Here is a 51055-nt window from a genome sequence, read left to right as displayed (position 1 = left end):
TGTTTTTTATTGTGGGCAATGGGGGTCAAGCGAGAGTATATTTTGCGGAAGTATTGAAATCCTGTATGGCAGATTCGTTTCAAGCATGGTCTCCGAAATTTTATTGGAGGTCGTGATTTCAAATTATAATTCTGAAGAAAGCGAAACTTCGGAAGAATATAAAGAGCAATGGTATAAAGAGCATCCGGAATGGCAACCAGGTGCAAAAGAGCCATCGCCGGTTCAAGGGAAAACAAACGATAACGGGCAGTGATGTTCCGTTATTTCAGAAAGTTTGACGTTTGTATATCAATTGCGGATTTTATTGATATCAAGCGTTTTTCCAGCAACTCTTCCGAATAGGGAAGGGGAGGGTATACCCCCCATACCGGATGAGGCCATGCGGCATCGGTCTGAAAACGGGCAATGACATGAATGTGAAGTTGGGGAACCATGTTGCCCAATGAGGCAACGTTCAGTTTGTCGGGATGAAACAAATGTCGCAAGGTGGAACAAACCAGGGAAATATCGGCGTGGAGGAGGGGAACGTCATCGCCGGCAACTTCATCAAAATCCCGCAAACCTGGACGTTCCGGAACCAGAACAAGCCAGGGATAGCGGGCATCGTTCATCAGCAAAAGTTGCGAAAGAGAGAGCTTTCCAAGAAATATGCCAGCGCGGGCCAGGTCGGGGTGCAGGGTAAAAGAAGTCATATCATGAGTAATTCCGGCAAGTGTGACTGGGGTCAAGTGGGATTGGCAACCGGATAATTCACAAGGTGTTTCCGGCAAATTTCCTGAACGCGCATGAAATAATCCTGGAGGAGGGGGATTATTTCAGTCGTGGCAGGCAGGCGACAAAGACGCACCAGGCGTTTGTGCAGGAGAGGGTCCGGGCCGATCCGATTTTCCGGGCGATCATGCAACAGACGCAGCCGGTTTTCCACCAGGCGCAGAAAATTATATGTATTTGTCAGGCGGTCGAGATCCTCCGGGGATAAAAGTTTGGCCGCACCGGCGGCCAGCAAGGTACTCAGAGTGCTGCGTTGTTGCAGGCGGGGGTGGGTGTGGGCCTGACTCAGGATGAAATATTGCGTCAAAAACTCAATGTCCACAATGCCCCCCAGACTCAGCTTGATATCCAGGCTTCCGGGGGGAGGACCCTTTTCCCGGGCAATTCTGGCTCGCATCTCGCTGATTTCCTGACCAATACGGGTCGGATCCCGGGGAAGGCGCAAAATATTTCGTACTGCTTCGTTCAACTGGTTGGCCAGTTCGAGATCACCAGCCACCACCCGGACCCTTGTCAAGGCCTGATGTTCCCAGGTCCAGGCATCCTTGCTCTGGTAATGGAGAAAAGAGTCAAGCGCCGTGACCAGAGGTCCGGAGTTGCCGGAGGGCCGCAAACGCATGTCCAGTTCATAGAGACGCCCCGACCGGGTCATGGTTGTAATGACCGAAATGATTTTTTGTCCCAGTCTGGTAAAAAAGACGCCATTGGCAAGCGATTTTTCGCCATCGGTATATTGTGCCGCACCGCTGCCATCGTGGACAAAAATCAGATCAAGATCCGAGGCATAGTTCAATTCCCGGCCACCGAGCTTGCCCAGGGCCAGAATGACAAACTGGGCCGGGCGCTTTTCGCCTTCCGGCGTCAGCCAGCAAGGCACGCCATGGCGCTTTTCCAACTCCCGCCGCGCATCTGTCAATACCTGGGTCAACACCACATCCGCCAGCGTGGAGAGTGCCGTCATGGTCTCCGACAATTCGGAAATTTCCGACAAATCGCGAATTCCGATGCGCAGGACTTCGGTATTTTTAAACTCATGCAACACCCGGATCCGCTCTTCGTCATCCTCAGCCCGGCTTATTTGTTCCAGAAGTGCATTGCCCATACGGCTGCGATCCGGTGGCTGTTCCAGAAAATCCCGGGTGATCAGACTGTCCATCAGCTCTGGATGATGATTCAAAAATCGGGAGAGAAACGGCGAGGCACCAAACAGGGGAATCAGCAAATGCAGGACCAGGGGATGTTCGACCATAAGGGCCAGATAGTTGGCACGTGCCCCGATGCGCAGCAGGAAGGCCTCGGTGTTTTCCAGGGCCATATCCTGATCCGAAGCCTGCAAAATTTCTCCCAAAAGCAGCGGGGCCAGAAGCCCGTACCATTTCAAGGTGGTCTCCGGCAATGTCATTCCCGGCGGTCCTTCCTGAAGAATTTTCAGGAGTTGTCTGGCGCGTTCAGGATTGACAAATCCTGCCTGGCGCAGGGCCGTCAAACCGGTTTCGGCATGAGGGTCACAAGCCAACAAGGCGGCCACTACGGGATCGCTTTTTTCCTGACGAACCCGTTCACCTTCCAGAAACAGGCCCCGATAGGCATGGTGGACCCCATCCGTGATTTGTTTCACTTTGGCCATCAAGGTGGCCGAATCGGGAAATCCGGCCCGGCGGGCCACTTTGTGCAATGCCTCGGCCTCTTCCGGCAGGGAGTGTATCTGCTGTTCCCGTTCAATTTGCAGACGGTGTTCCAGGGTGCGCAGAAAGGTGTAGGCTTCGGAGAGCGTCTCCACAGTTTGCGGATCGACATGGCCCAGGCCGCCCAACATCAATAAGGTCGGGATGGTTTCCCGTGAGCGCAAACGAGCATCGCTGCCACCCCGGATCAATTGCTGCGATTGGACAAAAAATTCAATCTCCCGGATGCCTCCGTAACCGAGCTTCAGATTGCGATGGTAATCCTCGATTTGATGAATTTTGCGGTCGATTCGGTGTTTCATGTCCCGGATGGCGTCCAGGGCGGCATAATCGAGATAGCGGCGGTAAATGAATGGCTGCAATCGTTTCAGAAAAGCGGCTCCCAGCTCCAGGTCGCCGGCCACCGGTCTGGCCTTGATCATGGCAGCCCGCTCCCAGGTCTGGCCCCAGGATTCATAATAGATTTCCGCCGACCGGCAGGAGAGGCACAGGTCGCCGCTTTCCCCCTCGGGCCGCAGACGCAAATCGAGCCGGAATACCATGCCGTCGGCAGTCTGGCGCGACAGAAGCTTGATCAAATCCCGTCCCAGCCGGATGTAGTAGCTTTTGATGGAGGTGGAACGGGGACCCGTGGTCTTGCCTTCGTCATGGTCGTAGAGATAAATCAAATCGATGTCTGACGAAAAATTGAGTTCGCCCGCCCCCAGCTTGCCCATGCCCAGGATGGTGAAGCGGCTGGGGACCGGGGTTTCTCCGGCTTTTTCGATCATGGGTTGGCCCAGTTGTTGGGTCAGGGTGCGATCCAGCCAGCGCCAGCCCCCCTCCAGGCAGGCTTCGGCCAAGGCGGTCAAGGCGTTGGTTGTGGTCAGCAAAGTGATTTCCGTGGCCAGATCCAACAGGCCGATCCGCAAAAATTCCCGATGTTTCCATTCGCGGAGAACCCGTTCGGCACTTTCCAGGTCTGAAGTGGCCAACACTGCCGTACAAATCTGGTGTAGCAAAAGTCCCGGCTCCGGAATGATCGCTTCCTCCGCCATGAGTTCCTGCAAAAATTGGGGCCAGCGTTGGACAATATTGGCCAAAAACGGCGAGTTGCCAAAGGCCAGCACCAGACGCCGCCGCCAAACGGTATCATTCAGAGCGGCCACCAGGGGTGCCATGCGCGTGGCATCTTCACCATGGGTGGCCAAATAACGGTCAAAACGGGTCATGACCCCTTCGGGTTCGGCAGTCTGCGCGGCCAACACGGCCACAGCCTCCATGGCCTCATCAGCCAGACCCACACCATTCCAACGCTGCCTGTCCATAAGCAATTCCAACGTCTCCCCAGGATTTTGACGAATGACCGGTACGACAAACCCATGATTTTATCAGGCCGTGTGACATACAATAGATAACACACTGACAGGGGTTTCCCAAAAGAGATGATGGCATCCGAACCCGAAATATCTTCACCACCACCACCGACTCCAAGCCAGACAAGGGGAGAAGAGCATTTATTTTGGCGATTTCTGATTTGGGTCAGACGCTTGTATTGGCTGTTGACCTGGGGCGTTCTGTTGTCGTTGCTCACTGCCGGAATTTATATTTCATCCCATGGTATTGAGATATCGAATCAATCTCCCTACGTCACACCTGCATTGACCCGCATGACCGGTTGGCACTGGCTTTCGGGATCCCTGGGAGTCTCCACCCAGGGAGCGATTCTTCGCATCTGGGCCAAAAACATTTCCCTGGCCAGGTCCGCTACGGATCCCTCTTCCTTTCACAGTGGCTTTGCCACCTGTACCGTGGCACCTCTGGCCTGGTTGCGACGCGAACCGCTGATCTCTGAACTTCGCCTGCAAGACCTGACCTTGAACATTCCCAAAGCCGCTGAGTCCGATCAGGTCCGGAAAGGGCGTGGACAGGATGCGGATGACAAGCCTGGGTTGCATGGGATTCTGGAAAGATTTTCATGGGTCGTGAGCCTGTTCCATGCGCCGTTTCCCATCGAACAGATGATTCTCAACGATGTGTCGATTCGCGTCGAGGATCAGCGGGAAATACTCCGGATCCAGGATTGGGTCTTGAATCTGGAACAGGACAAGGATCACGCTCTTCTTGCCTTGAAGGCCGATGGACGCATTGCCTGGAACAATCGGTTGGCCGTCATCGACATCCAAGGCATACCCGACCTCCAGGGTGCCTGGCAATTGCGGGCCAGGATATTCGGTGCAGGCCTCCCCTTGTTGACGCCTTTGTTTCCGGAGCTGATTGCCTGGGAACCCTACAAAATCTGGGGAAATCTGCACATCAATGCGCATATTGATCCCAGGCAGGGCATGGACCTGAAAGCGCATACCATCCTCCAGCATGCCCGTGGCAAAATTCCCGTCAATGTGTCCGGAAAATTTCAGGACAATGGCCGCTGGCATCTGAATGCCGGTTTGACCGATCTGCGTCCGGTCGATTTCCGGAATTCTCTTGCCCCTTATTTTCCCCTGGGTGAGTTGACGACGCCTTTGCATATCAAGGCCGACATTCAGGGGGGAACGGACCTGCCGACCACGGCCAAATGGCGCTTGCAGGCTGGTTCCGGGACATTGACCTGGAAACCCCTGTTTCGCTGGCCCTTCTCCGTGACCCGTTTGAATGCGCACGGTACCATCCAAAAAACCAAACCATCCGGTTTTTGGAATCTTGTGGTCACGCGCTTTGATTTGCTGAATACCCAGGGTCGGGCCACGGGAGGATTGACCCTGCATGACCTCGATGGGCCGGATCCCATCCTGGATCTGCATGCGGAAGCGAGCGGCGTTCCTGTGGAACAGGCCAACCATTTTTATCCCGTGGCCATCATGTCCAGGGAGCTTGTCGATTGGCTGGACCGTTCCCTGAAAAACGGTCGCGTCAATCGTGCCACCGCCCGAATTCTGGGTCCTGTTGCCCAGATTCCTTTTCCTGACGACAAGTTGACCCGAAAAAATGGCTGGATTTTCCGGATCGAAGGGGATGTGTCCGGGACAGATTTATTGTTCCATAAAGGGTTGCCGCCGGTGACCAGGCTGACGACGCATCTGATTTTTGATCGTCTTTCCATGTTGGCCATGGTGACGGATGGTACCATAGGTCAATCCCGGCAGATTCGTGGCCAGGTTGGCATACCCAACATGCTGCTCAATCCAGTCGTCATCATCGATGCCACCACTCAGGCGGACCTGCAATCCATCTGGAAGGAGTTTATCGCTCATCCGAGTCTGCGCTGGGATCAAGCGTTAGGGCTGACGGAGTTGCGGGTCGTTGGCCATGGCCCTGCCCACCTGAAGGTGTCCCTTCCGCTGGAACACCTGGAGCGTTCCACCTTTCAGGGCAATGTGGAACTGACCGATGCCTTTCTTAAATTGCCCTTCCTGGATACCCCCATCGAGCAACTCTCTGGAAAACTCACGCTCAACACCAGCGAATTGAAATTGAGCGCGGATTCCGGAGTGTTCAACAAAATGCCGTTCCAGGGTACCCTGAATGTCAAGGACTACCACGATCCGGTCAAAACCCATCTTCTCCTCGACGTCGATGCCCTTGCCCTGAGTGGGCAGGTGCAGGAGGCCCTGCAACCCCTGTTGGATCCGGCCAAAAGCAATTCATTGCCGGAAACGCCCTTTCACCTGGAACTCTCGAAACTTCCGCAGGATGCGCGATTTCATTTTGATCTGCGGGTGGATGCCGATACCTGGCCGGTGGCCGGCAAACTGGGCTGGGTCAAGAGCGACAAGGATCCGGGCAATCTCATCGGAACCGGTTTCCTTGATCCTGATCAAAAAAATATTGTTTTTCAACGTCTTTCAAGTCGATTGGGCAATCTGAATTTCGAGGGGGCCGGCACGCTGGGTCTGGATACCTACTCCGGGCAACTGGTCCTGGATCGCCTGCAACTGGGAGAGACACTTGGTTTTTTCAAACTGGTCAGGAAGGCCAGGGCCACGGGAGAGGATCCGGAATGGAAAACCGAGATGGTTTGGGATGTCCTGGATGTGCGACCGCTTTTGAAACTGTTCGAACTGCCGGACTCTTCTCCAGATTCGGTGCCCAAAGGCGACAAGGCCACACCTGCCAGAAAAGCCTGGCCGCATTGGCATGTACATGGATTTGCCCGGCGGATCATCCTGGCCCAGGATGAATCGGCGCGGGATATGGAAATCGGTCTGCGCATGCAGCCGGAAGGGTACAAGTTCGACCGCCTGCTTTACAACCAGGATGGCTTTGTGCATCGTCTCGAATCGGGGGAATTTCGCTGGCTGAAAAAACCAGGATTCGGCCCCTATTCCGGTCGCTTTCGGCTCATCAGCGACAATCTGGGCAACCTGCTGAAAGGATTGGATCGTCACCAGGGCATGCAGGGGGGGAAAGCCACCCTCAACCTGGATCTGGCGGGAAACCTGCCTGCAGCCAGTCACTCCCTGTTGCAGCATTTGACCGGCAAGGGGGAGATCGAATCCCACAAAGGAATTGTGCGGCGTTTGCATCTGCTGGCCAGCTTGTTGGGATTGCTTTCCATTCCGGACTTGCCCAACCTGTTGGTGGGCGACCGGCCCGATCTGGCCGGGACCGGTTTCTATTATGAAAAAATGCATGGCAATTTTACCCTTGAAAATGGTCTCTGGCATACCGACCAATGGGCATTGGTGGGACCCTCCATGAAAATCGTGGCTTCGGGCGATGTCAATCTCGTCACCCGGCAATTGGATCTACTGGTGGGGATTCAGCCTCTTCAGACCATCGACCGCATCATCAACCGGGTTCCCATTCTGGGCAAGCTTGTTGCCGGCAGTCGGGAGGCCATTCTGGAAACGCAGTTTCAAGTCAGCGGTCCCTGGTCGGATCCTGTCACCCGCATCAAACCCATGGACAGTCTGGCACCGGGCATTGTGCGCGACATCATCAACCTGCCCGGAAAATTGCTGAAAATGTCCCGACCTTTTGACACACCTTCCCAGGATGCGGAGAAAGGGGCCGAACCAAAGAGCGCCACAGAAAAATCCCCGGAAATCGATCAAAGCCAGATCGCCGGCAGCCCGACAGTGGACCAGACCAGTACCGGCAAGGAGTTGATCATTGATAAAAATCAGTCAGTCATCAACAATCCTGCCGATCTGAACAAGCTGACCGACAGGGAGAGTCCGGTCAGCAATCAATCCGTGAACCGGGATCAACCCGATGGCGAAATATCCGCGACCCGGGACAATCCGGCCAGCAAACAATCCGCGACCCGGGAGCAAGCCATTGGCAAACAATCCGCGACCCGGGACAATCCGGCCAGCAGAAAATCCGCGACCCGGGAGCGGGCCGATGACACACAATCCGCGACTCGGAATGAACCTGATGTTGAAAAACCGGTGGAAATAAAGGATGATAAAAAGAGCGTCAGCCATAAAAAACCGGTGACCAGCAAAAAAAATTCTGGCAAAAAAAACAAATCACCCTCTCAAACAAACAAGAGTGTCAGCCAAAAAAAGCCCGCCGTTGAGAAACCCCTCAACGTCGATTGAGGAGAGAAAGAGATGATCAAGCTGGGGGTCAATGTGGACCATGTGGCCACGCTGCGTCAGGCGCGGGGCACGCGGTATCCGGATCCGGTTTTGCTGGCGGCCCAGGCGGAAGAGGCCGGGGCGGACAGCATCACGGTTCATCTGCGCGAAGATCGGCGTCACATCCAGGAACGGGATGTCAAACTCCTGCTGCAAACCATCCAGACCCGCATCAACCTGGAAATGGCAGCCACCGGGGAGATGGTTTCGCTGGCCTGCCAGTTCAAACCGGCTGATTGTTGTCTCGTTCCGGAAAAGCGCGAAGAGCTGACCACGGAAGGGGGATTGGACATCAAGGGTCACATGGACCATCTGATCCGGGTTGTCGAACGGCTCTCCAGGTCCGGTATTCGTGTTTCCCTCTTCATCGATCCGGAACAGGAGCAGATCGACGCTGCCCGGGCCATCGGTGCCCCTGTCGTGGAACTGCATACCGGTCGCTACGCTGAAGCCACCACACCGGCAATCCGGCAGCAGGAGCTGGAAAAAATCCAGCGCGCCACGGTCCTGGCCCGGGAAAAGGGGTTGGTGGTCCATGCCGGTCATGGCCTCACCTATCACAATGTCCAGGAAATTGCTGCCATTCCCGGGATCGAGGAACTCAACATCGGGCATGCCATCATGGCCCGCGCCCTCTCCGTGGGGATGGATCGGGCCGTGCGCGACATGGTGCAAGAGATGCGTCTGGGCGATCAGGTCAGATCCATGGTCGCCGGGAAATGATCCTCGGCATCGGCTCCGATCTGGTGCGCATTCAACGCATTCGCACGGCCATGGAACGTTTTGGGGAGCGTTTTCTCCAGCGGATTTATTCACCACAAGAGCTGGCTTTCTGCCAGGTACGCCAGGATCCCGCACCCTGTCTGGCCAAGCGGTTTGCAGCCAAGGAAGCCTTTGTCAAGGCCCTGGGTTCCGGTTTTCGGGATGGCATCTGGTTTCGGGACGTGGAAGTTGTGAATGATGCCTTCGGTCGCCCCTGCCTGGCCATCCATGGCCCGGCCGCGACTCGCATGACCCGTATCGGAATCACCCATATCCACCTGAGCATCAGTGACGAAAGCGGCTTTGCCCTGGCTTTCGTGGTGGTTGAAAAGATGGATTGATATAACGGTTGCGACCACTCTTGGGACTTGTTGGCCGTGTCCGGAATTTGTTGGACTGTGTTGGACTCTGTAGGGTACAATTCCTGCATAAAGGGGGAGTGGCGTTTGAGGCGGTTTGTATACCTCTAAATTATATTAATTTTTTTTAATATTACGCCCGAAAAATAAGCCCCTGGAGAGTGGATGGCGCATGATTCCCCGGCCACAAAGATGCTTTCTTTCCATCCTGGTGTGGGTGCTGCTGGCCTGTGTGGCCACCTTGGCCAGGGCCGGTGACAGTGAGGCGGAGTACACCTTGCAGCTCGGAATCAAAATGTTTCCCACGCTGATCGGTGGCAATCTGGACCTCGATTCCCAAAGAAATTCCGCAGGAAAACTGCTGCTTCTTGTTGTTTATCAAGACAATCTCCAGGCCGGCGAGGAGGTTGTCAAAAAAATGAACAACTCCATCAAGGTCATCTACAAATCCCCTGTTCAGATCGAACTGTCCGATGTGGCCGGCTGCAAGGAATTCGATTCCCGGTCTGTGGCGGGAATTTTTCTCGCCGAGCAGCTCGATCCGGCCCATCGTGCCGAGATCATCCGGTTTGGCATCAAAAAAAAATCAGTTGTATTTTCATCTTTCAAGGGAGACGTGCAGCAAGGCATCATGGCCGGGTTGCATGTGGCCACGCAGGTGCAACCTGCCCTGAATCTGGCCGCCCTGCGTGAAACCGGCATGCGTATGAACCAGTTGTTTTTCAAGGTGGCCAAGACCTATGAATGATCCCCGCCGCTTTCTGCCCAGCCGTCTGGCGACGCGCATTTTCCTGATTTTCTGGGGTGTGGCCCTGGGACTGATCGCCAGTGTCTTCTGGTACTGGCAAAACGTGGTGGTGGAACAGATCCGTGCCCAGGAAAAGGCCAAGGTGGAATTGCTGGCTCCGTTGATCGCGGCCCAGGCGGTTGCGGTCCTGGACACCGAGGATCCGGAAAAACGCCAGTTTCAGTTGGATGTCCTGGTGGGGCGCATCATGGTGGCCAAAGACCCGACCACGGACAAAAATCTGTTCGAGGGGATGGTGCTGGAAGATGCCCATGGTCAGAAACTGATCGACCATGCCCCGGGTCCCGGGTTTCATGGATTCAGTGCCCAGGCCATTCTGGTTTCCGAGACCCTGCTGGTCCCGATTGGCTTGTTGCATTTGCATTACAGCGGGGTATTTTTTGAAAAATTACAGGCGGATGGCTGGAAAAAACTGCTGCTGGGGATGGGCAGCATGGGGGTGATTCTGTTGCTGGTCTGGTATCTGTTGTCCCGGTTGCTGCACCCCCTGGGTCGGCTGGCGTCGGCCTTGCGGGATTGGCAGTCCGGCACAACCAGCCAGACCCTGCCGGTCCTGAATAAAATGGCCGGGGATGAAATTCGTTGGGTCTATGAAGCGATCAGCGAATTGCTGGCGGCATTGCAACAGGAACGGGACCTCCTGGAGGAGCGGGTCGTGCAGCGCACCCGCGAGCTGCATCACGCCGTGGTGGAAGCCGAGGCGGCCAACAAGGCCAAAAGCGAATTCCTGGCCAACATGAGCCATGAAATCCGCACCCCCATGAATGCCATCATCGGCCTGATCGATCTGGCCTTCAAGCAGGCTCTCTCCCCCAAACTGGATGACTATCTGACCAAGGCCCGTTTTGGTGCCCGCTCCCTGCTGCGCATCTTGAACGACATTCTGGATTTTTCCAAGATTGAAGCCGGCAAACTGGAACTCAATCCCGAACGGTTCAACCTGCATGATTTATTTGAACACCTGGCCGACCTGTTCCGGGATCAGGCCAGTGAAAAAAATCTCGAATTGAACCTGGCGATTCCGGCCCACTATGAATCAACCCTGATCGGGGATGCGATGCGTCTGGAACAGGTGTTGATCAACCTCATCAGCAATGCCATCAAGTTTACGGACGAAGGGGAGGTTGTGGTGCATGCGGTTCCTGTGGACCTGGATGCGGATCAGGTCCACATCGATTTTTTTGTGCAGGACACCGGAATTGGCATCCATCCGGAGCAGACGGCAGCGCTTTTTGCCTCCTTTGTCCAGGCCGATGGTTCCCATACCCGCAAATACGGAGGCACGGGACTGGGGCTGGCCATCTCGAAACGCATCATCGACATGATGGGGGGAACCATTCGGGTGGAGAGTGTTCCAGGGCGCGGGAGTACTTTTTTCTTTGATATACGGTGCAGACGTGATCCCGTCATCCAGCAACATACCCCGGCCCCGCCGTTGAATTATCGCCACATGAAACTGCTGGTTGTCGATGACAACACCACAGCGCGGGAAATTCTTGCCGATATTCTGGAGGCTTTTGGCTTTGATCCGGTCATGGCCGTCTCCGGAGAGGATGCCCTGGAAAAAGTGGCCGCAGCCATGCGGGCCGGAACCCCCTTTCCGTTGCTGCTCATGGATTGGCGGATGCCCGGTTTGAACGGCATCGAAACAGCCAGACGCATCCTGACAGAGAATAACGCTCACGACAAACCAAAAATCATCATGTTGACCGCCTTTGCCCAGGATGAGATCAAGGGCAATGCCGGGACTGTCGGGATCGACGCCTTCCTGCCCAAACCCATCAATCGTTCCCAACTGTTCGATGCGATCATGACGGTGTTTGGCCAGAATGTTCCCCGGCAGTTTCGTTCCCGACGCAGTGAAACCGATGATGAGAGCATCAGGCAACAGATTGGCGGTGCCCGGGTTCTCCTGGTCGAAGACAACCGGATTAATCAGCAGGTGGCCCGGGAAATTCTGGAACATGTTGGCCTGGTGGTGGACATTGCCAACAATGGTCGGGAAGGGGTGGAGCAGGTGACCCTGTCTTCATACGATCTTGTGCTGATGGATTTGCAAATGCCGGAGATGGATGGTTATCAGGCCACGAGCCGGATTCGTGCCAATCCCCGGTTCCAAAACCTCCCCATCATTGCCATGACTGCCCACGCCATGACCAGTGACCGGGAAAAATGTCTGGCCGTCGGCATGAACGATCATGTCAGCAAGCCAATTGATAAAAAACATCTTTTTAATACTTTGGTGCGTTGGATCGAGGCACGTGTCCATACACAAGACCCGTTCCAGCCCCGGTTAGCAAACAGGGCGGAAGCCGGTGCGGAGGAGGGGGAGGAGGAGGGGAACGCCCACGAGTCAGCCAGTTCCGCGCCGGACAAGAGTGCCGGGAAGAGGGGGACCAACTGGCCCGTTTCCCTGCCTGGAATCGATCTGTCGGCGACCCTGGAACGATTGAATCACAATCATAAACTTCTTCGGTCACTTTTGCTGGAGTTTCGGCGGGAATATACCCTGGTACCGGAAAGAATTCGTACCGCCCTGAAGAGCCAACGTCCCCATGAAGCAACCATGGCAGGTCAATTGGCCCATTCGGTCAAGGGCATGGCCGGCAATTTTTCCGCCACTCGCCTGTTTGATGCTGCGAGTGCCCTGGATAAACAGATCAAGTCGGAACCAAATCCGGATTGTGCCATCCTGCTGGATGAGTTCGAGCGTGCCCTGGGACAGGTCATGGATTCCATCGACTTGTTGCAACTCTCCAGGGAGGAAAACCCTGCCGAACATCAGGCAGCCGGCAAAAAACCATTTGACAGGCACAACTCTACTTTGTTACTGAAAAATCTGGTAAAACTTCTTCAGGGGGGCAACACGTCAGCCCAGGATGTGTTTGATGACGTCAAGCCTTTACTCATGGATGCGGGGGAGGTGATCCGGAATGACCTGGAGTGTGTGGGCATCTGCCTGGACTCATTCGATTATGCAGACGCCAAGGCCATTCTGATCCGCATGGCAGAAAAGTTGGATATCGATTTGACGGGGGGGCATTCATGAACGGTTTGGCAAAAAGAGAGAGCATTTTGATTGTGGATGATGTTCCCGGTAATATCAAAACCTTGATGGCCATTCTGCAAATGGACTATGAACTTCTGGTCGCCAAAAACGGCAGGCAGGCCATTGATCTGGCCAAATCCAGGGACGTGGACCTGATTCTGCTCGATGTGGTAATGCCGGAGATGGATGGATATGCCGTTTGCAAACATCTCAAGGAGTTGCCGGAGACGGCCCACATTCCGATCATTTTCCTGACGGCCAAGTGTGATACGACGGATGAAACCCTGGCCCTGGAGCTGGGTGCCGTCGATTTTCTGACCAAGCCGGCCAATCCGCCGGTGGTGAAGGCGCGGGTCAAAACCCATCTGGGCTTGAAATCGGCACGGCAAACTCTCGAACAGCAAAATCGTGAACTGCGCGATGCCGCCCAACTCCGGGAAGATGTGGACCGGGTCATGCGGCACGACCTGAAATCCCCCCTGAATACGATTATCGGTTTTACCGACATGCTCAGCTCAACCTTTGTCATGGACAAGGATCAGGCCGAGATGTGCGCCATGATTCTGGACGCGGGCTATACGCTCCTGAAAATGATCAACCTGTCGTTGGATTTGTACAAGATGGAGCGCGGGAGTTATGTATTCAAACCGGAAGAGATTGATTTTCTCCCCTTGATTCATAAAATCCATGAGGTCAATCTGGCGTTGTTCAGATCAAACAAAATTGCCTTTGATATTCTGATCGAGGGACGCCAACCGGTCGCTTCCGACAAATTCTTGATCCTGGGTGAAGAGTTGCTCTGTTTTTCCATGCTGAGCAATCTGATCAAGAATGCGCTGGAGGCCTCCCCCAAAGGGGAGACCATCACCGTTGCGTTGACGAGTGGCAAGCCAGATGCCCGGATCGCCATTCACAACAAGGGCAGCGTTCCCGTTGCCATCCGGGAAAAGTTTTTTGAAAAATATGTCACCGCCGGAAAAGTGCAGGGGACGGGGTTGGGGACCTATTCGGCCAAGTTGATGGCCGAGACCCAGAATGGCGGGATCGATCTCGACACCTCCGATGCACAGGCCACAACAATCACTGTCCGGTTGCCGATGGCCGGATAGGCAAGAGAAACGGTTCACAAAGGGAAAGGTTGGTGCGGCATGCCTCTCATGGATCCTCTGCATATTTTGCACCTGAGTGATCTCCATTTTGGTCCCAAGGGGCGTTTTGCCAACAAGGATTCCGGTCGCTTGGCGCGGGGCTTGGGCAAGTCGGTTTTGGAGATGTTGGGGAAAGAAAAGCCGCATTTGGCGATTGTCAGCGGGGATATTGCCGAGGCGGCTTTGCCCGGGGAGTACAAGCAGGCTCTGGAGTTTTTCCAGACCCTGCCGGGTGCCTTGGGTGTGGAAAAAGCTTGCATGCTCTTCATGCCCGGCAACCATGACGTTTCACGTGGATTGTGTGAAGGAGCTGCCAAAAAACTGGAAGCCATGGATAATCTTTCCGAGCCAACCTTTCGCGATGCCATCCGGGAAGAAAAATTTTTGCCGTATAAAAAATTTCTGAGTGATTTGATGGGCGATTCCCAAAAGGTCCTGATTGCCCTGGAAGATGTTCATGGTCCGCTGCTCTGGAATTTTCCCGAATTGGGTCTGTCCGTGGCGACTTTGGATTCTTGTATCAAAGAGTCGCATCGAAAGGAGGATCATCAAGGCGAGTTGAACGGGGAGCAATTGCAGAAAATTTTACGGTGTTGGGAAAAACCCGACCCGGGTCTGCCCCTACGTCTGGTGGCCATGCACCACAATCCTGTGGACAAAATGCACGAGCAGTTGGGGCAACTTGCCAAACAGTGCATGGTTGCCTTGATCCTGCATGGCCACGAACACGCGAACAAACAAGATCCCATCCTCTGGCAACAAAATGGCATGACCTACCTTCTGGCCGTGGGCAGTTTGGGAGTTCGGCCCGAAGATCGCACGCCGGATCATCCCAACACCTGCCGTCTTATTACCTTGAAGCATGGCCAGTTGCAGGCGCGTTCCCTGGTCTACGCCCCGCTTCGTTCCTTGTCGGGAGAGTTGGAACCGGGTGGTTGGGGGAAAGATCCAAATGAAACAGTTTTTCTTCAACAACAAATTTATTTGTCGGTTCAGCAACTCACGAATGGTGAGCCGGTGATCGAACCGGCATCCACGCCAAAAATCGATGCGTTATCGGATAATAAAAGAAAATTTTTGCAGGAGTATCGGCAACGCATGGGCTTTCTCTATGACCGTTGGGATTTGCGCCATACCGGCCCGGCCCAGGCGGGTGGCGTGCATGGCAAACCCATTGATGCGACATTGGACCAGATGTATCTCCCCCTCCGGTTTGGAGAGGGGTACGATCCTGACATGTTGGACGAGGGCCGCATTTATTCTCCGGATGATATTTCTGTTTTGCAGAACCGTCTGGTCATCCGTGGCGTGGCCGGATCCGGCAAAACCACCTGGATGCGTTGGACCTTTCGGCAACTTCTCAAACAGGAGGGAGTATTTCCACTGCTTGTGGAACTGAGAGAATTGGCCGCCCAATGGGGAAAAACCCAAGCCGGGAACAGGGGATTGGAATCTTTTCTGAGGGAATGGGCAGATAACAATGGTCTGGGCGGCTGGCAGGAGGCTTTGTTTGCAACGTTCAAGGATGCCTCGGGTCCAAGGCCGGTTTTGCTGGTGGATGGTTGGGATGAACTGGGGGATTTGGGCCATGAATTTCGTGGCCAATTGCTGGGTTTTCTCAAGGTCAATCCTCATATTCGGGTTGTGGTTTCCAGTCGGCCTTATGGGGAGGGACGGCCCACACACGATGATGGTTTCCAGGTGGTGGATGTCCAGCCCTTGAATGATAAAGAAATTCGCACCCTGGCCGGCAAATTTTTTCAGCATTGCCATGGCCTGGATACCACAGCAGGTGAACATCAAACCGGGGAGTTCATGTCTGCCCTGGAAAATGCCCCGAATGCCCGGGCACTGTCGCGCACAGCCCTGTTGTTGACCATGATGCTGTTGATCAGTCGCACCAGTCCTCTGCCAGACCGACGCCATAAACTCTATCAAATCACCCTGGAAAATCTTTTGACGGCTTTGCCAGACCGGCGGGAAAAAAGTGGTGTCAGGGGCGAGCCGCACCGCTGGCGACCTGATTCAGGCGAGGAACGGTTTCGCGTAACGGCTGCCTTGGCCCATGGGGTTCAGATTGAGGGTTACAAATCTGCGAACCGGGAAGTCGCTATCGTTTGTTCCTGGGATAAGCTGGTCGCCATGCTTCCCGGTGGTTGGAGTGCCAGTGAAAAAGATGGTTTTATCTCCTGGTTGACTGGCCCGGCTGGAATACTTGTTGAGCGGGCAGACAACAAGCTTACATTTGTCCATCTCAGTTTTCAGGAATTTCTCACCGCATGGTATCTCCAGGCTACGGTGGAGGGAGATGAGAAACGTATTGCAATATGCAAGGACAAAGTCAAACAACCGATCTGGTGGGAAACACTACGCTTGTGGGCCGCCGTGGTGGAAGGGGCCAACCCGGAACGATTGCGACCTGTTTTTCGCGCCTTGTTGGAGGACAGTGAAACAGGAATCTGGCTGGCGGGTGCATTCCTGGCGGATGGGTTGTTGGATGTGAATGATTTTAATTTATGGTTTGATAAATCCTCCGCATTATTACAACAAGGATGGGGCGAGAAAACAGGTGATGGTCTGTCTGCATGGCGTGCCAGTCGCCAGAACGGACGGCGCGAGGCGTTGGAAACAGCATGGCAGAAACTAGCCATGGAAAATGCCAACTGGCTCGCATCTGTCCGCTTCCAAATGGCCTTGGAGCAAGGAGGTATGCAGAAGCTACAACATTTCTCCGGAGGAAAGGCTGCCACGCTCCTGAAAATGATCAATCTAAAACCAATAAGTGCCGAGGAATTTGCTGTTGGTCGTCTTTTGACTTCTAGACTACCTGACTGGCCTGGTTGGGTGGAATCCTTGCTCCTCAATACTTGGCCTGGTACCCGTCGCCTAAATGGATTACGAGGACAAAATCTGCTCCTGACTATGGGATATAATAATTTTAATAATATGATTGATACTGGTTCACGTCTTTTCACTTTTTTGGAGGATGAAAAAATATTAAGCTTGGCGAGCGACTTGGCGAGCGATTTGGCGAGCGATTTGGCAAGCGATTTGGCAAGCGACTTGGCGCGCTATTTGGCGCGCTATTGGGCGAGCGACTTGGCGAGCGGCTGGGTGCGCTACTTGGTGCGCGACTTGGCGAGCGACTGGGCGCGCTACTTGATGCGCTACTTGGCGAGTGACTTGGCGAGCGACTTGGCGCGCTACTTGGCACACGACTTGGCGCGCTATTTGGATCACAACTGGATGCAAGCAATGGGTTTGGATTCCAGACAGAATGGGGTCTCGGATTTTTCCAGAAGTGAATTGTTCTCTTTTGGACGCATGGGGACGCGCGCACTATTGGCTCACCATACTGAATTTTTGGACTCATGGAAAAAAGATCCCTCCTGGCCAGAGGTCAATCTTTTCCATCACGCCTGCCGTCTTTCTTTCAATCAGGGTGGTGACCCCTCCGAGTTTATACGTGAATTGAAACAATACGAAGAGATGAACCGGGGCGAACCCCTCTGGCCAGCTCTGGCCAAACACATTGCCCGCCAAAGCAATCAGGCAGACAGGAATCTGTTGGAGGATCTGGCCCGCCATCCCGAAAAACGTTCGGGACGCTTGAACTGGTGTTTGCGATGCAATATCCGGGGAGATTTGCTCACCCAGGAGGGTGAATGGCTGCTGCTGGATGATTTCCTGAAAGGTTTCGGCGTTTCTCCGCCGCCCTACCTGGAGGAAATGCCGGATGAGTTGGTTTTTGAAGAAGATCCACAGGCTGCACCCGAATAAAAAAATTATCGTTTTTCAAGGAAGCAACAGACCGCAGGAAAGGGTCGGCTGTTTCCTGAATTTGTTGGACTATGTTGGGCCATATGGGATAAAGTCCCGACAGGGAGAAAGTGGATTCATCCCTCTTGGGCAGGGCCAAAGCGTCACACTGCATGGAGTACAAGGGCATGAAAAGGCAATTCGGCAATTTTATCAAAGGCATGGGCAGTGTCTTCAATGTCTATCCTGGCATGGCAGACATGCCGAAGGAATTGCAACGCTACATGAATCCACCACGTACCGTGGAAGAGGGTCTTCTGGCCGATACAAATGCCTTGAATCAGGATTGGCAGAAAGTCGGGTCTGCCATGCATCAAGCTGTTTCAGGGATTGAACGTGCCTGAACCTTCAGTTGACACCGCCCCAATCGTTTCTCAGGAAGAAGGAGCGGTCAACACCAATCCGAGCCTCCTTCTTCTCCGTCGTGCCCAGTACATAGGCCCAATTCCACCTCCTCAAATGCTTGCCGAATATGAGAAGATCGTTCCGGATTTTCCCGAACGGATCCTCAAGCGCTTTGAGGAAGAAGGCAATCACCGCGCCGCCATGGAGAGAGAGGCATGGGCTTTCCATCGTCGGGGGCAATGGATGGCTTTGTCGGTTGGCATTTTTGCAATGACAAGTGCCTTGGTCCTGACCCTGGCCGGCCATGATACCGTGGGTGGAATCATGGGAGGTGGAACCGTCATTGGCCTGGTCAGCGTGTTCGTTACTGGTCGAACGTTAAAATCGAAAAACGAAGAAAAACCCTGAAGCCTGACAGCAGCAGATCTGCCGGAAGCGGTATGAAGGTATCTACCAAGGTTCGCCCAAAACCACACCCTCACGAACCACATTCCGATAAAAGGGAATCCTGTTCCTGACAGCGGCATCAAACCATTCAACCTCAAAAATTTTCAGAGAAATCATGGGACGGAAATCAAATTTCCACATGACATCATAGGCCGCGTCATCCATTTTCTGAATGACAGCCGGCGTGGCCCTCTCCACAAGAGCCACCACATCCAGATCCGAATCCTCCGCATGATCGCCACGGACCCGGGAACCGAAGACGACAAGTTTGCGGAGAGTATGGGAAGCCGCCACGGTCAAACGGTCTTTCAGTTCCGAGAGGACACGTCGATCATCCGCTGTCAAGGAGAAAATCCTCCCTATGCAAAATAAAAAAAAGCTGAGAACACCACTCCCTGGTCTTCTCAGCCGAATCCGAATCTCCCCTGGGGGGGTGGGGAGCGGAATTTACCGGCGATCAAGGTTGCCGGAGTCGCGACGGAACCAATCCTTATCCCATCGTTTCAAACCTCGAACAAAAACCCATCATGCATCAGTCAGGGCAATCATGCCAGGAAGTTCTTTGCCTTCGAGAAGTTCGAGGAAGGCACCACCACCGGTGGAGATGTAGGAAATCTTGTCGGCGACACCGGCCTGCTTGACGGCGGCATCGGTATCCCCGCCACCGACGACCGACAAGGCACCACTGCCAGCCACGGCCTTGCCCAGTTCCACGGTTCCCTTGTCGAACGGCGGGGTTTCGAACACGCCCATGGGACCGTTCCAGATGATCGTCTTGCAACGCTTCAGGGCCTCGGAAAACTCCTTGATGCTGGCGGGGCCGATGTCAAGGCCCATCCAGCCGGCGGGAATGGCATCCACCGCCACGACCTTGGTCTCGGTCCCGGAGGCAATCTCTTTGGCAATGACGGCATCGACGGGGAGGAGCAATTTGACGTTTCTCTCTTTGGCCTTGGCCATGGCGGAACGGGCAATGTCGAGCATTTCCGGTTCGACCAGGGAGTTGCCCACTTCATAGCCCATGGCCTTGAAGAAGGTGAACGCCATGCCGCCGCCGATCATGATCAAATCGACCTTGGTCAACAGCGATTCGATGACGCTGATCTTGCTGGAGACCTTGGATCCACCCAGAATGGCCGCCAAAGGCCGGTCGGGGCTGGTCATGGTGCGGTTGAAATAGTCGATCTCGTTCGACATGAGCAGGCCTGCGACCGCCGGCTTGACATGCTGGGTGATGCCGACGTTGGACGAATGGGCACGATGCGCGGTCCCGAAGGCATCGTTGACGACGACATCGGCCAGCTTGGCAAACCCTTCGGCCAGTTTGGCGTCGTTTTTGGTTTCGCCTTCGTAGAAGCGGACGTTCTCCAGCATGAGAACATCACCCGGCTTGAGGGCGGCCACCAGCTTTTCCACTTCGGGTCCGACACAATCCGGAGCCATGGTCACGGGCTTGCCCAACAGTTTGGCGAGACGCTCGGCAGCCGGTTTGAGGGAGAGCTTGGGATCCTTCTTGCCCTTGGGACGGCCCATATGCGAAGCCAGGATCAACTTGGCACCCTTTTCCAGGGCCAACTGGATCGTGGGGAGCGCCGCCCGAATCCGGGTGTCCTTGCGGACCTGCCCCTGCTCATCCAGGGGCACGTTGAAGTCCACGCGCATGAAAACCCGCTTGCCTTTGAGATCGACATCCTTGATGGTGAGCTTTTTCATGATGTTCTGGTATCCTCTGGGAAATTGTCACTGGGAAACATCGCCTGAATCGCTGCGAGCAGGCGCTGGATGCGCGGATCGTTGGTCTGGGCGTCTTGCAGGTTCAGGACGTTGCGACCAATGGCGGCATGCAACGGTTGGGGATCACGAACCGCCAGGGACTCCAGATAGGCATTGCGGCGTCCGGTGGCGTGTCCCAGGAGCTTGCGCATCCGACTGGCCATGCGTATATCGCTGACCCCTTGTTGACGCAAGGTATTGTCAAACCCCTCGAACATGATTTCCCACAAAAGCCTGATTCTGGTCTCATCCTCCGGCTGTGCCCGCCGCCGCCAGACCGAAAGCTGCACGGCCACCAACAGCACCAACACCTCAAACCGCAGATTGAAATCGTCGGGCAAAGCCAGCCAGTCGGTCCCGGTCAACACCCGGGTCTGTTCGACCAGTTGATCATGACGCGCCAGAACCTCGGCGTGCAAGGCCCGTGACCGCTCTCTTTTCTGCTGAAACCGTTGCCAGGAAAACATAAGCGCTTTGCTCCGGATCCTTGGGAGATTATCATACCCGAAAAATGTGTTACCTCAAAGCTGGAGAGGCACCCTTGCCGCCTCACACCCGAACGAGTCAAAAGGCATATGATCGGACCATTGCGTCGCATCTCTTTTTCACTGGCACTCTCCCTGGCCGTGGTTTTGAACCTGGTGCTGGCATCCTGTCAAACGATGGTCCAGGAACAGGGGAACATTCTGGATCCCCAGAAGGTTGCCCAACTCCGTGAAGGACGTTCCACCCGCAAGGAAGTCCTGGATTTACTGGGAAGTCCGACCATTGTCAACTCTTTCAAGCCAAATCGGTGGATCTATCTGCAAGACAGCCGCTTCGACAAGTTCCAGGCCGTCAACCGGCTGGAAGTCGAATTTGACCAGCGGGGGGTGGTTCGCTACATCACCCGCAACTTCAGCGATGAAGTCTGGAACGCCCAACAGCTCTCGGCCCCGGAACAAAACCGTTCGTTTCGTTATTTCCGGAATCTCATGGAAAACGACGTGCGCGACCTGACCCCCAATGCCCCGACCAGCCGACGGGTTCCCCTGGTCGCTGCCGCCCCGGTACCGGAACGCGCATCACAGAAACCGGGGTTTTTCCAGCGTCTGTTTTCCCGCTGGAAGTCCCAACCCGCCCGACCTGAAACACCCCTTGCACCTGAAGAGCCTGGATGGTGGCGGGGAATCTGGCCGTCCGATCCAACGGATCCATCCCGCAAATCCCCGACCTCTACCCAGGGGAGCGACAACAACTCTCAAACGCCGTTTCCATTTCCCTTGCCGCAATGAACCCTTCCCCGTTCATGCCGCGCACGGCTCTCATTGGTGGAACCAGTCTGCTTGAATCCCGCAGGTTTCGCAATGCCGAGCGCCGGGCCGTGGCCACCCCGTATGGCGAAGTTTACCTGCTTTTCCAGGCCGGGCTGATTTTTTTGCAACGCCACGGTCTGGATGCCTACACTCCGCCCCATCGGATTGACCATCGCGCCAACATGGCCGCCCTGCAAGCCGCCGGTGCCGAACAAATCCTGGCCGTGGGTTCCGTGGGCAGTCTGCGACGGGACATTCCCCCGGGAGCCGTGGTTTTTCCGGATGATTTTTACGCCCCGCATCTGGCCATCACTTTTCATGACGATTTCCGGGGGCATCGGACCCCGGGTTTTGCCGGTCCCTGGCGGGAGCGTTTGCTGGCCCTTTGGCGACAGCAGGGCTTGCCGGCTCCGGTTGATGGGGGCACCTATTGGCAGACCCTGGGTCCCCGTTTTGAAACCCCTGCCGAAATTCGCGCCCATCAATCCCTGGTCCACATTGTGGGCATGACCCTGGCCGCCGAATGTATCCTGGCCGGCGAGTTGGATATTCCCTATGCAGCCCTTTGCATGGTAGACAACTACGCCAATGGTCTGACCGATCACCCCCTGACCTACGCCGACTTCAAGGCGCAGGTTCAGACGAATGAACAAAATCTTGTGCAGGGTGTGGATGGCCTGCTTTCAGCCTTGCAGCAGGATTTTGCGTCATGAAGCCGTATCTTCCCCCTCAGCCTGCGGAATGAGACATCATGCAGCTTTTCATCAAGGATGCCCGACTTCTCGATGGCCGAATGGTTCAGATCCAGATTGACAAGGGTCTGATAGCAGCCATGGATGATTCCCTGCCGGCACCTCCCGTTGATACGGCAATCCTGGATGCCCGGGGTATGGTGGTGACGCCCGGTCTGGTCAATGGACATACCCATGCCGCCATGACCCTGTTGCGGGGCTATGGCGATGACATACCCCTCATGGACTGGTTGCAAAATCGCATCTGGCCAGCCGAAGCCAGAATGACCGAGGCCGACATCTACTGGGGCACCAGACTTGCCTGTCTGGAGATGATCCGTTCGGGAACGGTGCAGTTTCATGACATGTACTGGCATAACCATGTCGTGGCACAGGCTGTGGACGACATGGGTCTGCGGGCCGGGATTGGAGCCGCCCTCCTGGATGTGGCCGGTCCGGAACAGGGGGACCGGTTGCAAGATTTCACCATTCAACTCTTCAGCGAAACAGACCGCTATTCCCACCGGATTCAATTCGAACACGCGCCACACTCCATCTATGCCGTGAGTGAAGCACGTTTGCGTTGGTTGGCGGAATTTTCAGAGGAACATGGCAGCCGGGTACACATTCATCTTTCCGAAACGGCCCGGGAGGTGACCGAATGCCAGGTGCAACATGGCATGCGACCGACTTTTTATCTGGATCGGGTCGGTCTGCTCAATCCCCGGGCCATTCTGGCGCACGGGGTTCATCTGGATGCGGCAGAGCTGGACCTGATTGCCGAACGCAACGCCACCCTGATCACCAATCCTGTTTCCAACATGAAGCTGGCGGTTGGGGGCACCTTTCCCTATCAGGAGGTGGCCCGGCGGGGCATCAATCTGGCCCTGGGGACCGATGGTGCCGCATCCAACAACAGCCTGGACCTGTTCCAGGAGGTCAAATTCCTTTCCCTGCTGCAAAAGCATGAATCCAAGGATCCCACCACCCTGCCGGCCCGCGTGGCCTGGAAAATATTGACCGGTGCCCGGGCACCGATTTTTGGCCAATCCGGGCGTATCGCCCCTGGAGAGAAAGCCGATCTTCTGCTGTTGAACCTGGACCAGGTGGAGATGATCCCGCCCCACGACCTGACTTCCAACCTGATCTACGCGGCCACGGGTCATGTTGTGGACAGCGTGGTGGTGGATGGTCGGGTTCTCATGCGGGGTCGGCAAATCGACGGCGAAGAGGAGATTCGCCAGGAAGCCATCGCTCGGGCAAAGGCCCTTTGTGAAGAGAGATGAGAATGCATTGCCCAGACAGGATTTTTTTTGGGAACGGTCGGAATGGCCGGATTATTTCTGGGAACCATTCTTGAATGAATAGGCGACGAACCTTTGGCTGAAGTTGGGCAGCAGCCGTTCGACTGGTTTGGGCAGAAAGCGCCCGCGCTGTTCCGCCTCGAACAAAAAGTCCATCAATGCGGAAAGTCTTTCATAATTGGGCTTGGTATCTCGCAGAATATGGGATACCGGTCGAGGTACGGTCATGCCTTCGACCAGGTGGAGATAGCCGATGATTTCTTTTGCCACTTGCAATATTTCCATATGCGCAAACTTCCCTGACATCACATGCCACGAACATGCCAAACCATAGACGCGACAGAACACACCCGGATATGGTCTCGACCCCATCCGATCATGCCTGGATTTTCGCTGTCATCAACGAACGAAGAACACCTGCGAGAGAAGCACCTCAGGTCAGCCAACCGTTCTGGAACAGGCAGAGAGTCCTGTTCCTGCGAACCTGAAATCACCCATGGAAGAACCGGAAACTGGTGCCGGGGGTGGGAATCGAACCCGCATGCTGTTACCAGCGCCAGATTTTGAGTCTGGTGCGTCTACCATTTCCGCCACCCCGGCAGATGATAGGTGAACGTTAGCAAGAGTTGGGGGAGGAGTCAATACCGATTATTTCGACTCCCTGCCAGGTGAACGCAACGACCAGATGGACCTTGTCTCCGGATTGGACGATCACGAAGAGTCCCAGGTTCACGGTCCTGTCTGAATCCAAAATCAAGGAATTTAAATTGAATGGCGTAACGTAACCGTATATCATTGCACAGCATGGATAAAGTAGAAAATCTGTTGGCGATGGCAAAACGGAACCCCGAGGGTCTCTCCTTCCGGGACTTCGATGCCTTGCTGGTTGGTTGTGGGTTTCGGTTTGATCGCCAATCCGGCAGCCATCGCATCTATGTCGCACCCAAAGGCCAGCGTCTTTCAATCCAAAACCGAAACGGCATGGCAAAGAGGTATCAGGTCCGACAGGCTATCAAAATGATTGAGGAGTGACCCTCATGAGTAGTAATAAAGACCGTATTGATGGTTACACAGTGGAAGTTTGGGAAGATGATGACGGAGATTGGATGGCGTGCCTGGTGGAGATGCCATCCATCTCCGCTTTTTCAGATTCACCAGAGGCGGTTGTTGTCGAATTGGAAACTGCGTGGCAAGCCGTGAAGGAGAGCTATCAGAAAGCCGGTGAGGTAGTCCCGGTTGCGCCAAGCCGCAGAACCTACAGTGGTGATCTACCGAACATTGACACGCGAGGGTTGTGCCATGGCCACTGACGTTCACCTGACCCCGGAGCTTGAAAGCTTTGTGCGTGGCCAAGCTGATTCATGAGGGCATAAACCCAAACGTTGGTATCCACGAACGAATCAACGTTCATGCAACATCTCCCTGGGAAGGATGACGACCTGATCGGTGGGAAAGATGCGATAGTTGGGCGATTTCATTTGGAGTGGTCTTTCCTCTATTTCGTCCAGGGGAATGACAATCACTTCCACTCGCCGGTGATGCAGATGAAGGGGCAATTCCACGGTCAACCGCTCCGGGGCGTCATCAACGATTTCACGCAGGGCATGCATGGGGTTGATCTCCTCCATTATGGGTATTGAACCTGCTGCATCGTATCATACCATATTTTACACCCGCTGCTTTGCATATTTGCCCCCAGAGCCAGGGCAATCGCACTTGAAATTGGCATGCATTCAAAATAATCTATTGTAAATCAATACTATGGATTGTTTCGCCACATCCTGGTCACATCTATGATATCCGAGGATGAAGCTCGTGATCAGGGTGGACTGAGCAGGACACCGGATATACCCCCTCCGGGGGATTCTGTCAATCATGTCCCGTGAAATTCTACGCCCATCCCTGGAGAACTCATGCCAGGGGTTTGGTGGCTGATTCCATGAAAATCAAGAAAAAATCCCGCCCTGTCTGAATCCTTTTGGATTTGAACAGATGTCGGGACTTTTCTCTATTTCGATCCATGTCATTGATGATATATTTCATGTATATATGAAGAACATGAATCAATTAATTATTAAAATCATTCGAATAAACCAGAATGCGTTCCGGTATGAACAAGGACGAGACGATGCTCAACTTCACGCCAGATCAAAAGCCAGTCCGAGTTCCCTCCGTCGTGGCCTTATGAAGACGGACATGGCTGCCCCTTTGGCGAAGGACAACCCAGCCATCCCTGCGCAATGCTCGGATAACCACATCGCCACTGAGGCTGGGCACAATCGTCATACGGCAATTTTCAGGGTTTCGGCCTGGGGTGAAAACGACCTGTCGTCCTCTACAGGTTCCAGGTAGAGGTCAATGGCCTCGCGAATGTTCTCCAACGCTTCTTCACGGGAATTCCCTTCGCTGATGCAACCCGGCAAGGCGGGAACAGTCACGGTATAACCGCCTTCCTCGCTTGGTTCCAGTACTACGGTCAGTTGCATGTGATCTCTCCTTGCCGCCGGGTTGGTATGTCATTCCAGACCTCATCGTCGGCGTTGTCCCAAACGTGGCGCATGGACTCCTCCTGGACCGCCATCAAGCCATCTTCCCCGGCATCCTTCATCTTGCGACCTGCTCGCCGCATGGTACCATGATAATCTTATTTCTGAAACAAAAAAAATCCCGCATCTGTTCGAATCCCTTTGGATTTGAACAGATGTCGGGATTTTTCACAATTTCGATCCATGTCAGGGATGACAGATTTCTTGTCTGTCTGAACGGATTGCCGGATTATTGCCGCTGCAAATAATATATTTCATTTGGTCTGCCGCCGTGGAAACCGGCACCACCAAGCAGGCGCACATTACCGGATTTGACAAGATTTTCCAGTATTCTTGTTGTGTTGCCTCCATCCTCTGCCGTAGATAAGAATGTCCATCTGTGATCGCCTGAATTATCGACCCGGCAAAGCAGATACACTGTGATGCTGCCGCTTGTATAACGCACCACTGCGCCATCGACTCCAGATATATCGGATGGGCGGCAATCGACATTGAGCAGACTGTTGATGGCCTGCGTATTGTTGATATCTATGGCCTTGGAGAGCCATTGGGGTTCGGCTGCCTGCCCGGCAGCCCCACCCAACAACACGGATGCACCCAACAAACCTGCGAAAACTGAGCTGATTTTGCTGATGGTCTTTTTCATGATAATTTACTCTCCTTTGGTTGGTTTAAAGACATGATGAAAAGTTGATTATTTATACGAAAGAGGTTGTGGAGCGTTAAGCATTTGACATATCACATCACAGACGTAAGGTGTTGATCCGGAAGTAGTCGAACCAGATGTGGTCGAACCGGACGTGGTTGACCCGGAAGTGGTCGTACCGGAAGAAGTTGACCCGGAAGTGGTCGGACCAGAGGTGGTCGTGCCGGAAGGAGTTGACAAGGGTGGTCTCAGGACCGTCATCAATTGATCGGTATTGATGGCACCGGAATTGATGTTGGTCGCGAGCGTCCTGGCTTCGCTTCTGACCTGGGTGAGTATGCTCGTGGTCGTGTCCGAATCGGTGATCTGCAAGGCCTTCGCCACATCGGATTCTTTCATTCCCGCGGCAATCTTGTTGGTCGTATAGGCCTGTTGGAGTTCGAGGAACCGTGGATTGGCGCTATCCATGAGCAGGACGTTGCCAACGGCATCAAGACCCTCGGCACGTAGGTTCGTGGAGACCGGCACGTCGGCCATGCGTGTCTGCATCTCGGCAGCGGTGACCTGGGTTCCCTCGTTCCTGTTGACCAGGGCCGCCATATTCGTGGCAAGCGTGGTCTTGACGGTACTGGCGGGTATCTCCTCACCGTTTTTCCTGGTCACGGCAAGCTGGTTGGTGGCGGTTTCAAGTACCACCGTCGCTTCATGCGTCTTCACAATGCCAGTCAGCTTGGCCAGTTTGTTCTGGGGTGCTTCCGCATCGGTCATGTTGCTCACCACCCCACCCACACTCTTGCGGGCATCGATCTTGCCATCGGACAGATCGGTGCCCAGATGGCGCACGATACTGCCCTGGAAATCCTCGATATTGTTGGTGCCGTTCATGCTCATGGCCGTGCGCCGGATCAGCTCACCCTCGGCTTCCGAGGCCTTGGTGAACGACGAGGCAATCTTGGCCGTGATGCGAGAGGTGATGATATCGAGGTCGCCATCCTCACCATCCACGTTCAAACCAAAGTTTTTCGTCATGCTCTTGGCCAGCGTGGCAAGATTGCCCGCATTGACGGATGTGAGTTTACCCTGGGCATTCTGCGCCGCCGTCGTCAACAGGGTGGACATGACGGAAACATTGGCCGTGGTCTGCGAGGCGGAGGTGACCAGAGTGGTCAGCGGATAAGGAATATTTTCGCCGGTCGTCGTATCGACACCATCCGTACCCACCTGGATGATCCAGGGCAAGGGCTGGCTGGTCGGTATTGCGACCGAGTAGGTGCCATCGTCGAGCGTTTTGCTGGTGGCACCGGCAATGACATTGCCATCACCGTTCTTCACCGTGATGCTGCCCCCCTTGACCGGGCCTTCGATGGCTGACCCGGATATGGTGACCGAGCTGCTTGCCGCACTCTGGGTGGTTCCGTCACCACCGCCCCCCCCGCCGCCGCATCCCCCCAGCATCCAGGCACCCATGGCTGCCATGACCGACAATTGCAGTGCAGATATTTTTTTCATCGAGATTCCTCCTGAAGTTGGTTATGAACAGCCACGAACAAGACACAAAAAAATACCAATAGTATATAAAACATCGGAAAACATGCTTAATTTTTTCTGAAAATAATAGACATGCAAACCCGGATCAGATATCCATTTCCTGCTCCCTGGCATAACGGATCAAACCCGCATTGTTTTCGACCTGCAATTTATCCAGGATGCGGGTACGATAGGTGCTGATGGTGCTGGGACTGAGACTCATCTCTTTGGCAATCCTGGAGATGCCGTGCCCGGCCACCAGACGACGAAACACAGAATACTCCCGATTCGAAAGCAGTTCGTGTGGGACGGCAGGCATTTCATGCCCCAATTGCCGGGCCAGTTGTTCCGCAATCTCGGGGATGATGAAACAACCCCCGTTCGCAACCTGGTGCATGGCCTCTATCAGTTGCCGGGAAGCGGTCTTTTTGGTGACAAAGCCCCTGGCTCCGGCCTTGATGAAACGCATGGCCAGGGTTGCCTCGGCATGTACGGCGAGAATCAATACCCGGGGAGGATGAGCCAGCGTCTTGAATCGCTTGAGAAGTTCCAGACCATCCATGTCCGGCATGGAAATGCCCACCAGAACGATATCACAAGGTTTCTCTTGGAGTTCTGCCATGGCCTGACGACCATTGTCAGCCTCGCCCACCCATTCGATATCGGCCTGTTCGGCCAATATGCGCCGCAAACCATCGCGCATGATGTGATGATCATCGATGACAAAGACCCGGATCATCCTCCCCACTCCCCCCCCCAATCAACCTGTCGCCAAACGTGACAACACCGCAAGAGTCGTGCAAGCCTCATGGCGGCCACATTTGACGGCGAGGGTAAACCGGATCCGGGACGGGTTCCATGAAAAAAAATCAATATTATTATCTAAAAAACACTATAATTTTGTAGAAAAACAACGACACTGTCGTTATTATGCCTACAACAAACCAGACTGCGAACCTATTTCCGTATTGGGATTGAACCATTTTCTTTCTACCCGAATCGGAGAGAGGTGTTGTATCCTCCAGGGAAGGATTTTGTCATCAGGAAAGTCGAGGAAATGGCGGATGGCATAGTCAAGGTATGGTTGGTGGAGAAATAACATGAAATTTGGGACTGCACCGGATCTGACCGATGAGGAAAAACAGTTCATTGCACGAACCGAAAAACTGGCGGACAGGATTGTTGCCAATCGCAAAATCAATCCTCCCACTGAATACTTCAAGGGCGAAGAAATGTTGGGGGGTAAATTTTATCCCCCCGGTGTAAAGGTTCCTCCAAGTGTCTGGGAACAAATGAAGGCATCCGGGGAGATCGAGTACTGATGGGGATTTGGGTGATGATCTCCATTCCGCCCTTTGTCTGGTGTGCCTCGACGCCGGGGGGGGATACTCCTGCTGGGAGATGACAGACGAGACTGCATTTGAATCAATCCTGTTCCCTGTCAAAAGCCACTGGCGGGAGTTGTCATTCAAATTCAATAATATTCCCGATCAAAATCCACCGGCGGGGGTTCCTCTCCTGATGAGGAAGGGTAGGCGGAGGTCAGGGGGCCTTCGTTGTCCTTGAAAGCTTCCAGAACGATCCGGCGGGCATCGGGGGCCGGGGGCCGGCCTGTATTGGGATCGACCGCTTCCAGATGGATGCCGCTTGGCACCGGAAAGTCGGTGATGGGGCGATTGGCCAGAGCCGCACGCATGAAATCAATCCAGATGGGCAGGGCGGCCCGGGCACCGGTCTCACGTGCCCCCAGGGTGGAGTTGTCGTCATTGCCGACCCAGACGCCGGTGACCAGGGAGGGACTGAATCCCACAAACCAGGCATCGCGCATGTCGTTGGTCGTTCCGGTTTTGCCGGCCAGGGGACGCTTCAATACCGTGGCATCATGACCGGTGCCGTTGGTGATGACCCCTTTCAGCAGACTGGTGACCTGGTAGGAGGTCTCCTTGGAGAGTCGCCGTCCACCATACAGGGCGTTTTCCTTGCTGTCGGTGTCGGCCAGGGCATCGCGGGCCGGCTCCTGATGGCAGAGCTGACAATCCCCGCCGCTGTGGCGCTGGATCGTGCGACCATACCGGTCCTGGACCCGGGAAATGTAGACCGGCGGAATCAACTTGCCACCGTTGGCAAACACCCCATAGGCGGAGGTGATTTTCATGGGGGTAAACCCGACCGTACCCAGGGCAATGGAAAGATCCCAGCGCGAGTCGGGAATGGTGAGTCCAAAGCGTGCAATTATCGGTACCGCCTCGTTCAGACCAATATTTTTCAACAGACGAATGGTGACCAGATTGCGGGAGTGTTCCAAAGCAACCCGCAAGGTCGTCGGACCAAAAAATTTGCGTTCGTAATTTTCCGGACGCCACACTTTGATCTCACCGGTATCCGGATCCCGATACGATAGGGGGATCGGGCTGTCGTCGATCATCGAAACCGGGGTATAGCCCTTTTCCAGGGCTGCGGCGTAGATGAAGGGTTTGAACGAGGAACCGGGTTGCCGCTGGCTTTGGGTGGCGCGATTGAACTCGCTGCGTTGAAAATCATAGCCTCCCACCATGGCGAGAATTTCGCCGGTATGAGGGTCCAGGCTGACGAGCGCCCCTTCGGCCTCGGGATCCTGGGCGAGCTGGTAGAAGGCATTCTTGCCGGAGGGTGGCTCCAGAAGAATGACATCCCCTGGCTTGAACGCATCCTGAAGACGTTTGACCGCATTGCCGGGTATTTTTTTGTCGTTGTCCTGCCGCAGGCGGACCCATTTTGTCCCTTCCAGGGTCAGGGTCACTTCCTGGCCTTCCACCAACAAAACCTGGGCCTGTGTGCCATGGGGATTGATTTTGGTCACCAGACCCTTCAGATAGATGCCGACCTGTTCCAGATCCGAACGCGGTTGCATCTTGGCGCGTTCTTCTGTCAGCCAGGCACTGATGGAAGCGGGATCCATTTTTTCCAGGTACGTGGTTGGGGTGCGGTAACCATGGCGACGGTCGTACTCGATGAGACCGCGCCGCATGGCAGCCTGGGCGGCACGTTGCAGCCTGGGATCCAGGGTGGTGTAGACATCGAGTCCACCCCGTTGCAAATGCTGGACACCCCATTCGGCCTTGATCGTGCGGCGCACATGTTCGAGGAAATAGGGGGCCACCTGTTCCAGGGGAATCTGCGGACGGGCCAGACCGAAGGATTTTTCTGCGGCCTCTTTGGCCTCGTCAGCCGTGACCATGCCCAACTCCACCATCCGGTTCAAGACCAGTTTTTGCCGGGCACGCGAGGCGTCAGGATGCCGCCATGGATCAAGACTGCTCGGGGCTTTGGGCAATCCGGCCAGCAGGGCCATCTGGCCCAGATCCAGCTCGGAGACATCGCGATCAAAATAAATGCGTGCCGCCGCTCCCACGCCGTAGGCCCCGGCACCCAGATAAATTTGATTGACATACAATTCAAGAATTTCATTCTTGCTGAAACGTTCCTCAATCCGCAGGGCCAGGAGAATTTCCTTCACCTTCCGTTTGAGGGTGCGTTCTGAACTCAGTAAAAATGTCTTGGCCACCTGCTGGGTGATGGTGGAGGCTCCCTGCGAAAACCGCCCGGCTTTGAGATTGGCCACAATTGCCCGGGCAAATCCCACCGGATCGACGCCCGGGTGCAGATAAAACCGGGAATCTTCAATTGCCAGAAAGGCGTTGATCAACATCGTCGGCACTTCACCACTGGGGACAAATTGCCGCCGTTCGAGAAAAAATTCTCCCAGGAGCTGATAATCCCGGGCATAAACCCGCGTCACCAGACTCGGATGATAGTCGGCCAGGCTGTTCAGGGTCGGCAAATCTTTTGAGTAACGATTGTACAGGGTCAGCCCATAGCCGGCTGTTCCCAGAAAAATCAGCAAAAGCAGCAACAGAAACCGCTTGAAGCCGCTTTTTTTTCTGGGGGGCGGTCTGCCCTTGGCGGGCCGGACCTTGTTGGCAGTTTTGGTGGCAGCCATGCGGTAGGTGTCGATAGATTGGAATCGTCAGATTAGAGAAACTTGACCCCGATGATTGGACCATCCACGGTCCAGACCATCAAGAATCGGAAACATTCCGGGAAGATCAGGTTGACGATGCGACCCTGTGTGGTTCATCCTGATCGTCTGCCCAATCATATCATACTTTCTGACAAAGGAACCGGTTGCCATGTACCCCTCGACCACCTTGTCCCTGGATCTTGGTCCCCGCAGCTACGATATTGTCATGGGTCATGATCTGCTGGGAACAATCGGTTCTCTGGTCAAGCCCCTGGCTGCGGGGCGGCAGGTGGCGGTGGTCACGTCAACCGTCATTGCTCCCCTCTATTTGAAGCCTGTGGCCACGTCCCTGGGCGAGGCCGGGTTTACCGTCCTGCCCATCATCCTCCCGGACGGCGAAGAATACAAGGAGTGGCCAACCTTGCAGATGATCTTTGACGCCCTGATCGAAAACCGCTTTGAACGTTCGACCCTGCTGGTGGCGTTGGGCGGTGGTGTGATTGGCGACATGACCGGTTATGCGGCGGCTTCCTTTCTGCGGGGTGTGCCCTTTGTACAGATTCCCACCACCCTGCTTTCCCAGGTGGATGCCTCGGTGGGAGGCAAGACCGGGATCAACCACACCCTGGGCAAGAATCTGATCGGGGCCTTCTATCAACCCCGTCTGGTCCTGATCGATGCCGCCACCCTGAAATCCCTGCCCAAACGGGAAATTCTGGCCGGCCTGGCCGAAGTGATCAAGTATGGTCTGCTTTGGGACGCCGACCTGTTTGCACAGATTGAAAGGTCCATCGATTCCCTGACGGCGATTGATCCCGAGGTGTTGATTCCGATCATTCGGGCCTGCTGTGCCATCAAGGCCGAGATTGTTGCTGCCGACGAACGGGAAAGTGGCCAACGTGCCCTTCTGAATCTGGGTCACACCTTTGGCCATGCCATTGAAACCCTGACCCGCTACCAGACGTTATTGCATGGCGAAGCCGTGGGCATCGGTCTGGTCCTGGCCGCCGATCTTTCCTGGCGGTGCGGACTCTGTTCCGCTGCCGATGTGCAAAGAATTCGTGCCCTGCTCCAGAAAGCCGGGCTGCCGGTTCGTGCCCCCCATTTTCCGGTCAAACGCTACCTGGAAGCGATGACCCGGGACAAAAAAGTCCTCAATGGACGCATCCGGTTTATCCTGCTGGATAAAATTGGCAAGGCCATTGTGCGGGCCGATGTTGATCCGGATCTGGTCGCTGCAACTTTTGAGGCCAATATGGATGGTGCTGGGGATTGAGCCGGGTTGATCACACCCCACCCCTCCTTGTTGTCTCCTTATCGTCGCCGATGATCGTGCCGGCCATCACCTAGTGCCGCATCCATGTACAATCGTCGGCGGAGATCGTGCCGGCCATCACCTGGCTGCTGCATCCATGGACAATTGATCCAGAAGTTCGAACATTTCATCCTTGATACCGCTGAATTGGTCCATTTTTTCTTCTGCCTTGGCGACCTGCAACGTACATGTGTAGCACTACCCAGAATGGGGAATGAAAAGCTTCCATCACCCACGTTGGTGTCCACGACCGAGTGCCGAATTGAACGGATTTTCCGGCTCTCCCGGTTGGAGGGTTGGAGCAGATTCCGATGGGCACATGGTGACCAAGTGGAACATGTCAATGAAAAACAGCTTGAAGTGAGTCGGCCTGAAAAATTTTGATGGCCCAGGCATCAATATCATTCAGGTCAGCAGAGGCCACTTTTTTCTGAAACGATTCTGGAACCGATCCAAAGCGAGCCTGGAGCTGTTTGAGCAGCATTTCAGCCTTGCCATCATGACGGCCTTTCTCTTCTCCCTTCCGCATCCCAATCCGCTCTACGCTTGTGATATAAGGCATTTTCTTGTTCTCCTCGAAGTTGGATAGATTTGTCCAGAATTGGTTGTCCAACTCTTCCGGCAGGCTCAGCACCCAGTCGATGAATCGAAAGAGGTCAACGATCTGTTGGCGGCTGAAACCACGCTCGTACAGCATGCGCGTGATGCGCATTTTGTGCTGAAATCGTTCTGCCGGTTGGTTCCTGGTCTGTTTGCCGGTCAGATGCGCCAGGGTGACGATGGCAAACGGATTGGTGGATGACTCCAGGAGATCCAACCGAGACAGGTAATCCAGCAATTTGATGGCATTGAACTGGAAACTGACCTTGGATCCCCACTTCTGGTAATCAAACGCCGATGGCCGCCAAGTGGCTTCTTCGTCAGCGAGGATGGCCAGGCTGACCACGGGTCTCTTGTAGAGGTCGAAGGCCCGATACTGACAGGTGAACATCCGCTCTTCGAAATTCGGATCACGGTTCCCCTGGATTTCGACATGGATCAGCACCCAGAGTTCATCACCGTCGAGCAGCCAGACCCGGACCAGCAGATCGACACGACGATTGCCGGATTCCGCCTCCCGCGTGATCCGATCCAACTCCTTGTCCAGGAATTCAGGGCCACGCTGCCAATCGATGCCTTCATGTGCCTTTGGCAGGAAAAACGCCAGAAAGTCCTTGAAGTACGCTTTCAAGATCTCTTTCCATGGCGAGTCGTACTCGGTCGGTTGGCTTTGATTGTCGTGATCGGCCATGTCAACATCCTCGAATGCTGTGCCTTAAATCACTTTTCACCATCATCGGCATCTGCATCGCCGACCTGCTCCGCAGCCGAACCGCCTTGCAAGTGGAAATCCTGGCTTTGAGGCACCAACTGGCGGTCCTTCAAAGGAATCAGCCTCGTCGGTTGCAGATTCATCCATTGGATCGCCTGCTTTGGGTTTGCTATCAAGTGTTTGGCAAGGTTGGCGTGAAGCCTTGGTCATCGTCAAGCCGACAACGGTGATCCATTGGCATCGTGAAGGATTGCGCCGCTTCCACCGATATGACAACCTGGAGACCAAGGGCGTCAAGGGCTGTTTCAACCTGGTCAAGGCGTGAGGCATGCCGCAGATCAAGCAACCGATCCACTTGTGGAAGGTGCCAATGCAGACGCCGGGCCAGCTCAGCCTTGCGAACGCCGGTTTCCTGCATGGCCTGGTAGACGGCCAGCTTGGCGCACACCAGGGCGTTAGGGCGAACCGTGGGGTGTCCACCAGCCGGAGATGGAACAGGAAGTGGTTTTCGGTCGTCAATGTAAAACTCCAAAGCCGTTTCCAAGGCATCACGGGCACGCAAAAGTGCCTCGTCCCTGTCTTCGCCTTGTGTAATGGCGGGGGGAATATCCGGAAAAGTGACGACAAATCCGCCTTCTTCAGCGGGGGTGAGTTCAACGACATAATTCCACATGTTTCACATCCCTATTTTAACCCAAGCTGTTTTTTGATACCCGCAACCGTGCCTTTCTTCAGATCCCCCGAGTGCATGGGCAACACGGAGACTCGACCGTTCAAGAAAATCCTGACATGCCCTCCTTTGCCGGGAACGAATGTGGCCCCTTGCTGGGCCAACCACCTCTTGAATTCGTTGCTGTTCATGGGGAAAAATATAACAGGTCTGTTGTGTTCTGTCAGCAGATATGTTGCGTTTCCTGAAATTGCAGGGCATGGAGGCGGGCATAGAGGCCTTGTTGTGCCAGGAGGGTGGCATGGGTGCCTGATTCGACGATGCGTCCTCCGGCGATGACGACGATGCGGTCCATGTGCAGGATGGTATTCAGACGGTGGGCAATGACGATGGCGGTCCGGTTGCTCATGAGGCGGTGCATGGCTTCCTGGAGAAAGCGTTCGCTGATCGTATCGACCGAACTCGTGGCTTCGTCGAGAATCAGAATGCGGGGGTTGGCGGCCAGGACCCGGGCAATGCCGAGGAGCTGGCGCTGCCCGGCGGAAAGATTGATGCCGCGTTCGGCGATCAGGGTGTGCAGACCATGGGGAAGGTCGCGGCAACACTCCAGAATGCCCGCCTGACGGGCGGCTTCCAGGGCACGCTCCTGGGAGATGGTGGGATCATGCAGGGTGATGTTTTCCAGAAAGGTTCCAGCGAAGAGGAAGGTTTCCTGGTGGACAACGCCCACAATGCGGCGCAAACGGGCAAGGGGCAGTTGCCGGACATCCACGCCATCAATCGTGACGTGCCCCTGGGTCGGATCCCAGGTGCGGTTGATGAGCCTGGCCAGACTGCTTTTGCCGGCCCCGGTCGGTCCGACCAGGGCAATTTTTTTCGCCGGGACGAATGTCGAGATCGATGCCGCGCAGAATCGTCTCCCGGCCATAGTCCAGGGATATGGCGTGCAGCCGGACACCCCCCTGGCGAATGTTGGCCAGGGAAGCCGGTTCGACCGGGTCCTGAATCCGGGGTTGGGTGTCCAGGAGGTCGAAAATGCATTTGAATAATATTATTTTATTTCAGAGTGTTAGAAAATTTTCTCTCTTCTTAACTTCAGTGTGCGATTTCTTGAACTGAATACCTTGAGGTAGTTGTTTGTATGATGATAAAATCAGGCTCAGATGTGTTGTAAGTGAAAACATTTTCTGATGTAAGTTTTTGCGAGATCGTTGGGTGTTCGGCGTGGCTTTTTTGGCAGAGCTTGATAATGGGGAGTTGACACTGCAATGGAGGAAAAAGGGTATGTTCCTGGATATGATAATGACGTTTTCATAAGTTATGCACGGGTTGATAATCCTATCAGTCCTCCTCCCCGGTTTCCAGGGGCCGGTCGGTTGGAACATGGTATGATCGGGTATTTTCGTGCAAGAATAAAAACTTTTATTCTATCCAGGCTTGGTATACGCAACCTGCGAATCTGGTTCGATTTGACCGATCAGAAAGGAAACGCCAATTTACAGGATATTAAACGGAATGCTGCATCATCCGCAGTGTTTGTTGCATTTATATCCGAGGGATATTTTGGTGCGCCATGGTGCATGGAAGAAAGCAAGTCTTTTTATGAATCTTTGAAGAGGACAGTGGGTGATGAATCGAGGTTTTTCCCAATTTTTACGAATAATGATATTAAAAATGATGAAATTTACAGACAATTTTCCAGGATTGAACAGGCAGGTTATGATTTTTTCGTCACAGAAAGTGATAAGGGAAGTGATTGGAGGTTTGTTGATGGTGTTCAGGATTCTAATATAGATTATTTTGAGAAATTTATGATAAAAATTGGGAATGATATTTCAGAAAAGCTCAAGGAGTTGAAAGGCAAATCGGGCATAGTTACCGAAGATTCGCATGGTGGTAATGGAAGAAATGTGTATTTGGCGATGGCAACCGATGATATTTGTAGAGAGTTGGAGTATGTCAGGGCTTGGTTGGTGTCTAAAGGTTACACAGTTTTCCCGAGAAAAGAGAATTTAGAAACAAATGATGCCAGATATTTAGCTGAGTCCATGCATGAATGCAAAAATTGTATTGCTTATATTCAATTGCTGAGCAACCACACGGGGTGTGTTAATCCTCATCAAATGCCTGGCGGTCTTCCGTTTTATCAATTTGATACTGCCAGAAACATATTTAAGAATGACGCAAGATTTTATTTATGGCTTGATCCAAGGTCGGATTTATCAGAGATATTTAATTATGATCATGAGGAGCTTGTTAAACTTAGTGATGTGTTTTCAGGTGAATTGGAGAATTTTCTAAAATTTTTAGAGTCCAGATTGTCGTTGCATTCCTTGTCGCAGACAAGGCCATTCATTTATCTTGTTGCTGACAAGAGCGACAAAATTTTGGCTTCTGTTCTTCGTGATGAACTGAACAAGAATGGTTACGATGTCAGAACATTTGATAATAATCTCCTGACTTCTGGGAAAATTGAATCTATTTACCGGGAAAATCTTGAGGCATGTCAGGATCTGATACTGGTTGCTGACAAGGCGGCTCCTGTATGGGTTGCCAGCCACCATCAAAGGTTTATCAAAGCACTTCCCTCTCGAATTGGGGAAGGGAAGTCGGGTCCGTTGGACGTATATGCTTTTTTCATTTCTGAGGATAAAAAGGAAGGGGTAAATAATCTCACCGTTCCCGTCATTCATGCTGCCAATAACGAGTGGTATACTTTTTGCTTAAGTGATGACATTACCGAGGATGTGCGTCAGTTTGTTGAGCAACTAGTAGCTATGAAAGGGAATTCCCATGTTTGATGTCCCGTTTCCCGGACTGCGTCCGTTCCAAAGAGGGGATGCCGAGATTTTTTTTACTCCAGCTTCCAGATTAGCTCCCTCCTTGGAAAAGTTGTCTGCTCAGGGTTTGCTGTTGTTGACAGGACCGACCCAGTGTGGAAAATCATCCATGGTTAATAGTGGACTGATAGATGCATTGGAATGTGGATTGGCACCTGGGTGCGGAGGAAGTTGGATTGTTCTTGAACTCCTGACCAGCGCCAATCCATATGTAAGTTTGATTGATGCAATCAGGAGACATCGGCATGATGTGTCCGTCAACTGGGGTGACTCGGTATCTTTGGCGGCGGAGTTACGACAGATTGAATCGGGTTTTTCGGATTTTCTTGCCCGTTTGTTTCCACCAAGAGAGGAGTCCGGCCTTCTGTTGGTCATGGATAACCTGGACTCATTTCTGGATCAGACACCACCGGATCTGTTGGATGAGTTTATAGGGCATCTGATTGGTGCTGCACAAACAACACCTAGGTTGCTTCACTCGGTCTTGGTGATGGAAGATGACAATTTCGGAAAATTGTCAAAGTATGATAATTTGACTCGATATGCAAATATTGGGTTGCACCTTTTGCCTCGTCCAGATGTTGTACAGGTCCAGGCGTCTATTGAAGGACCTGTTCGGCTTTTCGGGGGTTTTTTGGAGCCCGGATTGCTGCAACGTTTGATCATGGATCTCAAGGATTTGAAGGCACCTTTACCGACTCTCCAGTCGGTTTTACAAAAGCTATGGACACAGGCTTCGGGATTCAACAGGGAAACTAAGCCAGTTTTGACTCTTGACAATTATCTGAGATTGGTGAAAGAACAGTTCCATGGTAAACTTTCTCCGGGGTAAACCGAATCCCAGTGTAACTCGGTCATCCTGTAAGCACTTTCTTGAGTCTCCCTATCCCGGACTTCGTCCCTTCAAAAAGGAAGAGGCACATCTCTTTTTTGGGCGAGAGCGTCAAGTCCATGACATCCTTGATGTCATGAATAGCAATCGATTTGTGGCAGTATTAGGTTCTTCGGGGTCGGGAAAGTCGTCTTTGGTTCGTACTGGTGTCCTGAATGCCTTGGAGGTGGGATTATTGCCTGGGGTCGGGGGGAGATGGCGTTTCTTGATCTTTCGCCCAGCCGATAATCCCCTGCTGCATTTGGCTGAACAAGCCATAGAACTTGAAGGTAATACGAAGAAGTTTTCTGTTGAACATGTCGTGGCTTTGATGCAAAGGGGTCGTGATGGTTTTGTGACATTTCTCAAGGAAATTGAATTTAACCGTGATCAACCGATTCTGATCCTGGTCGATCAGTTTGAAGAAATTTTCCGTCATCAAGTTGCCCATCAGCAAAGAGAATTTGTAAACAATTTGCTGTATTGCGTTCTCAAGGATGTGCCTTATAATATATTTGTAATTCTAACTATGCGTTCTGAATATGAAGGCAATTGTGCAGTATTCCAAGATCTTCCAGGTATGATCAATCGGGGGCATTTTTTAATTCCTCGCCTAAGCCTGGAAAATCTCCGAGAAGCTATTGAGGGACCTGCGAGGCTTTTTAAAGGCTCCACCAACAGGGACTTTACTGATCAGCTCATTGATGATTTGAAATGGGAACCTTTTCAACTGCCAATCCTTCAACACTGTCTTTTCCGTGCTTGGCAAGAGGCGAAAAGCAAGGATCCTAATGAACCGACTCTTATAAAAGCAACTCTTGACGGACTTGGTGGAACAAAAAGAATGCTTTCCAATCATGGCAATCAGGTTTTTGCTGAATTGCCTAATGAGCGCGAAAAGGAGATATGTAGGCGTCTTTTTTGTGCATTGGTTGATCGTCGTAAAGGAATTGCTGATACGCGAAGGCCTGTGCAAGTAGCTAAATTGCTTGGCCTTACGGGGGGCAGTATACAGGATTTGGAAAGTGTTATCAAGCCATTTGCTTGTCAAGATGTCTACTTTCTGACCGTAGATTGCAAACAAGATGAAACCTTAAGAAAAGATCACTGGGTTGATATTACCCATGAGAGCTTGATTTATTTATGGGATAGTCTAGGGAAGTGGGTGGCTGAAGAAATGGAAAATATCTCATTTTTTCAGCGAATCGAAGATAAGGCAAAGAACTGGAAAAAAAGTAAACACAAGATTTATCTGGACTCATTTGATGCGGATAAGTTTAAAATTCTTCGAAACGAGGAAAAGTGGAATTACAGTTTGGCTGAGATGTATGGTATTGATTGGGAGTCAGTTAATGATTTTACTAGGCATGATCTAAATAAAAAAACAAAACAATCTATTTATGAAAAAGTTGCTGTTGTTGTAGTTATTGCTTTTTCTTTCATGATGGCGTATTTTTTTCATAATAGCAGCGAAAACTTAAAAGAAAAAAACAATGTATTGTTGGACAAGGAGAGAGATTTACTAAAAAAGAATGTCGAGTTAGAGAAGGCAAAAAATGAGAAGGTGGAAATTGAAGAAAGATATGTTCGTGGAGAAAATTTAAGAGCAGAATCTGATAGGCGTCTTGCTGAACTAGCTTTTCAACAAAGCGAGTTTGAGAAACGTCGCGATACAATAGTGGAATTGACAAAGAAACTTGATGAAGAAAAATTGAATTCGATTGCAATAGAACAGAAAGTTTCTAATTTGGAAAATGATGTTCATCAATGCGCAATTCTCTACGAGAGATCTGAAGCAGAGAATAAGAGATTAGATGAACTATTTAATAATTCTCTTTCTCTGCGATGTGATTATTTAGTCGAAGAGAATAATAAAATAAAGATGGAAAAAAGCGAGCTTGATAAAGAGAAGCAAAAGCTGAGCAAGGAAATAATCAATAAGAATTCAGAATTAAAAGCTATCAAAGATGGATATGATAAGTATAAAAAGATAGTTGAAGGGAATCCTGTTTCTGTTGTTTTTAGTGCGAATCAGCTTTCTGATAATTTTAATTTGAATGAAGATAAGGCTGAAAAGAATCTTGCATCAAATTCGAAGAATGACAGGGCATTAATAGATGATGGCCTTAAAATGTATGCCGATGGTTTTAGAGAGTTTGGAGATAAACATTTTAAAGTTGCGTCGGATTATTTTAAAAATGCGACGTTGAATTTTGGTAAAATTTCGGAGTTATCGGAACGGAGTAGACTAACATTAAAATCTATAATGATGCTCGGTTATAGTCATTATGAGGATGGAGAGTTTGATGCTGCTGCTGTTCAATTTGGCCAATCAATCTCTATCCTTGAGACGAATAACAAAATAAATTTTGAAAAGTTTGAGCTTAATCCTTCAGAACTGAAAAGATATATAAATTTATATTGGTATCATGGCTTGAGTTTGAAGCGGCTTGACGATCTTAAAAAGTCTATAGTTTCTTATCAAAAAGCTCTGGGCTTGGTAAATCGATTGCAAGAATTTGCGGCAATTGATAAAAATCTTCCTGCTGATGAACGGGTTGAATTGAATAAGTGGGCAAGTTCGAAAATAGCCGGCATGAATCTGGGTATCGGTGCGTTGGCCCGCCAATTGGGAATGGAAACCTTGAGTCTCCAATCTTTTGAGACGGCATTTCGTCTCCTGACACCCATGGTTAACGAGGATCCGCCACAGATGTTGGAAAGTTTTATATGGGTGTCTGTTGTCGAAGAGTATTTTCGCAAGCGGGTTGGTATTGAGAAAGCTCTTGCTCTTGCTCTAAAATATGTTGATCAGAACAAAGGTAAAAAAGGTGAGCAGGCTTCTCTGCATACCTTGGCCATTGCACAATGTATGGCAGGTGATTGTAAAAAGGCACTTGAAACTTATAAAAAAGTTCTCGATTTAATAAGAAATTCGAATGCAAAAGGAGATCGTTATAAAGATCATTATCAGAAACTTAAGGACTGTGCAGAAGGAAAGAATAACCCTGAAAAAATAGATTGGAATCGTTATCCAAAAAATGTTGCTGGAGGTGATCAGTCTGTTTTTCCCGCTTTGTATTAGTTGCTCGTGATGTTCGAGATTTTCTAAAATTCAAACCAAATATTAAGACAGTGACTTGTTAAGTGTAGGTATTATCCTGAAATTGCAGGGCATGGAGGCGGGCATAGAGGCCTTGTTGTGCCAGGAGGGTGGCATGGGTGCCTGATTCGACGATGCGTCCTCCGGCGATGACGACGATGCGGTCCATGTGCAGGATGGTATTCAGACGGTGGGCAATGACGATGGCGGTCCGGTTGCTCATGAGGCGGTGCATGGCTTCCTGGAGAAAGCGTTCGCTGATCGTATCGACCGAACTCGTGGCTTCGTCGAGAATCAGAATGCGGGGGTTGGCGGCCAGGACCCGGGCAATGCCGAGGAGCTGGCGCTGCCCGGCGGAAAGATTGATGCCGCGTTCGGCGATCAGGGTGTGCAGACCATGGGGAAGGTCGCGGCAACACTCCAGAATGCCCGCCTGACGGGCGGCTTCCAGGGCACGCTCCTGGGAGATGGTGGGATCATGCAGGGTGATGTTTTCCAGAAAGGTTCCAGCGAAGAGGAAGGTTTCCTGGTGGACAACGCCCACAATGCGGCGCAAACGGGCAAGGGGCAGTTGCCGGACATCCACGCCATCAATCGTGACGTGCCCCTGGGTCGGATCCCAGGTGCGGTTGATGAGCCTGGCCAGACTGCTTTTGCCGGCCCCGGTCGGTCCGACCAGGGCAATTTTTTCGCCGGGATGAATGTCGAGATCGATGCCGCGCAGAATCGTCTCCCGGCCATAGTCCAGGGATATGGCGTGCAGCCGGACACCTCCTTGGCGAATGTTGGCCAGGGAAGCCGGTTCAACCGGGTCCTGAATCCGGGGTTGGGTGTCCAGGAGGTCGAAAATGCGTTCCAGGGCGGTCATGGCGGCCTGGAGGGTGGTGAATTTGGTGGAGAGATCCCGAATGGGAAAAAAGATGCGCCGGAGATAATCGATGAAGGCCACCAGGGTGCCGATGGTCACTTCCTGGGAAGAGCCTTGCATGAAGCCACCATACCAGAACAAGAGCGCAATGGTGACCGTGGCCACGACATCGACGAAGGCGAATTGAAACGCCTCCAGAAAATTGCTGCGCAGGGCACTGCGGAGATAGTTGGTGTTGAGTTGATCAAAGGCATTCTGGTTGTACTGTTGACGTTGGAAAAGACGGACAATCTGATGGCCGTCAATCTCTTCGGCGAGGGTTCCGGCCATGCGGGATTGGATCAGGCGTCCATCGCGCAGGGCCACGCGCAGATAACGGGCCACGCGCAAGGTGCCAAAGATCAGAATGGGAAGGGTGCAGAGGGCGACCAGAGAGAGACGCGGGGAGAGCAGGGCCATACTGCCGGCAATGCCCACCAGCAGCAGGGTGTCTCCCAGAAGATTGATCAGACCGGCGCTGACCATCTGACTGACGACCTCGGTATCATTGGTGAGGCGGTTGGTGAGACGACCGGTGGCGTTGTTGCCGAAAAAGGCGGCATCCTGGCGGAGCAGGTGCGCAAACAAATCCTGGCGCAAATCGCGCACAACCCGTTGTCCCAGAATATTGTTCACAAAGGCCTGACCGTAGCTGCCGACGAGTTGCAGGAGAATCAAGGCCAGAAAACCGGCCAGCAAAACGTTGAAGCCGGTCATGTTGCCGGTGGCCAGGTGGTGATCGACGGCATGGCGGATGACGAGCGGTTGGGCAAGTTGGGCCAGGATGACGGGCAGCAGGAGCAGGATGGCGGCCACAATCCAGGTCAGATAGGGTCGGGCATAGGCGAGAAAACGCAAGAAAATCCGGCGATCCAGGGCACCATAGGCGGTTTCTTCGGTGTCGGTGGCCATGTGGCTGGTCATGGCAGGACTCCCATGGTCTGGTGGTGCGGTCTGAGGGGGTGGCAACCCAGGAGGGGGGTCATTGCAGGGCCTCCATGGCTTCGTGGCGCAACATGCGGTGGTGCAGGTCCTGATAAAGAGGCGAGGAGACGATGAGTTCGGAATGGGTGCCTCGGGCAGCGATCCGGCCATGCTCCAGCAACACGATTTGATCCGCATCGTGCAGGGCCGCGACGCGATGACAAACCATGAGGGTTGTGCGGTGCGGGTTGTCTCGCCGGATCTGTTCCAGAATGGTCGCTTCGGTCTGGGCATCGACGCTGGAAAAGACATCATCCAGGAGCAGAATGTTGGGATCCATCACCAGGGCACGGGCGAGGGCCGTGCGTTGGCGCTGTCCGCCGGAGAGCGTGATGCCCCGTTCGCCGACCAGCGTGGCCATGCCGGCAGGAAAAGCCCGAATCTCCTCGGCCATGTGGCTGCGTCTGGCCACGTCCCAGGCTTTTTCTTCCGGGGCATAAGGGGCACCAAACAGCAGATTGTCGCGCATGGTGGTGGAAAAAAGAATGCTCTCCTGGGGGACCATGGCCAGATGGCGGCGCAGGCGATGTTCATCAATTGCCATGAGATCCTCGCCGTCGATGCGAATGGTGCCTGCCGGGACGGGATGCAGACGGGCCAGACAGTTCAGAAGCGTCGATTTGCCGGACCCGACCCGTCCGGCCAGACCAATGAACTGGCCGGGCTGAATGTCCAGGTGAATGGCTTCCAGGATGGGATTGCCGGGAGACGGGGCCGCCGGACCTGGAAAATGAAAAGTCAGATCTTCGACCTGGATACGCCCCCGAAACGGGCGGCTGCCGGTGTCTGCACGACCGGCAGGATCCTGCCCGGCAGGTGGGTCCAGGTGGAGGAAAGGTTCATGGACAGGCGGTACCGCCTCCACGCGGGGGAGGGAGGCCTGGTTGGCGGCGGGGAGATTGGCAGGGGCAGGCGATGCCTCGTCATGGAGGGGGGAGACCCGATTGGCGAGGGAGAGGTTGGCAGGGGCAGGTGGTGCCTCGACAGGGGGGAGGGATGCCTGGTTGGCGGCGGGGAGATTGGCGGGAATCGAGGGGTTTCTGTCCAGGATTTCCCCGATGCGTTCCAGGGCCACGAGACCGCGTTGCATGACTGTCAAAATCCAACCCAGGCCGACCGTGGGCCAGACCAGTTGGGCCAGGTAACCGGAAAAGGCGACAAAATCACCAATCGTCAGGCGTCCGGATGCCACCTCCGGACCACTGACGGCGAGAATGATCCAGGCTCCCAGACCACCGCTGAACATCATGACCGGGGCGAACAGGCTTTGCAGACGGGCGTGCCGCATCTGGTCGGTGTAGAGGGTCTGCGCGGCCAGGGCAAAACGGTGCCGCCAGTTATCCTCCTGGGCGTGGGCACGCAGGACCGCCATCCCGGCGATGGATTCCTGCACAAACCCGGAAGTGTGACCAAAACGGTCGGCGACCTTGCGGCTTAAACGGTAGAGACGGCTGGTCAGCAGACGGGTCAGCACCAGGACAAACGGAAAAGGGAGCAGGGCCATGAGGGTCAGGAATGGGTCCAGGCTCATCATGATGGGCAGGAGGGTCAGATAAACCATGACGGCGTTGCTGATCTGCAAAAATCCCGGGCCGATGAACATGCGTACCGAGGTGATGTCGGTTGTGCAACGGGAGACGAGATCGCCCGTGCGCTCCCGGTCGAAGAAAGCGTTGTCGAGACGCAAAAGCTGCCGATGCAGATCGTTGCGCAAATCATATTCGATCTGGCGGCCAATGCGAAAAATATGCACCCGTCCGGCAATACGAAAAGCCCCATTGATCAGGGCCAGCACGACCAGAAGTGCGGCAAAGCCGCTCATGGTACCGACCGATGCTTCGGCCAGCAGGGCATCGGTGGCCAGTTTCATGGCGTAGGGGATGGAGGCGGCGCTCAGACTGGTGGCCGCCAGCAGCAGAAAGCCGATGGCAAATTGCCGCAGATGGCGTCGATAATGCGGGCGCAGGTAACGCAACCGCTGGGCCAGAGAGATGGAACCCGTTGATTGCAGGCGCATGCGACCCGGAAATTTCAGGAATGAAGCAAAGTCAGGGAAAGCGGTTTTCATGATCTGTTTCTTGTTGTATGATCCGACAGAAGAAGCTGGAAAATGCGGAATCGTCCATTCATCGTGGTTGTCGAACAGTTGGAGGAACGCCACCTTTTTACCGAGATCATCCATGTTGCGGCTATTCAAGATGAACCGCTCCCCGGTGTCGAGCAAGGCTTCGATTGCACCAGGGGCTGTGGCAAAGACCGGACTGACGGCTGGCGGCATCACTCGGCGGGATTGGCTGGGTGGGATGGGGGGGGTGTTTTTGGCGTTCTGGTCAACCGGAAGGGCATGGAGTGGCGAGGATGTGGTGGATATTTATCCGTGGATGCGTTCCTGGGTGGAGCAGGATGGTCTGGATCGGGGGTGGCTGAACCGCCTTTTTTTCAACCTGGATCCCTATAATCTGGCCATCTCCCTGATGGACCACCAGGCTGAATCCAAGCCTTATTATACCTACAGAAAATTGTTCGTCAACAAGCGCACCATGGCCCAGGGACGTGTTCGTTTATTGCAAAATCGCATGCTTTTGCAACAAATTAACGAGCGTTATGGCGTGCCGGGCGAGTTTTTGGTAGCCCTTTGGGGAATCGAAAGCCGTTTTGGCAACAATCTGGGCAAGCATCCCGTTTTGCGGGTATTGTTTACCCTGGCCAGGGGATATCCGCGCCGGGCCGTGTTTTATCAGGATCAACTGCGTCAATTTCTGCTTCTGTGCCAGGAAGAGGGGTGGGATCCGGAAGATACCCTGGGATCCTATGCCGGGGCCATCGGCCAGGTGCAGATGATTCCGGGGACCTTGCGCCGTTATGCGGTCGATTTCGACGGCGACGGTAAACGGGATGTCTTCAACGATACGGATGATGTCCTGGCCTCTATTGCCTCGTTTTTGCGTGGGCAAGGGTGGCGGACCGGCGGGTTGTACGTCCTCCCGGTGGAGGCGAGTGAAGATATGGACAAAATGGTTTCCCCGGATGTCGAAAACATGCGACCATGGCGGGAGTGGTCGGCGCAAGGTGTTCGTCTGGCATCTGGACAACGCGAGCCGGATCCGGATGAAGATGCGGCCATGATCATGCTGGAAGAGGAAAGCGGACCTCGTTATTATATGGTGTTTCATAATTTCCGTGTCGTGACCCGGTGGAACCGATCCCGAAGGTTTGCCATGGTGGTCCGGGAGTTGGCGGTGGGAATTTCCCGAGCGATGTGAGTCAAAATGGATAGTTGGTTTGCCAGGGAAGGGTATCGGAGCGTCGGTGTGGCCGGTCTGTTGGCCATAATGCTGTTGTTTTCCGGGTGCGGCACCAGACAGCCGTCCGGGGGAGTTGATGTGCAACCACCACCACCACCGTTGCCCCCCGTGGTGGAAAAGACCCAGCCGGAGGATCGTCCGCAATGGGATCCGGGTCGCCTGAAACCTCCCTACACTATTTTCGGGGTGACCTATTTTCCCATGCCCAGTGCCAAGGAGTATGTGGAAAAGGGAATCGCCTCCTGGTATGGACATTATTTTCATGGCCGGGCCACCGCAGCCGGAGAACCTTATGACCAGGATGAGTTGACGGCTGCTCATCCCACGCTCCCCCTGCACACGGTGGTGCGGGTGACCAACCTGCAAAATGGCCGGCAGGCCATCTTGCGGGTCAATGATCGAGGGCCTTTTGTCAAAAATCGCCTGATCGATCTTTCCCGGGGTGCAGCCACGGCGTTAGGCTTCAACGAAATGGGTACGGCCCTGGTCAAGGTGGAAGCCATCGAACCGCCACCAGGCATGATGCAAAAAATTTCCCAGACCCGCCCGGAAATGGTGGGGGTCTATGTCCAGGTTGGAGCGTTTCGTTCCCGGCAAAAGGCCGATGAGTTGGCACGGGTGTTGGAAAAAATGGCACAAATTCATGTACGCAAGGCACAGGTGGGTGCAGAAACCTTCTTTCGGGTGCGCCTGGGACCATTTCCAAGTGTCGAGACAGCCGATACCCTGGTGGAATCTCTCGTTGTGAAAGGTTATGGTGAAGGACGGATCATCGTGGAATAAAGTGTCGGTTCCACCATGGAACAGACCGCGAACACAAACGAAATGGCGGGTTGAACAATGTACCCGAAAAAGACAAGCATCTATCTGAAATTATTTGTTATTCTGTCCGCAATCAGCCTGCTTTGGGTCACGCCGCTTCTGGCCGCTCCCAGCAAGGGAGGGGGGCAAAAGGGTGCGCCTGTCAGTGGTGGCAACGCCAGTGGTACGGCGACTCCCGCCGGCAACAGCGGGGAGCAGCCCATGGCCGTGCAGGGTGAGTCGAGTATCCTCGGTGATCTCGACTCCGGAACCATCCTCCATGAACAGGATGCCGATTTGCGCCGGGATCCTGCCTCGTTGACCAAGGTGATGACCCTCTATCTGATCTTTGACGCCCTGGCCAATGGCGAATTGACCATGGAAACCAAATTGCCGGTCAGTGAAAAAGCCTGGCGGGTCGGAGGTTCCAAAACCTTCGTCAAGGTGGGGGACATGGTGCTTCTTGAAGATTTGATTCGGGGTATTGCCGTGCAAAGCGGTAATGATGCCTGCGTGGTGGTGGCCGAGCATATCGGTGGTTCGGAAAAGGGGTTTGCCGACCTGATGAACCAAAAGGCCAAAGAAATGGGCATGAAAGGCAGCCGCTTCCAGAATGCGTCAGGTTTGCCGGATCCGGAACACTACAGCACCGCCCGGGATCTGTTCATTCTCGCCAAGACAATTACGCAGAGATTTCCCCAACACCTCCATTTTTTTCAGGAAAAACACTATAAATTCAATGGAATTCTCCAGTACAACCGCAACCGTCTGCTCTGGCGTGATCCTTCCGTTACCGGCATGAAGACAGGCCATACGGCAGATGCCGGATACTGCCTGATTGCGACGAGCGAAAAGGATGGGCAACGTCTGGGTGCCGTGATCATGGGTGCCAAAAGCAGCAAAATCAGGGAAGAAGAGGCCTTGCGATTGTTGCGTCATGGCAATCGCATGTTTGAAACTGTCCGCCTGATTGAAACGGGAACTTCGGTCAAGCAGGTTCGGGTCTGGAAGGGCACGGAAAAGATGGTGGATGTGACGGTGGATGCACCGTTGGTGGTCACGGTTTCCCGCAAGGATCGGCCAAGTCTGGGGGTCGGGCTGAGATTTCAGGAACCCCTGATCGCTCCGTTCAAAAAAGGCGACCAGATTGGAACTTTCGTGGTCAGCCTGGGTGAAAAAGAGCTGTTGACCCGTCCGGCAGTGACCGACCGCGCCATTGAAAAAGCCGGCTTTTTCAGCTCAATCCTGGATTCGGTTCGCATGAAAATGGGGTGGTGACTCTCCTTCGGAAGCAGACCAAGGGTGAGACATGGGAAGAAAACAGTCACAAAAAAAAAGAGATGGCAAACAGCGTAAAAAATCTGTCGATGTCTTGAAAAAACGCCAGAAAAAAGAGGAAAAATCCATGCCGGGTGACCGGAGTCCTGCAAAAGAACCCAATCGGAGAGGTGGTGCGCCATCACCATTGACGGCAGATGGCAGCCCCACCATGGAAGAGATTTTGGCCTCTCTGGAAGAAATCCTGGATGAGGATCCTCCCGAACCGACCGATATTTCCCCCTTGCTGGAGGTCAAGACGGATCGCATGGAAAGCAACCGGCAGGAACCGGCCATGGTTCCATCCGTCGCCGACAAATCCACGGCGGCTGCCGTGACAGAACCCGTTGCCACGGTAGACCCCGTTGCCACCCCGGGAAATTCTGCAAAAAAGCCGGTTCTGGCAGGTACTGTTGCGGATAAGACAGCGGTTTCGGGCAGTGGGGTTGCCAAGACGGCTGCCAAGGCGGCTGTTGCAGCCTCTGCTGTGGCCGTGGCCGTGGCTGCGGCGGCTGTCGCTGCCCAACATTCTCCTGAAAGCGCCACAGCCCAAGAAACAAACGTGGCGGAAGAGCCACCTGTCGAGGACGGGGAAGAACCTCTGGAATTGTCCTCCGCAAGCATGGTCGTTGAAGAGTCTCTGGCCGGTGAAGAGTCGTTGGAGTTGAAGGAGGGGGAACTGGCTGGTGAGGAGCCGTTGGAGTTGAAGGAGGGGGAACTGGCTGGCGAGGAGCCGTTGGAGTTGAAGGAGGGGGAACTGGCTGGTGAAGAGCCTCTGGAATTGAAGGAAGAGGAACCGGCTGGTGAGGAGCCGTTGGAGTTGAAGGAGGGGGAACTGGCTGGCGAGGAGCCGTTGGAGTTGAAGGAGGGCGACCTGGCTGGTGAAGAGTCCCTGGAATTGAAGGAAGAGGAACTGGCTGGCGAGGAGCCGTTGGAGTTGAAGGAGGGCGACCTGGCTGGTGAAGAGTCCCTGGAATTGAAGGAAGAGGAACCGGCTGGCGAGGAGCCGTTGGAGTTGAAGGAGGGGGAACTGGCTGGCGAGGAGCCG

General features: G+C 53.7%; 44 protein-coding genes and 1 tRNA gene. 24 read left to right on the top strand and 21 right to left on the bottom strand.

Annotated features, from left to right (window positions below; all coding sequences use genetic code 11):
• Nucleotides 1-85: 85 nt before the first annotated feature.
• On the top strand, nucleotides 86-253 hold the full coding sequence (locus tag HQL65_07690) for a hypothetical protein (GenBank protein ID MBF0136106.1): 168 nt from the start codon (nucleotides 86-88) through the stop codon (nucleotides 251-253).
• A 7-nt stretch (nucleotides 254-260) separates the two neighbouring features.
• Here HQL65_07690 and HQL65_07685 read toward each other — a convergent pair whose 3' ends face one another.
• Both HQL65_07685 and glnE read right to left on the bottom strand, forming a co-directional pair.
• On the bottom strand, nucleotides 261-692 hold the full coding sequence (locus HQL65_07685) for an HIT domain-containing protein (GenBank protein MBF0136105.1): 432 nt from the start codon (nucleotides 690-692) through the stop codon (nucleotides 261-263).
• 32 nt (nucleotides 693-724) lie between these two features.
• Nucleotides 725-3763 (bottom strand): bifunctional [glutamate--ammonia ligase]-adenylyl-L-tyrosine phosphorylase/[glutamate--ammonia-ligase] adenylyltransferase, encoded by a 3039-nt coding sequence (glnE, locus tag HQL65_07680; GenBank protein MBF0136104.1) that lies wholly within the window; start codon nucleotides 3761-3763, stop codon nucleotides 725-727.
• 222 nt (nucleotides 3764-3985) lie between these two features.
• Between glnE and HQL65_07675 the strand changes: the two genes are divergently transcribed.
• The 9 genes from HQL65_07675 (at nucleotide 3986) to HQL65_07635 (ending at nucleotide 18721) form a co-directional block, all read left to right on the top strand.
• A complete protein-coding gene (locus tag HQL65_07675; GenBank protein ID MBF0136103.1) occupies nucleotides 3986-7984 on the top strand; it encodes an AsmA-like C-terminal domain-containing protein in 3999 nt (1332 codons plus the stop codon).
• A gap of 12 nt (nucleotides 7985-7996) precedes the next feature.
• Nucleotides 7997-8746 (top strand): pyridoxine 5'-phosphate synthase, encoded by a 750-nt coding sequence (gene pdxJ, locus HQL65_07670; protein MBF0136102.1) that lies wholly within the window; start codon nucleotides 7997-7999, stop codon nucleotides 8744-8746.
• Nucleotides 8743-9126: a holo-ACP synthase gene (locus HQL65_07665; GenBank protein MBF0136101.1), complete on the top strand. Its 384-nt coding sequence runs from the start codon at nucleotides 8743-8745 to the stop codon at nucleotides 9124-9126. Before pdxJ ends, HQL65_07665 begins: the two co-directional genes overlap by 4 nt.
• A 190-nt stretch (nucleotides 9127-9316) precedes the next feature.
• Nucleotides 9317-9892 (top strand): hypothetical protein, encoded by a 576-nt coding sequence (locus HQL65_07660; protein MBF0136100.1) that lies wholly within the window; start codon nucleotides 9317-9319, stop codon nucleotides 9890-9892.
• Complete coding sequence (locus HQL65_07655) at nucleotides 9885-13001, top strand: response regulator (GenBank protein ID MBF0136099.1); 3117 nt, start codon at nucleotides 9885-9887, stop codon at nucleotides 12999-13001. The genes HQL65_07660 and HQL65_07655 overlap by 8 nt, the downstream gene beginning before the upstream one ends.
• Nucleotides 12998-14110, top strand: coding sequence for a hybrid sensor histidine kinase/response regulator (locus tag HQL65_07650; GenBank protein ID MBF0136098.1), 1113 nt, complete (start codon nucleotides 12998-13000; stop codon nucleotides 14108-14110). Before HQL65_07655 ends, HQL65_07650 begins: the two co-directional genes overlap by 4 nt.
• Nucleotides 14111-14149: 39 nt before the next feature.
• A complete protein-coding gene (locus HQL65_07645; protein ID MBF0136097.1) occupies nucleotides 14150-17929 on the top strand; it encodes a metallophosphoesterase in 3780 nt (1259 codons plus the stop codon).
• A 167-nt stretch (nucleotides 17930-18096) separates the two neighbouring features.
• The gene (locus tag HQL65_07640; protein ID MBF0136096.1) at nucleotides 18097-18312 is read left to right on the top strand and encodes a hypothetical protein; all 216 of its coding nucleotides are present in this window, start codon (nucleotides 18097-18099) and stop codon (nucleotides 18310-18312) included.
• Nucleotides 18299-18721, top strand: coding sequence for a DUF2335 domain-containing protein (locus HQL65_07635; GenBank protein ID MBF0136095.1), 423 nt, complete (start codon nucleotides 18299-18301; stop codon nucleotides 18719-18721). The genes HQL65_07640 and HQL65_07635 overlap by 14 nt, the downstream gene beginning before the upstream one ends.
• Nucleotides 18722-18763: 42 nt before the next feature.
• On the opposite strand, the gene HQL65_07630 is transcribed toward HQL65_07635, so the two are convergent.
• From HQL65_07630 to HQL65_07620, 3 genes are all read right to left on the bottom strand, one after another.
• On the bottom strand, nucleotides 18764-19105 hold the full coding sequence (locus HQL65_07630) for a nucleotidyltransferase domain-containing protein (protein ID MBF0136094.1): 342 nt from the start codon (nucleotides 19103-19105) through the stop codon (nucleotides 18764-18766).
• Nucleotides 19106-19285: 180 nt separating this feature from the next.
• Complete coding sequence (locus HQL65_07625; protein ID MBF0136093.1) at nucleotides 19286-20473, bottom strand: phosphoglycerate kinase; 1188 nt, start codon at nucleotides 20471-20473, stop codon at nucleotides 19286-19288.
• A complete protein-coding gene (locus tag HQL65_07620; GenBank protein MBF0136092.1) occupies nucleotides 20470-21000 on the bottom strand; it encodes a hypothetical protein in 531 nt (176 codons plus the stop codon). The genes HQL65_07625 and HQL65_07620 overlap by 4 nt, the downstream gene beginning before the upstream one ends.
• 108 nt (nucleotides 21001-21108) lie before the next feature.
• Here HQL65_07620 and HQL65_07615 point away from each other — a divergent pair, with 108 nt between their 5' ends.
• From HQL65_07615 to HQL65_07605, 3 genes are read left to right on the top strand one after another with little or no spacing between them, the layout of a single operon-like run.
• Nucleotides 21109-21807, top strand: coding sequence for an outer membrane protein assembly factor BamE (locus HQL65_07615; protein MBF0136091.1), 699 nt, complete (start codon nucleotides 21109-21111; stop codon nucleotides 21805-21807).
• Between the two features lie 14 nt (nucleotides 21808-21821).
• The gene (locus HQL65_07610) at nucleotides 21822-22541 is read left to right on the top strand and encodes an MTAP family purine nucleoside phosphorylase (protein ID MBF0136090.1); all 720 of its coding nucleotides are present in this window, start codon (nucleotides 21822-21824) and stop codon (nucleotides 22539-22541) included.
• A 38-nt stretch (nucleotides 22542-22579) separates the two neighbouring features.
• Complete coding sequence (locus HQL65_07605; GenBank protein MBF0136089.1) at nucleotides 22580-23845, top strand: amidohydrolase; 1266 nt, start codon at nucleotides 22580-22582, stop codon at nucleotides 23843-23845.
• Between the two features lie 51 nt (nucleotides 23846-23896).
• Here the strand turns inward: HQL65_07605 and HQL65_07600 are convergent, their stop codons facing one another.
• Nucleotides 23897-24148, bottom strand: coding sequence for a hypothetical protein (locus HQL65_07600; GenBank protein MBF0136088.1), 252 nt, complete (start codon nucleotides 24146-24148; stop codon nucleotides 23897-23899).
• 228 nt (nucleotides 24149-24376) lie between these two features.
• A tRNA-Leu gene (locus HQL65_07595) sits at nucleotides 24377-24463 on the bottom strand.
• Nucleotides 24464-24667: 204 nt separating this feature from the next.
• Between HQL65_07595 and HQL65_07590 the strand changes: the two genes are divergently transcribed.
• Together HQL65_07590 and HQL65_07585 are read left to right on the top strand one after the other, a co-directional pair.
• Entirely contained in the window at nucleotides 24668-24895 is a 228-nt protein-coding gene (locus HQL65_07590) for a type II toxin-antitoxin system HicA family toxin (protein MBF0136087.1), read from the top strand.
• Nucleotides 24896-24900: 5 nt separating this feature from the next.
• Complete coding sequence (locus HQL65_07585; protein MBF0136086.1) at nucleotides 24901-25173, top strand: type II toxin-antitoxin system HicB family antitoxin; 273 nt, start codon at nucleotides 24901-24903, stop codon at nucleotides 25171-25173.
• A 90-nt stretch (nucleotides 25174-25263) separates the two neighbouring features.
• Here HQL65_07585 and HQL65_07580 read toward each other — a convergent pair whose 3' ends face one another.
• From HQL65_07580 to HQL65_07550, 7 genes are all read right to left on the bottom strand, one after another.
• Entirely contained in the window at nucleotides 25264-25473 is a 210-nt protein-coding gene (locus tag HQL65_07580; protein MBF0136085.1) for a hypothetical protein, read from the bottom strand.
• Nucleotides 25474-25943: 470 nt separating this feature from the next.
• Complete coding sequence (locus HQL65_07575) at nucleotides 25944-26015, bottom strand: hypothetical protein (GenBank protein MBF0136084.1); 72 nt, start codon at nucleotides 26013-26015, stop codon at nucleotides 25944-25946.
• Nucleotides 26012-26149, bottom strand: a complete 138-nt coding sequence (locus tag HQL65_07570) for a type II toxin-antitoxin system HicA family toxin (protein ID MBF0136083.1) — start codon at nucleotides 26147-26149, stop codon at nucleotides 26012-26014. The genes HQL65_07575 and HQL65_07570 overlap by 4 nt, the downstream gene beginning before the upstream one ends.
• Nucleotides 26146-26349, bottom strand: coding sequence for a type II toxin-antitoxin system HicB family antitoxin (locus tag HQL65_07565; GenBank protein MBF0136082.1), 204 nt, complete (start codon nucleotides 26347-26349; stop codon nucleotides 26146-26148). The genes HQL65_07570 and HQL65_07565 overlap by 4 nt, the downstream gene beginning before the upstream one ends.
• A 289-nt stretch (nucleotides 26350-26638) precedes the next feature.
• Entirely contained in the window at nucleotides 26639-27055 is a 417-nt protein-coding gene (locus tag HQL65_07560) for a hypothetical protein (GenBank protein MBF0136081.1), read from the bottom strand.
• Between the two features lie 48 nt (nucleotides 27056-27103).
• On the bottom strand, nucleotides 27104-28564 hold the full coding sequence (locus HQL65_07555) for a hypothetical protein (protein ID MBF0136080.1): 1461 nt from the start codon (nucleotides 28562-28564) through the stop codon (nucleotides 27104-27106).
• Nucleotides 28565-28688: 124 nt separating this feature from the next.
• Nucleotides 28689-29321 carry a response regulator transcription factor gene (locus tag HQL65_07550; GenBank protein ID MBF0136079.1) on the bottom strand — a complete coding sequence of 211 codons (633 nt, stop codon included), beginning with the start codon at nucleotides 29319-29321 and terminating at the stop codon, nucleotides 28689-28691.
• Nucleotides 29322-29682: 361 nt separating this feature from the next.
• On the opposite strand from HQL65_07550, the gene HQL65_07545 reads away from it, so the two are divergent.
• A complete protein-coding gene (locus HQL65_07545) occupies nucleotides 29683-29904 on the top strand; it encodes a hypothetical protein (protein MBF0136078.1) in 222 nt (73 codons plus the stop codon).
• A 152-nt stretch (nucleotides 29905-30056) separates the two neighbouring features.
• Here the strand turns inward: HQL65_07545 and HQL65_07540 are convergent, their stop codons facing one another.
• On the bottom strand, nucleotides 30057-32561 hold the full coding sequence (locus tag HQL65_07540) for a PBP1A family penicillin-binding protein (protein ID MBF0136077.1): 2505 nt from the start codon (nucleotides 32559-32561) through the stop codon (nucleotides 30057-30059).
• Between the two features lie 190 nt (nucleotides 32562-32751).
• On the opposite strand from HQL65_07540, the gene aroB reads away from it, so the two are divergent.
• Nucleotides 32752-33858, top strand: a complete 1107-nt coding sequence (gene aroB / locus HQL65_07535) for a 3-dehydroquinate synthase (protein ID MBF0136076.1) — start codon at nucleotides 32752-32754, stop codon at nucleotides 33856-33858.
• 379 nt (nucleotides 33859-34237) lie between these two features.
• Here aroB and HQL65_07530 read toward each other — a convergent pair whose 3' ends face one another.
• The 4 genes from HQL65_07530 to HQL65_07515 all read right to left on the bottom strand — a co-directional run bounded on the left by HQL65_07530 (nucleotide 34238) and on the right by HQL65_07515 (nucleotide 36807).
• Entirely contained in the window at nucleotides 34238-35188 is a 951-nt protein-coding gene (locus tag HQL65_07530) for a cytosolic protein (protein MBF0136075.1), read from the bottom strand.
• Nucleotides 35189-35381: 193 nt separating this feature from the next.
• Nucleotides 35382-35882, bottom strand: a complete 501-nt coding sequence (locus HQL65_07525; GenBank protein MBF0136074.1) for a type II toxin-antitoxin system HicB family antitoxin — start codon at nucleotides 35880-35882, stop codon at nucleotides 35382-35384.
• 11 nt (nucleotides 35883-35893) lie between these two features.
• Entirely contained in the window at nucleotides 35894-36070 is a 177-nt protein-coding gene (locus HQL65_07520; GenBank protein ID MBF0136073.1) for a type II toxin-antitoxin system HicA family toxin, read from the bottom strand.
• Between the two features lie 32 nt (nucleotides 36071-36102).
• A complete protein-coding gene (locus HQL65_07515) occupies nucleotides 36103-36807 on the bottom strand; it encodes an ATP-binding cassette domain-containing protein (GenBank protein MBF0136072.1) in 705 nt (234 codons plus the stop codon).
• A 340-nt stretch (nucleotides 36808-37147) separates the two neighbouring features.
• Here HQL65_07515 and HQL65_07510 point away from each other — a divergent pair, with 340 nt between their 5' ends.
• The 3 genes from HQL65_07510 to HQL65_07500 all read left to right on the top strand — a co-directional run bounded on the left by HQL65_07510 (nucleotide 37148) and on the right by HQL65_07500 (nucleotide 42675).
• Complete coding sequence (locus tag HQL65_07510; GenBank protein MBF0136071.1) at nucleotides 37148-38680, top strand: toll/interleukin-1 receptor domain-containing protein; 1533 nt, start codon at nucleotides 37148-37150, stop codon at nucleotides 38678-38680.
• A complete protein-coding gene (locus tag HQL65_07505) occupies nucleotides 38673-39551 on the top strand; it encodes a hypothetical protein (protein ID MBF0136070.1) in 879 nt (292 codons plus the stop codon). Before HQL65_07510 ends, HQL65_07505 begins: the two co-directional genes overlap by 8 nt.
• Nucleotides 39552-39687: 136 nt before the next feature.
• Complete coding sequence (locus tag HQL65_07500; GenBank protein MBF0136069.1) at nucleotides 39688-42675, top strand: hypothetical protein; 2988 nt, start codon at nucleotides 39688-39690, stop codon at nucleotides 42673-42675.
• A 58-nt stretch (nucleotides 42676-42733) separates the two neighbouring features.
• Here the strand turns inward: HQL65_07500 and HQL65_07495 are convergent, their stop codons facing one another.
• Entirely contained in the window at nucleotides 42734-44524 is a 1791-nt protein-coding gene (locus HQL65_07495) for an ABC transporter ATP-binding protein (GenBank protein MBF0136068.1), read from the bottom strand.
• A gap of 58 nt (nucleotides 44525-44582) precedes the next feature.
• On the bottom strand, nucleotides 44583-46781 hold the full coding sequence (locus HQL65_07490) for an ABC transporter ATP-binding protein (protein ID MBF0136067.1): 2199 nt from the start codon (nucleotides 46779-46781) through the stop codon (nucleotides 44583-44585).
• Between HQL65_07490 and HQL65_07485 the strand changes: the two genes are divergently transcribed.
• The 4 genes from HQL65_07485 to HQL65_07470 all read left to right on the top strand — a co-directional run.
• Nucleotides 46765-47847 (top strand): lytic murein transglycosylase, encoded by a 1083-nt coding sequence (locus HQL65_07485; GenBank protein ID MBF0136066.1) that lies wholly within the window; start codon nucleotides 46765-46767, stop codon nucleotides 47845-47847. The two genes, HQL65_07490 and HQL65_07485, sit on opposite strands and share 17 nt — an antisense overlap.
• Before the next feature lie 6 nt (nucleotides 47848-47853).
• Nucleotides 47854-48672 (top strand): septal ring lytic transglycosylase RlpA family protein, encoded by an 819-nt coding sequence (locus HQL65_07480; protein MBF0136065.1) that lies wholly within the window; start codon nucleotides 47854-47856, stop codon nucleotides 48670-48672.
• A 57-nt stretch (nucleotides 48673-48729) separates the two neighbouring features.
• Nucleotides 48730-49968 (top strand): D-alanyl-D-alanine carboxypeptidase, encoded by a 1239-nt coding sequence (locus HQL65_07475; GenBank protein ID MBF0136064.1) that lies wholly within the window; start codon nucleotides 48730-48732, stop codon nucleotides 49966-49968.
• 31 nt (nucleotides 49969-49999) lie between these two features.
• Nucleotides 50000-51055: hypothetical protein (locus tag HQL65_07470; protein MBF0136063.1), on the top strand; the 1056-nt coding region annotated here is incomplete at its 3' end.

Source organism: Magnetococcales bacterium, assembly GCA_015228935.1.
Lineage (GTDB): Bacteria > Pseudomonadota > Magnetococcia > Magnetococcales > DC0425bin3 > HA3dbin3.
This window is presented reverse-complemented; position numbering and strand designations above follow the sequence as displayed.

Bases quoted from the DNA above. Each gene is read 5' to 3' on its own strand.
- HQL65_07690 (MBF0136106.1), top strand. From the start codon at position 86: ATGGTCTCCGAAATTTTATTGGAGGTCGTGATTTCAAATTATAATTCT.
- HQL65_07685 (MBF0136105.1), bottom strand. From the start codon at position 692: ATGACTTCTTTTACCCTGCACCCCGACCTGGCCCGCGCTGGCATATTT.
- glnE (MBF0136104.1), bottom strand. From the start codon at position 3,763: ATGGACAGGCAGCGTTGGAATGGTGTGGGTCTGGCTGATGAGGCCATG.
- pdxJ (MBF0136102.1), top strand. From the start codon at position 7,997: ATGATCAAGCTGGGGGTCAATGTGGACCATGTGGCCACGCTGCGTCAG.
- HQL65_07665 (MBF0136101.1), top strand. From the start codon at position 8,743: ATGATCCTCGGCATCGGCTCCGATCTGGTGCGCATTCAACGCATTCGC.
- HQL65_07660 (MBF0136100.1), top strand. From the start codon at position 9,317: ATGATTCCCCGGCCACAAAGATGCTTTCTTTCCATCCTGGTGTGGGTG.
- HQL65_07655 (MBF0136099.1), top strand. From the start codon at position 9,885: ATGAATGATCCCCGCCGCTTTCTGCCCAGCCGTCTGGCGACGCGCATT.
- HQL65_07650 (MBF0136098.1), top strand. From the start codon at position 12,998: ATGAACGGTTTGGCAAAAAGAGAGAGCATTTTGATTGTGGATGATGTT.
- HQL65_07645 (MBF0136097.1), top strand. From the start codon at position 14,150: ATGCCTCTCATGGATCCTCTGCATATTTTGCACCTGAGTGATCTCCAT.
- HQL65_07640 (MBF0136096.1), top strand. From the start codon at position 18,097: ATGAAAAGGCAATTCGGCAATTTTATCAAAGGCATGGGCAGTGTCTTC.
- HQL65_07625 (MBF0136093.1), bottom strand. From the start codon at position 20,473: ATGAAAAAGCTCACCATCAAGGATGTCGATCTCAAAGGCAAGCGGGTT.
- HQL65_07620 (MBF0136092.1), bottom strand. From the start codon at position 21,000: ATGTTTTCCTGGCAACGGTTTCAGCAGAAAAGAGAGCGGTCACGGGCC.
- HQL65_07615 (MBF0136091.1), top strand. From the start codon at position 21,109: ATGATCGGACCATTGCGTCGCATCTCTTTTTCACTGGCACTCTCCCTG.
- HQL65_07610 (MBF0136090.1), top strand. From the start codon at position 21,822: ATGCCGCGCACGGCTCTCATTGGTGGAACCAGTCTGCTTGAATCCCGC.
- HQL65_07605 (MBF0136089.1), top strand. From the start codon at position 22,580: ATGCAGCTTTTCATCAAGGATGCCCGACTTCTCGATGGCCGAATGGTT.
- HQL65_07600 (MBF0136088.1), bottom strand. From the start codon at position 24,148: ATGGAAATATTGCAAGTGGCAAAAGAAATCATCGGCTATCTCCACCTG.
- HQL65_07590 (MBF0136087.1), top strand. From the start codon at position 24,668: ATGGATAAAGTAGAAAATCTGTTGGCGATGGCAAAACGGAACCCCGAG.
- HQL65_07585 (MBF0136086.1), top strand. From the start codon at position 24,901: ATGAGTAGTAATAAAGACCGTATTGATGGTTACACAGTGGAAGTTTGG.
- HQL65_07580 (MBF0136085.1), bottom strand. From the start codon at position 25,473: ATGCATGCCCTGCGTGAAATCGTTGATGACGCCCCGGAGCGGTTGACC.
- HQL65_07570 (MBF0136083.1), bottom strand. From the start codon at position 26,149: ATGACGATTGTGCCCAGCCTCAGTGGCGATGTGGTTATCCGAGCATTG.
- HQL65_07565 (MBF0136082.1), bottom strand. From the start codon at position 26,349: ATGCAACTGACCGTAGTACTGGAACCAAGCGAGGAAGGCGGTTATACC.
- HQL65_07560 (MBF0136081.1), bottom strand. From the start codon at position 27,055: ATGAAAAAGACCATCAGCAAAATCAGCTCAGTTTTCGCAGGTTTGTTG.
- HQL65_07555 (MBF0136080.1), bottom strand. From the start codon at position 28,564: ATGAAAAAAATATCTGCACTGCAATTGTCGGTCATGGCAGCCATGGGT.
- HQL65_07550 (MBF0136079.1), bottom strand. From the start codon at position 29,321: ATGATCCGGGTCTTTGTCATCGATGATCATCACATCATGCGCGATGGT.
- HQL65_07545 (MBF0136078.1), top strand. From the start codon at position 29,683: ATGAAATTTGGGACTGCACCGGATCTGACCGATGAGGAAAAACAGTTC.
- HQL65_07540 (MBF0136077.1), bottom strand. From the start codon at position 32,561: ATGGCTGCCACCAAAACTGCCAACAAGGTCCGGCCCGCCAAGGGCAGA.
- aroB (MBF0136076.1), top strand. From the start codon at position 32,752: ATGTACCCCTCGACCACCTTGTCCCTGGATCTTGGTCCCCGCAGCTAC.
- HQL65_07530 (MBF0136075.1), bottom strand. From the start codon at position 35,188: ATGGCCGATCACGACAATCAAAGCCAACCGACCGAGTACGACTCGCCA.
- HQL65_07525 (MBF0136074.1), bottom strand. From the start codon at position 35,882: ATGTGGAATTATGTCGTTGAACTCACCCCCGCTGAAGAAGGCGGATTT.
- HQL65_07520 (MBF0136073.1), bottom strand. From the start codon at position 36,070: ATGAACAGCAACGAATTCAAGAGGTGGTTGGCCCAGCAAGGGGCCACA.
- HQL65_07515 (MBF0136072.1), bottom strand. From the start codon at position 36,807: ATGGCCGGGAGACGATTCTGCGCGGCATCGATCTCGACATTCGTCCCG.
- HQL65_07510 (MBF0136071.1), top strand. From the start codon at position 37,148: ATGGAGGAAAAAGGGTATGTTCCTGGATATGATAATGACGTTTTCATA.
- HQL65_07505 (MBF0136070.1), top strand. From the start codon at position 38,673: ATGTTTGATGTCCCGTTTCCCGGACTGCGTCCGTTCCAAAGAGGGGAT.
- HQL65_07500 (MBF0136069.1), top strand. From the start codon at position 39,688: ATGAATAGCAATCGATTTGTGGCAGTATTAGGTTCTTCGGGGTCGGGA.
- HQL65_07495 (MBF0136068.1), bottom strand. From the start codon at position 44,524: ATGACCAGCCACATGGCCACCGACACCGAAGAAACCGCCTATGGTGCC.
- HQL65_07485 (MBF0136066.1), top strand. From the start codon at position 46,765: ATGTTGCGGCTATTCAAGATGAACCGCTCCCCGGTGTCGAGCAAGGCT.
- HQL65_07480 (MBF0136065.1), top strand. From the start codon at position 47,854: ATGGATAGTTGGTTTGCCAGGGAAGGGTATCGGAGCGTCGGTGTGGCC.
- HQL65_07475 (MBF0136064.1), top strand. From the start codon at position 48,730: ATGTACCCGAAAAAGACAAGCATCTATCTGAAATTATTTGTTATTCTG.